Here is a 57,671-nt window from a genome sequence, read left to right as displayed (position 1 = left end):
GGTTTATTTCTCTTAGATCAATATCTGTTCTTTTGCATTCTTCTTTCAGGTAATTTGATAGATGTCTTTTACAAACTTCCGCTTTTTGGTATGTGGCTTTTGATTTATTTATGCCTATTTGTTTCTTTAGGAGGTCATTGCTGTCCTCAAATAGTTCCATTAGTAAATATTGTTCCAACCCGATACCGAGGAAAGTATTCTTAACTTTTTCAGCGGTTATCTGGATATCTTTTTTCGATAGGTCATTATAAGTATTACGAAGAGATGTTTTTATTTCATCTAAAACGGCATTTAGAGTTCGAGCTTCGGTACTTCTTCCTTTAGCCTTATTTAATTCAACACTCCAGTCGTTCGGTGTGATAAATTGTTTGGTGTTGAAATGTGTTTTCTTTCCATTGATTGTAATTCTTGCAACAATAGGTGCTGTTCCATCTTTTTTTTCTGCATTCTTTTTAATGAAAAAAAGAACATTAAAAGTACTTCTCATAAGCTTCATTTTTTGAATTGTAAAACTATGTTATTATTCTCTAAATGAAATACTTGTAAGCTGGACAATTTCGGACGTAACTATGCCAATTCTGGACAAATCGTAACCTATTTTCACCTTTTTAAAATAGGTTACGATTTAGTTACTATTTAATGTCATTTTTAGGCATATTAAGAAAGACATACAAAACAAAAAGGCATAAAAAAAGTCCTACAACTTATTGAAAGTGTAGGACTTGTCTTTTTTCTGTCTTTTATTGACATTTTAATCAGCGGAGAGAGAGGGATTCGAACCCCCGGTACGTTGCCGCACAATGGTTTTCAAGACCACCGCATTCGACCACTCTGCCATCTCTCCAAAATTTTTATATATAACCTGAAACCTTTGTTTTTAGTAGTGTTTCAGTATGTATCTCTTTTGATAACGGCTGCAAATGTAGAGTATTTTTTTAAACTACAAAAATAATTTAAAAGAAAATTTGTGTGTTTTTTTCTATTGCTGGTTTTTCTGTTGTTGCATAACTATTTCCTATTTCCGTAATGCAATTAAGCACAGTGCTTTCTTTATCATATAGATTATTATTCTTATAAAAGCAATAAAAAAATATAGCACAAAACTTACTGTAAAAACATACATTAATGAGGAGTAAAGTTCTTTCCAGGGGGTGTTGTAGGATATAATTGAATAGATGTTTCCTATATAGGTAATGGTAAAAATAATACTTAGGATGATCAGTTCCTTTTTTATATTTTTTGCTGTGATAATAATGTTTTGCATAAGTCTACTTTTAAATTAAATATTTTTCAGGACAAGTAATTTTTGTTCCGGATTCAATGGCCTGTTCACCTAATAGGGTCCAGATACTGGTATTATATCCTTCTTTGAGTATCCATTCAGGTGCACTTTTCTTTTGGATGCATTTAATGAAATGAACTAATTCTTCAGCCGTTCCATCACCCTTTTGCTTGTTTGTAATTATTGTTTCGCCTTCGTATTTAACAGCGGTTTCCGGAACCCAACTGGCACCCCCAATCTGGGCATCTCTAAATACATCTTTCTCTATATCATTGATTAATTGGAGTATTCCGGGTGCCTGGGGTGGATTTTCTGAGTAAAACTTATTGGTTTCCAGTTCCATTGCACCTTTGCTACCCAGTATATGTTCCTGGCAACCATACTTCTTATTGCAGTTTAATGAATCGTAAACAAACTGGGTTCCATCGGGATACGAATAAATTAATGCAATATTATCATCAACCTGCCTTCCATCTTTCCAATACCGGATACTGCCTGTTCCCATTACTGAAGTTGGGTTTTGTTTTAATGCCCAATTGGCTATCTGTAACTGGTGCGACATTAGCTCTGTCAATAATCCGGCAGAATATTCGTTATACAATCTCCAGTTAATTTTTTTCTCCAGGTATGGTTTGTTTTTTGGCACAGGCCTTCTCCAATCGTTATTCCTATGCCAGTAGGCCCTGATCTGACCAATTTCCCCAAGCTTACCATTGTGAATCTGATTTATCGCATTGGTATACACCTTACTAAATATACGCTGATGCCCTATGAGTAAAATAGACCCGGTTTTTATGTGGGTATCGTACATGGCTTTGGTATCGTCCAGTGTACGTGCCATGGCTTTTTCGCATAGTACATGGATTCCTGCATTCATGCAGTCAATTGAGATATGGGCATGGGCAAATAGGGGAGTGGCAACAACAACTCCGTCAAGAGCTATATTTTTAACCATCTTTTGATGACTTAAAAATATTTTTGGAACAGGCCTTCCATATTCCTTGAATATCTCTAATGCTGCATCAATACTGGGCTGGTAATTATCACATATGGTAACTACTTCATAATCTGATGAAATTTGTTGATCAAATAATAATCTTAAAAGGTGTTGTCCGCGACCACCTACACCAATATATCCTAATTTTACTTTTTTTCCATTGGTTAATAAGGCCAATGTATTGTTTATGGGAGATAAGGCCAAAGCTGCTCCAGCACTTGCCAATACCGATCTTTTTAAAAATTCTCTTCTGCCTTCTTTTTGAGCCATTTTGTTAACTTTTACTGTATAATACTTTTTCCTGGGTAAAGCTTTTAATGATTTGTTGATGGAGGTTCTGGGGTGCTGCAATCAGGGCTGTGGATAATACTTCTGCCGCAATTGGGTCATTATTTACAATGCACACCGCCCTTGAATCTGAAACCAGTTTGCCCGATTCAGGATTGATAATGTGTGGAGTGTTGTTGTGCAGTCCGCTTATTGAAACCATATGGTTATTAAGCTTTAATGATTCACCAAAATTGTGTTGGTCTTGAAATGAAAAGGGCCAATATGATCCATGGGGATGTTTACCCCGGGTTAAAACAGAGCTTTCTCCAAAACTTATTATGGCATTTTCTATGTTGTAGGCATTAAGGATTAGTTCAATATGTTTTAGTGCAATCCCTTTTCCTATTCCTCCAAAATCAAGTTTTACATTTGGGTATAGATATTTTATGGTATTTGAATGAGAGCGGACTTCAATTAGGTCATGAAGCTCCATTCCCTGATTGTTCAGGAATCCTATGTTGAAATATCCTGTTGTTTTTACTGAGTATTCCAGACATTGGTTGATGCTTTTTAGTAATGTGTTGCTAAGTTTTGTGTAATTGTTATATGCTGTATCGTTAAGCTTGTATAATTCCGACTTATTATCAAACCTGCTATAAATGAGCTCCAATGCCTTAATTGTTGTGTGTATTTTATTATCAACCTGAGCATAATAACTTTCTTCACATCCCCATAAAATAATGTCCAAACGTGTGTTCATTGCAAAATGCGAACTATGGTAAAAATTTTTCATGCTATTTGTTGATATTAAGTAATTCCAATCAAGGTTAATCCCCTAAAGTAATCCTTGTTTTTATACTCACCCGACCTGGTCAGAGGTGAAGCGTGTATGCGAAACTGTAAAACTTATACTTTTACCAGATTCTGATAATTACTGAATTTGGTGGTGCGTAACTATGACTAGTTGAGAGGGATAGAGATACCAGACCATAAGTACTAAGTAGTTCCTGCAAGAAAACTCATGATTCCTACGCTCACCCCTTTGATTCCCCTAAAGGGGAAAACTCCAACGCACTGTGCGGTAGCAACTTCCCCTTTAGGGGACTGAGGGGTGTGGGTGAGCTAACAAAAATTTCAGCAGTTTTCTTGCCAACCCTAAGTATGTTTATTGTAATGGTCTGATATCCCTTATCTAAAGTCTCAAATCTCAGTCTATAGTTTTATTTCCCACCCTTTTTCATATTCTCTTTTCCACATGCTGGTGGCTTTTTTGTTGTTAACTACTTTACCTGTTTTAGGGTCAATAATTAAACTTTCTTTTAAATCCTGCGCCATGTTACCCAAATGGCATAAGTGTGTTGAGATAGCCGCATTATCAATTGGAGCGTTAAGCTTTGCATTATCCCTGATAGCACTTACAAAATTTCTCATATGAGTAACCGTTAGTCCGTCAAAACCGCGCGTGTCAGAAGTGTTGTTAGAAGTTCCCTGATCTTCTTCTAAATCCTGTTTAATATTATTTCCGTCCAGGTCAAATAGTTCATATTTAGAGCGGTCGAGCAAAATAGTCCCTTTAGTACCAAAAATAGTAACCCCTCTTCCTCCGGATGGCTTATAAGCATTACAACTTCTGCCTTCCCAGGTAATGGTTTTGCCTCCGGCAAACTCGTAACTGGCTGTTTGAGTATCAAACCATTCCCAGTCATCGCCTTTATGGTGCAAGCGGCCTCCTGTGCTTACTACCCTGGTAGGATAGTCTACTCCTAAAGCCCAACGGCATATATCAATTTCGTGGGTTCCGTTGTTGTGTATTTCTCCGGTACCCCATGTCCTGAACCAATGCCAGTTATACGGATGGATATTATCCCTGTAATCCTCTCGTGGAGCAGGGCCTTGCCATAAATCCCAGTCAAGAAAATCAGGGACATTGATAATTTTTCCCTTGCCTATTGGTCTTCTGGCATTTGCATAAAAAGCTTTTGCTGCATATACATCGCCAATGATGCCTTCCTTTATTTCTTTAATTGCCAATGCCGATGATACAGAAGAGCGTTGTTGATTGCCCATCTGAACCACCCTCTTGTATTTCTTTTGGGCCAAAACAATCATTTCATTCTCATATAAATTGTGGCTGCAGGGTTTTTCCACATATACATGTTTACCAGCCTGCATGGCCATGATAGCCATTGGAGCATGCCAATGTTCGGGTGTGGCTATGATTACTGCATCAACATCTTTGTTTTCAAGAATTTTCCTAAAGTCTTTTTCCAATTCCGGAGTGTATCCAATATTGTCTTTACAATAAGTTTTAAATTTATTCAGGTTATTGCTGTCTACATCACATATGTATGAGATCCTGGCATTTTTAACTTTGGCAACAGCCTGAGCCAACGCGTAGGAGCGTCCACCGGTACCTAAAATTGCAATATTTACTGAACTATTAGCACCAAGGATGGCACCATATGATTTAGTGGAACTTAAAAGTGACACACCTGCTGTACCTACAGCTATATTTCGTATAAAATTTCTTCTTGTTACCATGTTTCAAGGATTGTAAGAGCTTTATTGTAATTCTTTAATTTTAATGTTCTTAAACTGTACTTCGTCGCCATGATCCTGTAGCAGGATTAAACCTTCTTCTGCTTCTCCGAAGTTTGGCCATTGGGCATATTTGCTATAAGCTACCAGGGCTTTCCATTGTTGGGTTCCTCTTTCGTACTCAACAACCGTACATCCGTTCAATATGTGTTTTACCTTAGAGTCTCTTACTTCTATTCTTGCCCGGTTCCACATGTCGGTATTCACATATTTTTGTGGATTTAAGCCCTTTACAAACAGTCTGGAATCCGCACGTATTAAATCATATAATGAACCAATGGTACGTTTGCCGTCAATACCTTTTTTAGCGTCCGGATGATTTTTATCGTCAAGAATCTGAAATTCGCAGCCAATGGCAGATCCCTTTCCTTTGTTTAAACCTGTGTCAACAAAGTACTTTATACCGCTATTAGCTCCCTTTGTAAATTTAAAGTCAACTTCCAGGATGAAGTTTTTAAAAGGACGGGTTGTTACAATATCACCACCATTTTCTGATTCGGCACCTCCGGAAGCATGTACCGTTAAAATGCCATCATTAATAGACCATCCCTTATTAGGGAAATCATCTCTTTTTGCACCTCTCCAGCCTCTGGTGGTTTTACCATCCCACAAAAGTTGCCAGCCTTCCTTTACTTCATCTTCTGTAAGTTGGTTCTTCAGGTAACTCACTAATGGAGCTGTAGCTGTAGAAAAATCCGGTTCCGATTCCAACTCTGTGATAGTGATATTGCGCCATTTATTTATTCTTCCGTCTTTTTCCTTTTCAGCACTATGTACCTGAAGAGCAATAAATCCGGTTTCTACCTGTTCTTCCAGCAGGTTGGCAACGTTAACACCATTAAGCCACGTGGCAATATGGTTTTTATAGGCAATAACTTTTACTTTATTCCATTGGTCGTGCTTGAGTAACATTTTTGCAGCAGGGTTGTATTCTAATGGATAACGCCATCCTTGACGGCTCTGGTCATATATTCCTCCGGTCCATGATCGTTCAGAATCATCAGCTTCAACCTGCAATCCATATAAATGCTGTTTGTCTTCATCAAAATGAGTTCTGATTTGAACACCAGAGTTTAGGTCTTTTCCAATCATTATTTCATATTCTAAAATAAAATTGGTGTATTCCTTTTTATAGGCAAGCCAGGTACTTGGTGTCTCAGATTTTGATATGCCTATTATGGTTCCACCTTCTGTTTTAAACTCTGCTGTACCTCCTATCTTTTTCCATCCCTTGAGGTTTTTGCCGTTGAAAAGGTCTTTGGCAAATGAATTTTGCATAGTTAGCATACACGCCAATAGTAAAATAATAGCTGATTTTAATTTCATATGCATTGTTGTTTTTTAAGTGTTATTTCAGTAATCGTTTAGCAAACTTAGTTTTAACCAGCTCATTACCACGTGTGGTTTTGTGTCATTAAAGGATGGTTTTGTTTCAAAGCATCTTTTTTGATGGTTTTTTATGAAAAGATTAAAGAGGCATTAAATATTTTAGTTTTACATCTATTATATTGGTCGCAGTTTTTTTAAAAGACTGGTTTTTCATATATATAAATGATGTATTTTTAGGTTTTATAATATTGTTCATGCGGCATTCTCAGATCATTGTCATACTACTTTTTCTTATTGGTTTACCAGGTTTTTCTGTGTCGCAGACCATTAGTTTTGAGCATTTGGATGTTGGTGATGGTTTATCCCAAAATGGTATTCACAGTATTGCTTTTGATGACTTTGGTAATTTATGGGTGGGAACTTTAAATGGCTTAAACCGATATAATGGCTTCGAGTTTGAAATATATAAGTCAAATACAAATGATACAACCAGCATTTCCGGAAACAACATTGTAAGTGTATGTAATGCCAAAGATGGAGATGTTTGGGTTGCAACAGAAAGTGGTGTTATTAACCTGTACCATGCCAATAGTAACCGGTTTACCAGATTAGACAAGAAATGGGTAGAGGGTGTAAATATTTCAAGATCCATAAAAATGTCTGAAGATGAAAACGGTGATTTATGGCTTGTTGATGGCAATAGAGTGCTGGTAATTAATCCTTTTAAAAATCGGTCGCGTTTAATTGAGCATCAAAGAAATGTAAGAGGTTTTGTGGAACATGATGCTAAAGGGATTTTGCTTTATGGTGATTTTGGTATTGAACATCTATATACTGAAAACGATGAAATTGCGAGAGAGTTGTTGTTGACAGGTGATGTGCATAAGATGTCGGGTACAAAGGATAGTATTGTTTGTTTGCAGGGCACCGATGTTATTTCATTGAGAAACGACTTAACGGTAAAAAATAAACTATTTTCCATAGAAAGGCAGGATATAGCACGTATAGGTAATATGCTATTGGCGAATAATGATATTTGGATGACTGTGGGAAATGCCATTCACATTTACGAAAATACACCCAAAGGCGTTCAAAAAAAGCAAATTTCATTGAATCTTTCCAGTTTAACTTCTTTTTATGGAAGGCAAATAACCAATATGGTTGCAGATAACAAGGGAAACGTTTGGATTGGTACCTATAAAAATGGATTGAACTATTATAGCAGGTATAAAAATCAGTTTAAACACATTAACTGGGACTATAGTAACGATATTAGCAAAACGGTTGAGCCGGTTAGAGCAATTTGTAAACTTTCGAATAATGATGTTTGGTTTGGGTTTGATAGTGAGGGGATAGGGGTGATTCATCCAGATGGGAAACAAGAGTATTTTGATAATTGTCATGATAAAAACAATAAGCAGAAGAAAATAGCAGGAGTCAGGAAGATATTGGAGGATAGTGATGGAAATATTTTTGTGGGAATACGCAGTGGTGTTTGTTTGTATAACAGGAAACAAAAAAGGTTTGATCGGCTGAATATTATATTTCCGGATATTAATTTTTCAAATTGTTATGCCATTCAGCAATATGACAGTACCTCTGTGCTGATAGCATCAAATTCAGGGATTTATAGAATATCCATTGGTACGAAAAAGGCGGAATTATTATATGACAATCTATCGGGTACTGCAATAAGGGACATAAAAGTTGACCATAATAAGAATATTTGGGCAGCTACAGACGGGAGCGGGCTTGTTTTTATTAATGGAGAAAGTGGTAAGTCTGTTTTTTATAACGAATCAAATGCTAATATAACAGAGGGGAAAATATATAGCCTGGAAATAGATGCTTCAAATATTTGGTTGGCTACCAATTCAGGATTGAACCAATTTAATTCCATAACCAGAACAGTTGAAAAGGTATTTCTTGAAGAGCATGGCCTGTCGAACAATATTGTGTATAGTGTGGATTTGGACCTGGATAATAATCTATGGATGAGTACCAATAAGGGGATTAGTAAGTTGGATATGAAAACCCAAAAGATTTCCACTTTCCTGAATAGCTATGTATTTATGGATGATGCCTATTTAAAAGGTAAGGATGGCACTCTTTATTTTGGAGGTTATACGGGGATTGTTGCATTTAAACCGGAGGATTTAAAAATAGCCAACAATTTGCCGGTTCCATTTGTACAACAGTTTGAATTGGATGGCCAAGTTGTAAATGCAGGAGATACCATTAGTAATAATGTGTTGCTTATGGAAAAAGTAAATCGGTTAAAGATGTTGGAACTGAGTTACAAGCAAAACAATTTTTCGTTTATTGTAAATGCTACTCCTTATGAGGTGCCTAATAATTATATTTTCAGGTATAAACTCTCACCATGGGATAAGGATTGGGTGTATAATAAACCGGGCGACTTAAAGTTGCGTTTTACAAATGTGCAACCTGGAAAATACTTATTACAAGTTCAGGTAACAGATGGCTCTAACAATAGGAGTGGAATTAAAAATCTTGAAATTGTTATTACCCCGCCGTTTTGGAAGACCTTATCTTTTCAATTGGCTCTGCTCTTTTTTTTGGCCATTATGGTATTTGGGGTTTTCAGGTTGAAACTGCAACAGGTAAAAAAACGGAATATTTGGCTGGCCAATAAAGTAGATGAACAAACAAAGGATTTATTAATTAAAAACAAAGAAATTCAGGAAATTGCAGATAAACTGCATGACGCAGATCAGGCCAAATTACGCTTCTTTACCAACGTTTCGCATGAGTTCCGTACTCCCCTGACCATTATTTTAGGGTATCTTGAAAATCTGGAGAAAGAGAATTCAAGGCATATAAGACATATTATTAAGGATAATGCCACACGATTGCTCCGTTTAGTTAATCAGCTGATAGAATTCCGAAAAATAGATTTGAAACAGGTACGGGTAAATTATTCGAATGTTGAATTGGCTGGTTTTATAAATAATATTGTTCTGTCATTTAAAATATTAGCACAGAAAAAAAATATTCAATTAGTTACTGATTTGGAGGAGAAATTATGGGTGTCGACTGATGCGGATAAACTCGAAAAAATTGTATACAACCTGATTTCAAATGCTATTAAGTACACAGATGAAGATGAGCAGGTCATTATACGGTTAATCAGTGATGAGAATGATTATTTGATAGAAGTTATTGACACAGGTAAAGGAATATCAGAGGAAGAGCAGAAGTTGATTTTTGAACGCTTTTACAGGGCTGATTTTCAATCAAAGGATGTTGGGCATGGTATAGGACTTTCCATGGTTAAAGAGTTAACAGACCTGCTTGAAGGTAGCCTGGGGCTATATTCAGAGGTAGATAAGGGCACCCGCTTTTCGCTCAGGTTTAAAAAAAGAAAGGTATCCGATAATTTAAGCACAATAAATTTACCCCAAACACCAATTCAGCAATCCTCAGTTGAAGATTATCAGAAAGATGTGCCGCTGGTTGATATTAAGGATATTCAGATTTTGTTGGTGGAAGACAATTACGACCTAAGAACTTTTATCAAAAATACATTATCGGCAAATTTTAAGGTATTAGAAGCTGATAACGGAAAACAGGCAATTGATATACTAAAGAGTCATGTTCCGGATTTAATAATATCAGATATAATGATGCCTGTTATGGATGGTTTTGAGTTTTGTAAGCAGGTAAAGAAAAACATAAATACCAGCCATATCCCTTTAATATTTTTAACTGCAAAATCAGAAGATGTGTCAAAGGTTGAAGGATTTTCGCTTGGGATAGATGATTATATTGAAAAACCATTTAGTAAATCAGTTTTTATTGCACGTATTAATGCGTTAATAAAAAACAGGATGGAGCTTAAAAAGCAGTTTAAATCACTTGATATAAAGGATTCCATTAAAAACGGCAAGGTATCAAAACGAGATGTTGAATTCTGGAACCAACTAAACAACTGTATAGTTAGTAACTTAAGTAATGCAGACTATAATACAGAAATGTTAAGCGAAGAAATGAATATGAGCCGCTCTACCTTTTATAGAAAATTTAAGTCTTTAACAGGTGAAAATATTTCTGATTACATCAGGAAAGTTAGGTTACATAAGGCTGCAGAGCTATTGGCAGAGAAAAAGCTGAAAATAAGTGAGATTAGTCAGGAAGTCGGATTCTCCAGTGTAGCCCAATTTCGTATTAAGTTTAAGGAACAGTTTGGTAAAAATCCTTCAGAGTATTAATTTTTACATATAATAGTCCTTACTAATAAGTTTTTCTTTAATCAATTCTCTTAATGTTATTTCAGTCATATCACTTTTAAAGATAAACTCATTCGCTATATCAGACACATAGGCTTTTAAGCGCATTTTGATTACGCTTCGTTTATCTTTCATTTCATTAAAAAATAATACCGCAACGGGTTTGTTTAAATATATGTATTTTGATACCATTGCAGCCTCTGTTGCAATCCTTCTTACTTTTTGAGTATCAATATCAAGGGGTAGATAAAACTCTGCCACAACCTGGCAATTGGTTTCCCCACTATTGGAATTGGCAATGGATTGGTTCATCATTTCGGCATTGGGTATTGTAACAACCGAATCATCAGCTGTTACAATGCGTGTTGAGCGCAATCCTATCTTTATCACTTCTCCATAGGAACTGCCGGCCTCTATTTTATCCCCAATCTGAAAAGGCCTGTCAAATAAAATCATTAAACCTCCAAAAATATTTTTTAGTAAGTCCTGGGCAGCAAAACCAACGGCAACACCAACTGATGTAAAAAAAGCTATAACGGTTGCCAGGGGAGGCCTTATAACCCCTTGGATAATAATATACGTAATAAATATCCACCCGAGAATTTTGACAATAGGGATAATCCTTTTGGTTACAATTCGGTAATGGGTGCTTCTTTGACCAATTTTGTTCAGCAATACATCTATAAATTTTAATACCAAAAAACCTATTAAAATAATAATGAGTGACCATACAATTTTTCCCGTAGTTAATATCCTATTCACAGGAGGTGCTCCCAACTCACTAATTTTTTCTTGAAGGGTTTTGGCTGTTGGTATAGAGTCGTTTACTTCCAGGTTTGTTTTATGGATAGCAATTGTATCATTTTGATGTATAAGAGGATCATCATGCAAACAATGGCCAAACAAAGAGATGCTGTTTATCAGTATTGCAGATAGTAATAGTATGATGTTTTTTTTAATCATTATCCTTTTTTTTAATGTAATATGTTTTTTGCTTTTAATGCATCAATGGTTGGGCGATATAGCAAAAGGTTAATGACATACCTTTTGTTTAATTCGAGTAACAGGCCATCATCTACCATTTGAAATAGTTTCATGCGACCCTGTTCGGGTGAAAGTCTCATTACCTTGCAAAAGCCTTCAAGATCAAGTCCGTCGTGCAAAAGAATAGCATATAAACAAAACAGTTTTTCCTGTTTTAATCCTCTGATAAACGAAATATTGAAATCATCCATGGAATTAATATACAAGGTATTGTTTTCTATCCTTTTAATAGAGCGCAACCAAAATATTAATGCTATGCTTATGTTTCCTTTAGCCAAGGTGTTCAAAATCTGGAAATATTGTTTTTCAAGCAAATGTTGGGTATCCTCAATACTCATCTTTGCTAGTTTTTTATTGTTTGTATCTGCTTTACTTTTTAGATATACAAGTTCATATCCACTAACCTGGTGCCTTTTTTTAACGATATCTATCATTTCTTCGTTTGAAAATTCTCCAAGTTTGATAATATGGCCAAAATACTCTTCTATTGAGATGGCTTTATTTAGATAATTCCAGGCATGCAAGGTGCAAGTGCATATCCAAAATATGTTTTTATTGGTTTTTGATATGATTTCAAATAGCAGCTTCAATGTTTCAAATCCATCAACTTTTTTCAAATAAGCATATTGCAGTCCTTCCAGAATCATAATGCCTTTTGTATTGTTTAATTCATCAATAAATAGCTCTAGTTCATTTAAAGGGGTGAGGTCAAGTATTTCTGACAAAGTAAATATAAATTCATCCTGACGGTATATATTATTGTATTCCTGAAAATTGATGCGTGTATACTCAAGTTCGCTATCATTAACAACGTAATTAATAATTGAAGTAACACCTGCACCTTTTTCGGCAGTAATGGCAATGTTGGCAAATCTGCCTTTTTTCCAGTTGTTATATGCCAGTTTTAAGTGGTTTATTTCAGCAGAACGTTTAAAGTACAGGTAGCCTTCGTCAACGGGTTCCAGCTTAAAAAGCCTCTGATATAAAAATGGAAGTTTATCTTTAGTGATGGCAATTTCACTTAAAAAAGTGGAAATTTCATTGTTTATACTTGCCTGTACTTCTTCCTGTGAGTATATTTTTGCCAGGTGCTTGCTAAACTTAAATCCTTTGTTTTGAATCAGTAACCTTAAAGCATCAGCTCTTTTTAAAATGCCTGATAAGTAACCTATGATCAAATTTTTAAAGCGAGTTGATTTTGTAATTGCTTTAGCTTTAAGCAATCTTAAATTTAACTCTCCAATTCTTTCCTTTTCTGTTAGGGCTGTTAGTTCATCTACTAAATTTTTAATTGTACCCGTCAGTTGTGATCTGGCGTATGTTTCTAATTCAGATAAATCAGCAGTGATTTCTTTAAGTTTATTGATTACTTTGCTTTTTCCTTCCTTGATGATGTTTAATAAGTCATCAATATTTGAATCCTTATTGGTAAGTATAGAGGATATTGTTTCAAAGTTATATTCTGAAATGTGTACCAGATTGGTTATTTCGCTTTCGTAAAAGGCAATTTTTTGAAGAATATTTTGCTTGAGTAATTCTATATCAGAAGAAAACCGTGGTTGGATTTCAAGTTTTAATAAATCTTTTAAATGTACAGGATTAAGCTTTGATAATTGCATTTTATCCGGTTCCAAATTGCCTTGATAAATCATCCTCTTATCATTGATGCTTTCAATTTCAGAGACTACTTTTTGTTCAATTTCATTTAATGCATACAAAATAGTTTGAGAATGATTGACTTTAGAAAGAAACAAACCATCAGATGACAGTATTTTACTGATGTTAGTTTTGTGACTGGAAATTGTATCCTGATCAAAAGAGCTTTTGTCTATATAGGCATAAACCTTATCATACTCAGCCGCAGTTGTGTCTAATCTCCTTGAAAGTGCACCGCAAGTGGCGCTTATTTTTGCAATACTCTTGTTAAACCTCTCCGAGTGAAGTGAAATAAGGGCTTTGTTCCTTAAAATGAATAGATCCGCATTAAAACACCAGGCTTCCGAAATACTAAAAAGAGAGATTTCCCATGAATTGATCTGCCTAATGGTTTGTAAGGATAGTTTTCGTATACTCCTTTTAGTGTGCCATTTACGGTTTTTAATACTCCGGTGTTCTGCAGTTCCCAATTTATAGCTTTGGGAAGCTATTTCATTTGTTTTATTTATTAGTTCATTTTTGATTAATTCCTTAAAAGAGGCCGTAGTTTGGTTTAATATGGTTTGTGCGTCAGAGCTCTTATCTAATACTTGGGTAATAGTTTGTTTTACTAATGGAATATTACATTGGTCTTGAATTTTAAATTCATCATCAATTTGATTGAATGCAGACTGATAGTACTCTAACAGTTCAATCTCCAATAAAAACAACTGTTTATATGAAGACCATAATGCCGGCATAATATCAAAAAAAAGCTTCTGTATTACATAAGTACGTAAGGGTGCCCTTCTCTTAATATTAATATTATTGTTGTTGATAAATAATGAATATGTCCAAAACCTTAACTGTTTGATCCTTTTTATGAATTTTATCAAATAGGTGTCATCATCATTTATGACTCTGTTTTCGTTAGTTTCAAAGAGTGTGATGTTTTTGGGCAAACCAGCAACTAAATTTCTGTGTTCATTTAGCAGCTGCTTCAGTTCTTTTTGAGAATTAAATTCAGGTGTTAAAGGATAGGAAAGTTTGTTGTATTCCCATATATCTTTTAAGTAGTTGTTGTGTTTCTCTAATAATATATGAATATCGTTTTCTTCATTTACTTTTTCAAGTCCTGCAAGATATTTGGTATGGATACCTGTAACATCGTTTATCAAATTGCCAATATCACTAACTTTTTGTTCTATAATGTTTAAAAAGTGTTTATAGTACAATTCCTCATATAAAGAGATGCCAGTTCTGAATTGTTGTTCCATAGGAAAATTAATAATATGGATGATAATGTAAATTGGAAAATTAAGTTTTAAATACCTTTAATAGTTACCCTAAGGTGTTCTCTGGTAATTATTTGTTTTTAATTTTCTGTTTTAAAATAATACAACATCTTTATCATAGGTTTATCGCCAGTTTTTTTTCAATATTAAATCAAAACCGGAATTGCTGTTTTGGTTTGTTGCTTTTATAATAATATTCCTGAGCAACTGGTATTCTAACATCATCTTTTCAGTATTTATGGCTTTTGTTTTTTTATCCAGTACAAAAGATTGTTCGTAACCTAAATATAATTTATTGGTAATGTATTTGCCCAGTGTTACGCTACTGCGTTTCCAATTATCTTCTCCGCTTAATTCAATTACGTCAAGCCCGGTTGACTGACGAAGTGATTCATTAACTATCGTTGATAACTGGTTTAGCACTAAATTCATAGCAAATTCTTCACTGCTAAATACTTTACTTTTTTGTCCTGCACTTAATTGGTCTGCTGCTTTGTTAAAAATAATATAGGATATGGCATCTTTTTCATCAATAAGGTCTTCATCCATAAAAAATACAAATTCGGGTTGCTGCATTGTACCTGAAATTTGAATTTTAATTTGACGGAGATCTTTAGCAATATCCCGAAACTTATACAATATAGCAAAATCCACAACAGGATTTAAATCCTTACCGCCGGTAAAAGTTAATTCACCTTCTTTTATATTAAAGGTTCTTCCATACATTTTATATGATCCTTTTCTTACTTTTAAATTCCCCACCAAATTTAAGCTTTCGGTTGTTTTAATAGCTTTTAACAGGCCAGTAAGTTCAAAGTTCATATCCTTCCCACGAACCCATGTATTTGAAGGAATCTTTATTTCAATTTCGCCTTGAATATGTTTTAACATATCCGGAGTGTCAAGACTAATTTTGGAGTTTACAGAATCTCGATTGACTGCCGGTAAGGTATCTTGCAAGGCAATTAATAATAGTGGGGGATTGGGATCTTCATTTTTTTTAGAGTGAATTTGACTGAAATAGTCGGCATTAATACGCGATCGGTTAATAATTATTTTCCCATCAGCCCTTGATGCCATGTGATTTCCGGATAGTTTTAAATTAGCGTTAAGATTTACATCGGCAATGGTTGATTTTATTATTTGAAAATCTGTGGAATTTACTTTTAAAAGGATTTGTTCTGTATTCGAGTGCACTGAGTCTTCTAAATGAATAAATCCTTCCAATTTTATCTTGCCTTTTGGAGGTGTTTGTGCACTTAGGTTATTTAGTGTAATTAATTTTTGTTTTACCAAAGCATTCAGTTCAATTTCTTTATAATCTATCCCGTAATCTGAATTTATAAATTGTCCTTTATTTATTAAAAAGGTTCCATCTATTTGAGGTTTATTAATTGAGTTTGTGGCTCTCATATTAGCAAAAGCATAACCTTTTATCATTGTGTTGTGCAAAGGCGATATCTGGTGTAAACTGTTTAGGTTTAAGCTATCAATATTAATAGATGCAAAAAAACTGTTTTGGTCTTTTAATAAATAAATACTATCTGTTAACGACAAGCTTAAAGGTAGTAGTAAGCTGGTTTTTATTGGCTGTAAATTGTTTCGTTCAATCAATCCGTAATAAGAGAGGAGATTGCTTTTATATTCAATTTTTGATGTAAAGTTGTCAATGTTATAATTATTTATTTTGAGTCCGGATATAGTTATTTCACTGTTGATATTGGGGTATTGGGCGGTTCCTTTAAGGCTGATGGCAGACGATAGATTTCCGGATAGGTATCTTTCCTTCAATAGGGGATAGGGTATGTCTCCTATATTAAAATTTTGAATATTAATCTCCAGATCTTCATTGCCATCAAAGGATAAATTGCCATTTACTTTGATGCTTTGTTGGTTGGACTTTAAATGTATTTGGTGAACATAGATTTCGTGTGGATTGAGCTGTAAATAGGTTGAATCAGATTGGTTACTCCAGCTGGTTTTGTTATAGTTTATATTGAATAAATCTACAAGAATCTTTGGATTTTTATAGTTCACCAGGCTTCCTGCGAAAGAAGTATTTAACGAATCGTTTATAATAAGGTTAATATTTGCATATAGAGTGTCATTTGCCAAGTTACTTTTAAAATTCAGGAGTTTTGTTTCAAGCTTATTGTAAGATAGCTCATTTACGTTTAGCAATATATTGCCATTATAATTATTTTTTGACAGGCTTAGGTTTATATGGCCATCCAAAGGGCCGCAATGAATTGAATCATACATAGCATGTTCCATGTTGAGTTGGATGTTTGCCTCCAGGTTATCTGGATTACCAGATATCACTCCTTCTATTATTCCCTTGCTATTAATATTTGATGTGGTAAAATCTTTAATAAGAGGATTAATATCCTGGGGTTCAAACTGAAAGTTTATATGATTTTCTTGATATAGGTTTCCATGTGCATTGGCCACAAGCGAAAAATATGGAGTTTCAAAACCGAGTCCCTTAATATTATAGTTTCCCTTATTGTATTCAAATTCGATTTGCAAGTCGCTAATTGGGTATTTTATTATGGATGAGTTTTTTGAGTTAATATTGAGTTTTGTTTGCATTTCTTTTAATGAGAATCCTTTCCCTCTTATTGAAATGTTTCCGTTTAGATTGGAGTATATAGAATCAATCCCTGGTATGACTTGCAGGTTAATGTTTTCATAGAGGGAATTTATGTTGTAGGAGGGTTGAGCAAACAAATCTTTAATTGTATAGCTTAGCTTTTGGTTTCCATAGGAGGATTTTGTTATTAACGAACCTATTATCAAATCCTTGTCTTTTGTGCTATTAATGGTTATGTGTTTTAACAGATATTTGTCAAATGTAGAATCCGCACATTGGCCGTTTAAAGACAATATAGCTTCTTTGGGATCAAGACTATTTGATTTGACATGTAGATTTGCATTAAGGTCAGATTTATATTTGGGGTTTTGTGTCCATGAAAATCCGTTAAAATTTTTCATAGATAGGTTAAATACATAATTAGGTGTTTTGTCAATTGCATATGACTGGGCATCAAATTGTATTTTTTGGTTCTCTTCCTGTATAGTCGTTTGAAGCATATAACATTCCGAATCACCTTCTAGAGAAATGGATATATCAGGATTTCCATATAGTTTTATCTGGGGTATCAGGGTGTTAAAATCGGAAATTCGCAAAGGAGAAATATTGATTTTTGAGTTTATGATTCTTTTTTTATCTAGCTCAATTTGCCCGGCAGATGTAATTGGCGTATTTTCAAGCAAAAGTGCCAGATTATACCATTTTAAAATGTTTTTGCTTTTAGATATGCTTGCTTTAAGATTTAGATTTATATCGGGATTTTGGAACATTACACTGCACGAATGTATATTTAAGTACAGGCTATCCGTAGTATTGGTAAAGTTACATCTAATATCTGATTTAAGATATTCAGGCATATAGGCAGTTTTATGCAATATGTTTAGCTTAGTTATAAAATTGCATAATTGCAGGTCGCGTATTTCTATTTTCCAATTAGTTGTTTCAGAATCCTTGTCAATATTATTTGCAGGGGGTACCAAATTAGCCCAATTCAGGTTTGAATCAGGCTGTTGTGTTATATAGGTTTTAAGGTTGGCGATTTTAATCTTGTCTGCTATTATGGTTCTATTTATCAATTCTGTCAGGGTATATTTAATACTAATTGTATCGCAAGTCATAATTGTATCATGACCTTGCAAGATTTGAAGGTTTAACAATGTAAAATCAGAAAAGACATTTCCGTTTATAGCTTCAACGGATAATTTGCCATTGATGCTTTTATTAATTTGATTGGATGCTGTTTGCGCAATTATATTATTTAAAACTCCAATTCTGATTAAAAAAAATAGCAACATTAAGGTGGTGATAGTACCTAATGTTATGAAACCTGCTATTTTAAGTATTTGCTTTAACATTATAAATTGCTTTAAAAGGTTTGGCCTATTGATATAAAGAATTGAAAATCAAAAGAATCTTTTATAATAGGCGAAGCCATATCCAGGCGTATAGGACCAATGGGCGATTTAATCCTGAAGCCTATGCCTGTGTTGTAATGAAGGGAGGATAAATTAGCCTGATAGGAAAGGGGCCAAACATTTCCGGCATCAAAAAAGATAACTCCACCAAAGATATCATATATTGGAAACCTTATTTCAGTACTGGTTTCCAAAAGGGTATTTCCACCAATAGCAAAGCCATCCTGGTTTACAGGTGATATTTTATGTCTTTCCCATCCACGCAATGAGATGGCTCCACCTGCATAAAACCTTTCTTCCAGTGGAGTTTCGGGTGAATTGAATACATTTTGAATAACCCCGGATTTCAATTTAAGAGCAAGTATTAAATGATTTGATAATGATATATATTGGCGCAATGAAGATTGGATTTGATAATAATGCATATCGTACCCAAATCCCAGACCTGAATAGGAAATAGAGCCATCAATTATAACGCCTTTTGATGGATAAAAACGGTTGTTGGTGGCATTATAAAGGCCTCCAAGGCTTACTATAGATTTATTGTGAATCAACTCCTCAGAATCAAGTTGTAAGTCGTTTATTTCATTCAGCCTATCGTGTTCAAATGCATATGTTAAGTTAAATTTGGTTCTTTTACTAAAGTGATAGAGAAAATTAAGTCCACCCCCAATTCTGTCTATTTGATAACTTTGTTCCCTTTCTCTTATAAAAAAAGGATTTAGTGAAAAATCAAGATGATTTAAAAGTAAGTTGGGCTGTATGAATTTTATATCAATGTTTAAGGGGACAAAATATGACGTTTTCGCATTGAGAACCAGTCTTCGCGCTCCACCCAAAAAGCTTAGCTTTGAAACCTGCCCGGAAAGTCTGACCCTGTCTTCTGTACCATAACCAATACCTCCTTCAAAAGACCATCTTGGATGTTCTTTTACTGATATTTCAATCGGCACATAATTTTCCTTAATACTGTCCTTTAAAGCATTAATTATCACATATTGAAAAAGGTCTGTATCATATATGTTCTGTTGGGTTTTATTGATTAATAGTTGGTTGTAAATATTAGATTTTGAAAATAAAATCTGTTTCCTGATAAATTTTTCAGGTATTAATCGGTTTCCGGATACCCTAATGTTTCCAAAATAGCATCTGTGACCGGGATTTACGTTAAAATTAATAAGAGCTTTTCCCCTGTTTTTATCTAGTTTGATTTCTTTTTGTATAGTAGCTAAAGGATAGCCTACGTTTAATAAATTCTGTAATATTGAATTTTCAGCTCCTAAAATATCTTTATCTATAAAGCGGCTATCCTTTTTCAACTCCAGATTGTTTTTTGTAGAATCAATGATTTTTTTTGTGGATTCATTAAGTAACCCACATATATTGATGGAGTCGATAATTACAAAATCCTTTTCTTCAATATTAATGTTGATAGTTATCAGAGATTTGCTTTTGCGTTGTGTAGTATCTAGTTTATAGGTTATCTCAGGTTGTAAAAAACCATTGCGTATGTAATAGTTTTTTAGTCTGCTAATATCATCAGTTAAGATATTTAATACAAATACTGGATTTTTTTTCCAAAACAGGAGCTTGTCTAATTTTTTTCTGGATGTTGTGTTTAGCTGGTCTTTAAGTTGTTCGGTGGTTAAATAGTCGTTCCCTTTAAAATTTAATGTTTTTATCCGGTAATTGGTTTGGGCTTTAGCATTATAATGTGCGAATACACAAAAAAAACATATTATTACTATGGAAGATATCCGCATATCACATTGGGTATTTGCAAACCGTTTTATGTTACAATAATATTCAAAATTATCTTGATTTGTATAACGTAATATACTAATTAAATTTAGTCCTGTACAGTGTATTAGTATTATGAAAAGAATATAATATAAATGAAAAAGTGTAGGTAAAATAAACAAAGCAATCAAATGTACTATATTTATATTATTCGTAAATTCAAAAAGTCAACTCAATAATATTATTGGGTCGGTAAATACACCTAACACAATTGAAGTTTATTTAATGGATAAAATTAAAAATATCTTGGATTTTTCCTTATTGGAATTAGGGAATACACAAGTGAAGGTATACACTCTGGTAATCATACTGGTTATATATTTGTTAACAAGGGTGGTTCTTAGGATAATAAACAAGGCACTTGGTCAAAAACGTTTGTTTAAAGGGCTGGATGATGGTACTGCATACGCTGTTTTTCAGATAATTAAATATATCGTATGGTTAATAGCTATAGGCTTAATTTTAGAGTCGATAGGAGTGAAGCTTACCCTCCTGATTGCCAGTTCTGCAGCATTACTGGTAGGAGTAGGGCTTGGTTTGCAGCAAACTTTTAATGATATTATTTCCGGTATAATATTGTTATCTGAACGCTCAATAAAGTTGGGAGATATTCTTGAAATTGACGGAGATATTGTAAAAGTTCAGGTTATTGGTATAAGAACTTCTAAGGGATTAAACCGTGATGAAATAACCGTAATTATCCCAAATTCATTGATAACAACAAATAAAGTAATCAATTGGAGTCACCAATCAAAAAAAACAAGGTTTAAGATCAATATTGGAGTAAGCTATGGCAGTAATATAGAAAAAGTGATCAAAGTTTTAGAGTCCAGTGTGCTTGAGCATTCTAAAATATACAATAAGAATTTAATAGAGGCCAGGCTGGTGGATTTTGGGGCGTCATCTATTGATTTTCAGGTATTGTTTTATAGCGAAGATATCTTTGAAATAGAGCGGGTTAAAAGCGATATACGCCGTATAATATATTTAAGACTACAGGAGAATGAAATTACCATCCCATTTCCACAAATGGATCTGCACCTAAAGTCGAAAGAATTTTGACAGTGTTGATACTTTGCTTGTTGCATCATTAATATAAATTAAATTGTATGAGAAGAATAATAGTATTTCTGATTGTTTTAAGTTCTATATCCTGTAAAACAAAAACAGATTGTTCCTATCAGGTTCCAATTGATAAAAAAGACGGCTTAAAAGTAGCGTCAATCAAGCAACATAACCTTAATGAAAAAGTCTTTCACAAGGTAAATAATGATATTTGTAAAGGAGTATACGGCAATATACATAGTGTTCTTGTTATTCATAAAAACGAACTAATAATTGAACAGTATTACAATGGGTGGAATCCCCAAGAACTGCATTTTTTAGCATCCACTACAAAAAGTTTTAGTGCAATATTAACAGGAATAGCGATAGAACAGGGTAAAATTGATGATGTTAACCAGCTTATGGTTGATTATTTTCCGGAATATCCCCAATTGAAAGAAGATGGTTTAAAAAAGCAAATAACAATTAAAAATCTACTTAATAATACATCTGGTTTTAAGTGGGATGAACAATCCTTGCCTGTCAATGATCCTAATAATATGGGAGCTATAGTAGATCGAATGGATGATTGGTTAAAAGCATCTTTGGAATTGGCTATGGATACAGTTCCCGGAACAAAATATGAATACAGTGGTCCTAACAATATTATTATTGGTGAAATTATTAAAAAAGCAACCGGTCAAAACATAGCAGAATTCGCCAACGATAATTTGTTAAAACCTCTGGGAATAGAGGAATATAGTTGGTATGCAAAAAATGACATATACGATGTAGGAGGCGGATTAAAACTAAAATCAAGGGATATAGCTAAGTATGGGCTTCTGCATTTAAATAAGGGCAACTGGAATGGGAACCAAATTGTTTCTTCAAAATGGATGGATGAGATATTTAATCCTTATATAGAGATACAACATCCCTTATATAGTTGTTGCCAATGGCAAATGGTAAAAACTGAATTTGGGTTTAACTCCTGGTTTATCCCTGGAAACGGAGGGCAAATCATTAATGTAGTTCCTGATTTAGATTTGGTAATTGTAATAAATGCCGATAATAGAAAAATACCGATAAAAAAACGAATGCCATTAGAATATCTCATTAAGGATCTGACCAGGATACATCCTGAGATGCAAAATAGTTAATTCTTCTAATAATTTGCCAACCTACGAGCGAAATGGTTTTAGTAAGCTCATTGTGCAGTTAGCATTCTTCATGTTTTAGTTACTAACAGATCGTTAGATTTTAGATAAGAGATAAGAGACTTATTTGCAAGATCCTTAAAATCATATTTTTACCCAATCTAAGTTGATTTTATTAAATATCTCATAATCTTACACTTATAAAAAAAAACTAACGAACTATTGAGTTATAATACCTGTGTTATTTGAAGGGGGTATATGTGAGATTATTGAGCTTATTTATAAGCAGTGCCCTGATAAAACGTTTCTGTAAGAATGAAAATTTTATATTGTTCTAATTTCATAGTTTCAATTATGCTTATTTTTCTTTTGGACTATAGGTGTAAGGTGCTGGTGGTTAATTGTTTATCCAATTGGTATTTGCGTGAATTTTGGTGTGCTTTTTGGGAATTCTGTGGTAAATAAATGCCTGTAGCGTGATGTGTTTTTTGGAGGAAGAATAAAAAACCACTACATTTGTTCGTGTAGAAATTAAATGGTAAGAGAAGAATTGTTGTCAAAACAACTGTTTGTAATTGTTACGTACAACATGGTGATGTGGAAATTATTAACAAACCTAATTCCGGGATAACTATTCTTTAATCCATATAGTCTTTTAAAAAAAAACAATCTAGCTAAAAAAGCAAAAATAAGTATGATTTACAATCAGGTACAAAAAGACATTGCAAGTAAAATTGAGAACAAAACAGAACTATCAAAATGGAAAGACTGGAGGTGGCAACTTAGGAATTCTATCAGGACATTAGATCAATTTGAACATATCTTGGGAATACGATTTGATGGGGATGAAAGAAAAGGTCTTGCTCAAACTTTTGAAAAGTTTCCATTATCTATAACCCCATACTATCTTTCGTTAATTGATAAAGAAAACTTTAGAAATGACCCTGTTTTCAAACAGGCTTTTGGTAGCATAGAGGAACTTACTACTCATTCTTTTGAATTAGAAGATCCATTGTCAGAAGATAAGGATAGTCCTGTAATTGGGATTACCCATAGATACCCTGATCGTGTATTGTTTCATATAAGTAATGTATGTTCTATGTATTGCAGGCATTGTACCCGTAAAAGAAAAGTGGGGGATGTTGATTTTATACCTTCAAAAGATCAATTGCAGGCAGGTATCGATTATATAAAAGCAACACCTCAGGTTCGTGATGTATTGCTTTCTGGAGGAGATCCATTAATGTTACCGGATGATAAACTTGAATGGCTGCTTCGGGAAATTAGCAGTATTTCTCATGTTGAAGTAGTTCGTATAGGAACGAGAATGCCAGTTGTGTTACCATACAGGATAACAGATAAATTGGTAGATATGATTAAAAAATATCATCCCGTATGGATTAATACACATTTTAATCATCCAAATGAGATAACGGCGTCATCAAAGGAAGCTCTTGCAAAACTTGCTAATGCAGGCATTCCATTGGGTAATCAATCTGTATTACTAGCTGACGTAAATGATTGTCCAAGGATTATGAAGCTGTTGTTACATAAGCTTGTTCAAAACAGGGTTCGTCCATATTATTTGTACCAATGCGACCTTTCGGAAGGATTATCCCATTTTAGAACTCCCATTGGCAAGGGTATTGAAATAATGGAGAGCCTGATAGGGCATACAAGTGGTTTTGCACGTCCAACGTATGTGATTGATGCCCCCGGAGGTGGAGGGAAAATTCCGGTGATGCCTAATTATATTATTTCATGGTCTACCAATAAAGTTGTATTAAGAAATTATGAGGGTGTGATAACAACATATAAAGAACCAGATAGCTATGAACCTAAAATGTGCGATAGAAACTGCGATAACTGTACGCTTGAATTATCAGTGCAGGAAAAAGATGAATCGGAGGCTATAGGCATTGAAAAATTATTGGCAGATACATGTAATACGATCTCATTGATACCTGAGGATAACGAACGAATTACGAGGAGGGAGAATAATGTGTGATATTTTAACGATTAATGATACGGTAGAAACCATAGGGTCGGGAACTTGTATTCAACACGGAAAACATAATGACAGAATTTACCTGATGAAACTGGATCAAAGGGATATGCCAGAAGTGTTTAATATGTTGACAGAGTTGGCTGTAAAAGAAAAATATTCCAAAATTATCTGTAAGGTTCCTAAGAATTATGCGCCTGCGTTTTATGCTAATGGATATATACTTGAAGCCTTTATTCCAGAGTTTTATGATGCGGAACAAGATGTTTTCTTTCTTTCAAAATATCTAAATTCTGATAGGTTTTTGGATATTGAAAGATCTCAACTAAGTAAGTTTTCTAGTATTCTTAATAAGGAATCTGGGAAGAAAGTAGCAGATCATCCGGATTTTACGGTTAGAGAACTAACTGAAAATGATATTTCAGATATTATAGATATTTATAAAGAAGTATTTGAAACATACCCGTTTCCTATTCATGACGACGACTATATTCTTCAAACAATGGATGAAAATGTCAGGTATTTTGGTGCTGAGAAAAACGGTAAACTGGCAGCTATTGCTTCAGCTGAAATGGACATTAAATCAGGTAATGCGGAAATGACAGATTTTGCAACATACCCAGGGTTTTCCGGAAATAGGTTAGCAACAGCTTTGCTTAAAAAGTTAGAGGAAGAAATGAAAGAAGATGGTATTCAAACACTGTATACCATTGCTCGCTTAAATTCTATTCCAATGAACCTTACATTTATTCATATGGATTATACTTATTCCGGAACATTAATAAAAAATACAAATATTTCAGGTGATATCGAAAGCATGAATGTTTATTACAAACATATATAAACGATGACTATGGCTAATAAAAATATATGCATACATAAAGAATTCTGTAAGATATATCAGGGAGAAACCGCTGAAGATAAAAATAAGTTAATGGTTTATAAAAATGTGTTTTGCCATAGAGGTTATAGAGGATGGAAAAACTGTAATGAATATCTGAATTTTGATAATACAAGTAACAAATCAGTAAACAATGAGAATTTGAAATAATTATAAATATATGATTCAAAAAAGAAACAGACAGTACACCGAAGAAAAAGTAATAGAATTATTAGCATCAAAAGGAGAATGTCTTTATGGAGACATTATTAAAGAACTTAACCTTTCGTATTCAGTCGGACAGGAAGTAATATTTTCATTAATAACAAAGGGATTAATACAGCACTGTGATAAATCGTCAAAATTAGAATTGAAGTTAGAAAACATACGGTAACATGGATATAGAAGGTATCATAGAATCAATTGGACTTTTGCTGGTATTACTCAACCCATTTTTGATTATTGTTTACCTTATTGATATTGTTAAAAAAAAATCAAGAGAGCTTTTTTTAAAAATATTAATAAGAGCTGGAGTCATTAGCTTTTTTGCCTTTTCAATGTTTGCTCTTTTAGGGGATTCAATATTTAAGGATGTTTTTAATGCCAGTTTTGCATCTTTTCAGATTTTTGGAGGAATTGTGTTTCTAATAACCGGGTTGCAATTTATCTTTAAAGGAGGAGCTTCTATTGAAACACTTCGTGGAGAGTCTAAGCATGTGGCTGGAGCAATAGCCATGCCTATCTTTATAGGTCCAGGCACCATAAGTTATAGTGTTATTATAGGCGAGCAACTTGATAAAATATCAGCTGTGGTGGCTATAGCTATTACTCTTATATTATGTATCTTCATTATATATGTATTAAAATGGATTCACGACAAAATACAATCAACAAAGGAGGAGCTTATTGAGCAGTATATTGATATTGCAGGTAGGGTAATTGCCTTTTTGTTGGGAACTATTTCTATAGAACTTATTATGAATGGAACCGGATTTTGGTTAGCTCGCATTCTTTAAATTATGCATATTATTGACTTATTAATTTTTTGCATCTACCTCATAGCTATGCTTGGGGTAGGTGTCTTTTTTTTGAAAAAGAACAAATCCACCGATGATTATTATGTGGGAGGACGGAGTTTAAGCAGTTTGCATATAGGACTCTCTGTAGTAGCAACAGATGTTGGCGGAGGATTTTCTATTGGCTTAGGAGGTTTGGGATTTACCATGGGGCTATCAGGTAGTTGGCTGTTGTTTACTGGATTACTGGGGGCTTGGCTAAGTTGTATATTCTTAATTCCTAAAGTTTCCAATTTAGCACGTAAGCAGGGCTTTTTGTCTTTTCCACAGTTTTTACAATATAAGTATAATAAAAAAGTAGCCTTGGTGGCTGGAGCAATTTCAGCTATTGGATACCTGGGATTTACAAGCTCTCAGATATTAGCTGGTGCAAAGTTAGCTTCCTCTACTTTTACAGGTCTGTCTATGGATTTAGCTCTGCTGGTTATGGGAGCCATAGCAGTTGGTTATACTGTACTGGGTGGATTAAAGGCGGTTATATACACTGATACCGTACAATGGATTGTATTAATGTGTGGGCTAATTTTTGTTGCCTTGCCATTTGCATATATTGAGGTAGGTGGTATTGAAATTATAAAAAGCTCACTTCCTCCTGAGTTTTTAAGTCTGAACAATATAAAGTGGCAACAATTAGTAAATTGGATGTTTACAATCATTCCAATATGGTTTATTGGAATGACTCTGTATCAAAGGATATATGCCTCCCGAGATACAAAAACTGCACAAAAGGCATGGTTTTTTGCCGGATTATTCGAATATCCAATAATGGCATTTATGGGTGTGGTATTGGGCATGTTGGCTCGCGTAGCATTGGAAAATAATATGTTGACTGGATACAATATTTCAAATTTGGATGCAGAGATGGGATTGCCTGTGTTATTGCGTACAATATTGCCTGTGGGTTTTTTAGGTGTAGTATTATCGGCATATTTTTCAGCCATCATGTCAACGGCTGATAGTTGTTTAATGGCATCATCCGGCAATTTGATTACAGACGTGCTCAAATTACATAATAGCCACCAAAGCTTAAGAACATCGCAACTATTAACCTTTTTGATTGGAGGAATAGCATTAGTGCTGGCATACAAAATGACTAGTGTATTGGATTTAATGTTGCATTCATACTCTTTCATGGTTTCAGGTATGATTGTACCAGTATTGATGGCTCTTTTTCTAAAAAAACCAGATAGTACTGCCGGCATGACTTCAATGATTACCGGAGGTTTTTTTACACTATTCCTGATAGCAACCGGAGTTGAACTTCCTTGGCAATTAGATGCTAATGTTTATGGGATAATTCTCTCGTTAATAAGTTATATATTGATAGCCTGGATGCGGGGGAAGAGAGCTGTTATTCAATAAAACAGAGATAATATTTAGTGCTATATACCATTGTTGTGGCAGATAATTATACAAATATGGGTATAAACTATTTTTTAATAATGAAATAGAAATTATTTTTGTTTTATTAGAATATTAAAAAATGGATACGAAAGAAATTCTTATTAAGATTCGGAAAATTGTACGTTCCGTCGATATCGAATCAAAAAAAATACAAAAGGAATATGGAGTTAGTATTCCCCAGGTATTATGTTTGGGATTTTTGCGGGATGCTGCTAATTATCAGTTAACTCAAGGTGAAATAAAGAAACTTCTGAATTTAAATTCAAGTACTGTTAGTGGCATTATTAATAGGTTGGAAACCAAAGGTTTGTTGGCTAGGTTACCAAAAACAGGGGATAAGCGTGTGGTTAATATCACACTTACCTCTGCTGGAGATAATCTTTTAAATTCCATTCCATCCCTTTTACATGAACAATTATCTAACAAACTCGAAAAGCTAGATGCTCGTAAACTTAAGGAAGTTGAAACAAGCTTAAATACCTTAATAGAACTTCTTGATATTGAACAAGTCGAAGCATCCCCATTGATTACCTTAGATGTGAATCTGGAAGACATTGATGAAGAAACTAATTTGAGAGAATAAGGTTGTTTCAAGTTTAATATTTGATACATTTATTCAAAATAAATGAAAGTTTTTGCATGCAAAAAAGGTCCTGTTACTAGAGCTTTAAGGCGAGATTATATTTCTGTTCTCATAAAAAAAATGCATATAGCAGTTAAGATCTGATTATACAGGGAGATTGTCTGGCAGCAAAGTATATATGGATAATACTTTTCTCTTTTTCTGAATACATAACTGGATATAAGAATAACAATTGAATCAATGAATGAAACCAATATAAAGAAACAGCTTTTAAATGAAGTTATTAAACTATTGGATGGGAAAATATCAGTGCTGCAGGAAGCCATTAAATCAGCTAAAGAATCAAGAGATGCTGATTCAAAGAGTAGTGTAGGTGACAAGTATGAAACCTCCAGAGCTATGATGCATATTGAAATTGATAAGAATGAAACTCAACTACGAAATATACTAAAACAACGTAATGAGGTTCAGAAAATAAAGACGAATCATTTGTCTGATAATGTAGAATTTGGAAGCGTTGTATATACCAGTAATGGAAATTATTTTATTTCTGTTGCTTTAGGGAAAATAGCAATAGACAATAATGCCTTTTATTCAATATCATTGGTTTCTCCAATAGGTATATTGTTGAATACAAGAAGAGTAGGTGATGATATAATGTTTCAGGGGAAAAATATTACAATTAAAAATATTATATAGCATCCGGTATCCATAAGGGCAAGTCATTTTCAAACATATATTATAACTAACCATAGATACCGGAAAAATTGCAATACTCCATTAAACAGATGGTTATATATACACCTCCAATAGTTTTACAGAACTCTTGGGAGTAATAGAAACTTTATTAATAGATGCCGGGATTAAAACAGCTTCCATATCGTTTAATGAGGTAGTATAATCGGATGTAGATATTTCACATGCCCCACCTGTGTTCATCAAAATCACAAAGGAATCACAATTGGTATAATCTTTATCACAGGGTTGAGTGGCCTCAATAATATTGGTAGTAAAATACTTACATGAAGCCAGTTTTATACTGGTGTTATTTGTTAAATCATAATTGACTTTCCCTGAGTCATCATCAGAAAAATTCATGGAATCCATAGCCAATTCGTGGTGTAACTCCCTGCTGTTGCCAAACTTGTCTTTACGGTCGAAGTCATAGATTCTATAGGTGATGTCTGATGTTTGTTGTATTTCGGCTATTAAGTTGCCACTGCCAATTGAATGCACCTTTCCGGCTGGAATAAAAAAAGTATCTCCTTCGTGGGTTGGGTGCTTTTTCATTAATTCCATAATTTTCCCATTCTTATGCATTTCATCAAACTCTTCAGCAGTAGTTTTTTTTGAGAATCCGGATATTAAACTTGCGTTTTCTTCGGCTTCAACAACATACCACATTTCTGTTTTACCAAATGCATTGTGCTTTATTTTAGCTTGTTCATCATTTGGGTGCACCTGGATCGAAAGGTCATCATTTGCATCGATGTACTTAATTAATAAAGGGAATTTACTTCCAAATGCATCGTATACTTTTTTGCCAATCAGGTCGCCTTTATAATCCTCAATCAGTTCCTTAAGGTTTTTGCCTTTTAGCGGGCCTTCACTCACCACAGAAACATCACTTTCCAATCCGGAAACAGCAAAGTTTTCACCTACAGTAGCATCTTTGGCTACATCTATTTTTAAGCGTGCAGGAATTTTTTTTCCACCCCAAAGCATTTCTTTTAGTATGGGGTTGAATTTTAACGGATGTAACATTTAATAAATTGTTTTTTGGTTATATAATAAAAGAGGTCTTTATTTATCCAATTGATTTATGGCATAGGCATAGGCACCCATTGAAATAGCAAAACTGGCATCAATATTACTGGTTGCAACAGCAACTTTTTGTACCGGGTCATACTCAATTGTTTTTTCAGAGAATGGAACCTTTATGGTTTTGCTTGAAGATGCTAGAAATTCATTTTTATCCTTTTCATCATCCAGGCAATATACTTTATGAACCAATCTGTTTTGTCCGCAACCGAATTTGCCTTTTAAAACTTCCATTGCCGCGGGCATGTATAAACTACTTGCACCAGTAATTCCTCCACCAATAACCACAATGCCATCAAATAGGTTGATCAGGTTGGCAATAGCATCCCCTAAATGTTTTCCAAACTCATAAAAAGCGGTTTTAGCTGCTTCTGTATTTCCATCTGCCTGGCCAGTAGCAATCTTATATATATCAAAAGGCATGATGGTATTTGACGTGTCGCCCGAGAGTTCTTTGTATTTATTAATGATTGCCCTGGTGCTCACGCCCTCTTCGGCATTTACTTCCGGCGAAATAGAATTGGATATTAACCATACTTCTCCCGCTATACTGTTGTCTCCGGCAATAAGTGTATTGTTGTGAACAAGTCCTGCTCCAAAACCAGTGCCCAGGGTTAAACCAATCAGGTTTTTGTATTTTTTTGCAGAAAGTTTGTTTATTTCAGGAAGTAATCCTCCCAAAGCCTCTCCATATGCATAAAGATCTCCATCATTTTGGATGAAAACCGGGATGTTAAAATGTTCTTGTAACATACTTCCTAACGCTATTCCACCTCTAAAACCCGGCAGGTTGCCTAAATCTCCAATAATACCATTGGGATAATCTGCTGGTCCGGGGAAGGCAAAGCTAATTGCCACAGGTTCTTCCTCAAGTTGCGACTTCACTTTTTTAAAGCCCGAGAGCATTGTATCCAAACATTTATCCAGGTTATCACCATACGATGGTGTTCCATAGGGTTCAAGTATCGTTTTTCCTCCCTTCATTGCATTAAATACAAAGTTTGTTCCACCTGCATCCAGGGTCATTACAATACGTTTATCTGTAAAAATTGACATGTTTAATGATTTTTATTATTATAGATTTAACAAGTTAACCGGTTTAGTAAATTGGTAAAAAATATTATCGTTCAATAATTGTTGTTTTTAGTACTTTGCCTTTATGTATTATACTGTTGTCAATTTGATCGCACAGCATTTCCAGACAGTTTTTGGCAATATCTTCAATTGGCTGAACAACAGAAGTTACTTTAGGTAATGAATAATCAAACAAATCAAGATTGTCAAAACAAGCGAACTCAACTTTTTCAATTAATTCAGAAAAATAGGTATTTAGTGCCCAAACTCCTTCTGCGGCAAGTACATTATTAACAAACACAATACCCGTACAATTATTGGTGCAAAGCAAGGTTTTTAATGCTTTTACAACGCTCTCCTTTTTATTGTTATAATCAATATCAATTATATTATTTTCATCTGTCACAAAGCCGGAATCAATTAAGGCATTTTTATATCCGGTAATCCTATCTTGTATATTAGGGAGATAAGAGGTTAAGGATATAAATCCTATTTTTGAATGCCCTCTTTTAATTAATAGTTTTGTTATCTGTTCTGTGGAATATTGGTTATTAATATCAATAAACGAGTCCTTTTGATTTGGAGAAATCCGGTCAAAATACACAAGAGGAACACCTTTATATTTATTAGATTCAAACACCTGGGTTGAAGCCAGAATAATACCATCTATTTGTCTTGATATTAGGTTATTTATCAATTCAGACTCTTTGTTTTTATCTTCGTGCGAATTGGCTATCATAACTTTGAAAAACCTCTCTTCGGCACAAGAATCAATATGCTTGGCAATCTTCCCGTAAAAGGGATCTGAAATATCAGGTACCACAAAACCAATTGTATTTGTTTTGCCCAAACTTAAACTGCGTGCCAATTGGTTTGGTTTGTAATTATGGTCTTTTACGATAGCAAGAATTTTTTCCTGGGTTGCACTACTAATATTCTTCTCGTCACCACGATTGTTAAGTACGAAAGAAACCGTAGTTTTTGATACCCCTGCAAGCTCTGCTATTTTTCTGATTGAAACCTTCATTACGCCTATACTAAACCGATTTAGCAAAAATAGGAATTAATATGAATCCGGCAAAATTATTAAAATGTATTCAGACTCAATAATGGTATGCTATTTGAGAAGAAGCGCTACCGGATTCAATACAATAAAAAAAAGTAGTGCCTTTAATAATATAAATTAACTTTGGCATAAAAGTAAAATATCGATATAACCATGAAGAAGTTTTTTAAAATTTTTGCGATAGTTATTGGACTGTTACTGGCAGTTATAATTATTACTCCAATAGCCTTGAAAGGAAAAATAGAAACAATAGCTAAAAAGGAAATTAATAAACAACTGAATGCCCAGGTTAATTGGGAAAAACTTTCATTATCTCTCCTTAAAAATTTTCCGAGTCTTTCAGTTAGTATGATAGATTTGAGTGTAGCTGGTACTCAGCAATTTGAAGGGGATACACTTGTGTTATTTAAAGAATTGTTACTATCGGTAGATTTATTGAGCGCCATTGGAGGAAATAATATAGAGGTAGAAACAATACTATTGGATCAACCTGTAATTCATGCCAGGGTTTTAGCTGATTCAACTGCAAACTGGGATATTATGAAAACCACTGAAGAAGCTCCTGTTGAAGAAACAGAGACGTCTTCAGGTGATTTTACTATTAGTCTTAATAATTTTGAAATAAGGAATGCCCAGGTAGCTTATGATGATGCCACAATGGATTTTAATACCAGTATTAATGGTTTTAACATGTTAATGAATGGTGATTTTTCAGCAGAATCCACTGATTTAAATCTTAATGCATCTATTGAAAAGGTAGATGTAGCAATGGAGGGAATCAAATATTTAAATGGACTCAAAGTTCAATTAGATGCTGAAATGTTGGCCGATTTGAATAATATGGTGTTTACTTTTAAAGAAAACAACCTGCTGCTTAATAGGTTAAACCTGGCATTTGATGGTTCGGTAACCTTGCTCGAAGAGGGATATGGCCTGGATGTTAAACTAGCTACTAAAAATACAGATTTCGATGCTGTTCTTGGGTTAATACCTGATGCTTATATAAACTATATAGAAGGAGTAAAGACCAAAGGGTTATTGGCTTTGGAGGCAGTTACCAAAGGAGTGTACATCGATGCTGATAATCTGCCCGCATTTAATTTGATTTTTAAAGTGGAACAGGGACATTTACAATATCCCGACCTACCCAAAGCAATAGAGGATATCAATATTGATTTACTTGTAGATAACAAGGGAGGATCTCCGGATAACACCATAACCGAAATAAAGAAATTTCATTTTGCATTAGGGAAAAATCCTTTTGATGCATCATTTTTGGTTAAAACACCAGTAAGCAATGCTACCTATAAAGGGGGGATGTATGGGAAAATAGATTTAGCCTCATTGAAAGAAGCGATACCTTTGGACAGTTTTGATATTAAAGGGATTATTGATGCTAATATTTCTGTAGATGGTGATATGAAAACAATAGAGGAGGAAGCTTATGAAAATATACAGGCAAATGGGATTTTAACATTGGAAAATTTTTATTACGCGAGCAAGGATCTTCCTCAGGCGGTAGATATTCCTTCAGCATCGATGAAGTTTTCACCCAAAGCTATTATTCTGGAAAAGTTTGATTGTAACATTGGGAAATCGGATTTTAAATTGAAAGGAAAGGTAGAAAATTATCTACCTTATGTATTTAAAGATGAAACTATAAAGGGAGTTTTAACTCATCATTCCAATTTTGTGGATGTGAACGAATTTTTGACTGCTGAGGAGCCAGTTGTGGAATCAGAAGAAGATACCACTGAATTGCAAACAGTAGAGGTTCCGCAAAATATAGATTTTGAATTTATTTCTTCATTTGATAGGATTTTGTATGATAAATTGACTATTCGCGATGCAAAAGGAAAAATAATTGTTAAAGACGGAGCCATAAAGCTCGATGGAATGGGAATGAACCTGTTGGAAGGTAGAATTATTATGGCCGGGCAATATAATACCCGCGATATACAAAAGCCTTTTGCCGATTTTACTTTTAAAGCTACCGACATTGATTTAACTAAAACAGCCTATTCGTTTTCTGTAATTGATTCATTAATGCCGATTGCAAAAAGCTCTAAAGGAAAAATATCTGCAAAGTTTAATTATAATAGTTTACTTGATGAACATATGTCGCCTGTAATTTCATCAATTACCGGTGGTGGAAACCTGTTTTCAAAAGCCATTGAGGTATCCAACTCTAAAGTTTTGAATGGCATGGCCAGCTTATTAAATAATGATAAGTATAAAAAAATGAAAGCAGAGGATATTGATGTGAACTTTATTATGGCGGATGGAAAAATCATAGTGAAACCATTTCAGCCCAAAGTGTTTGGGAAAAAATTAACAGTGAGTGGGGAACAAGGATTTGATCAATCGTTAAATTACACCATTAAAACTCCGGTTTCACGACAAGATATTGCTGGTGCACTTGGATTTTTAGGTAGTGGATTTTCGGATTCAGGTTCTGATTACATGGTTGATGTAATAATAAAAGGAACTGCTAAAGACCCAAAAATGTCATTAGATTTATCGGAAGCCACTAAACAGGCTGAAAAAGAAATAGGTAAAGAAGCTGAAAAAGTAATTAAAGATGTGCTGGAAGACGAAAATGTGAAGAATGCTGTGGATGACTTTTTTAAGTCTTTGGGTAAGAAAAAGAAAAAATAATATTTAATCAAATTATTAAAAATACATTTTAATCAGGTATTTAGCATGTTTTATAGAGGCATCTCTTATAGTTTTGAGATGCCTTTTTTATGAAAAGAATTATATTTGTCGCCAATTGTTTGGAAAAGAAAAATAAGGAAATGAAAAAAAGGATATTAAATATACTCTTGTTATTTGTAGTAGTGGTTGTCAATATTCAAGCACAAAAAAGGAAAGCAGGCGATGAGTCTTTATACCATGTAAACAAGGCAATAGTAATTCCTCTAACCGCTGCTTCTTATGCGTTTAATGTGGGATATGGATTCTCTTATTTAAGCGATCAGGATGGTTTGTCGACCGATCAGGTAAACAAACTCAATGGGGATGATGTTTGGTGGTTTGATAGAATTGCAACAAAGCAAGATGCTTCATACAAAGACCGGGCTCATGAAATATCAGATATGTTTTTAAACGTTTCGTTGTTTTTGCCAGGTATTATAGGTTTGGACAAAAAGGTTCGAGACGAATGGATGGACATATTGCTGATGTATCTTGAGTTGCAGGCCTATAACAGTACCTTGTATATATCAACAGCTATGTCGGTAAACCGTACACGTCCAGTTGCTTATAGTCCTGAGGCAGCATTGGCATCAAGGACTGAAAAAGGAACCCGTAACTCTTTTTTTAGTGGCCATGTTTCAACTGCTGCGTGCGGAACTTTTTTTGCAGCAAAAGTATATAGTGATCTGCATCCCGAAATTGGCAATAAAAAGTACTTTTTGTATGGGGCTGCAGCCATACCGCCTGCTCTTGTTGGATACTATCGTTTACGGGCCATGAAACATTTTCCGAGTGATATTTTATTGGGATTTGGTGTGGGGGCAGCGGCAGGTATTCTATTGCCAGAACTTCATAAGTCCAGAAAAAAAGAAACAGGATTGGCTTTTATGCCTATTGCTGGACAGTTTATGGGGGTCCATCTGAAATATACTTTTAAACAGTAATGTGGACATTCTCTTGTCTTAGAAAACAAAAAACATCACAACACCTACAAATGCAATAACAGCTCCGGTAATTTCTTTAGGGGTGATCCTTTCTTTAAAGACAACTACGGAAGGTATGATTATTAAAACAGGAACAATGGCCATAATAGTAGAGGCTATTCCTGTTGTTGTATGTTGAATGGATAATAAAGAAAGAGAAACCCCAAGGAAAGGGCCAAAAACGGAACCAATAGAAATACTCGTCATTGCTTTTTTATCTCTAAAGGCTGCAAATACATTTTTCCACTTGTTCAAAGCAAAGAATAGTACTGAGAACCCTGCTATTCCTGCCAGTATCCTTATTTGGGTTGCCAGAAAAGGGTCATAATCTTTCATTCCAAGTTTTGAAAAAACAAGCCCCAATCCTTGTCCAACAGCCCCACCAAAAGCCAACAGCACACCTTTAACAGGGTATTTCATTTTAATAGGCCCTTTACTGTGCTCCTTTGCCAAAATAACCATAGCAATACCGGAGATTGTAACTGCCATTCCAATAAAATTAATGGCCGACATGTGCTCATTGAGAATTAACCATCCAAAAAAAGCAGCAATAGGAGGTGTGAGTGCCATTATCAACATGGAAACCCGAGCTCCAATAACAACAAAGGCTTGAAATAGAAGTAGATCTCCAATGACAAAACCAATTATTCCACTAATGGGCAGCCAAATCCAGGCTTCGAGTGATGCATCGCTGGCAAAAAATAATCCTTTTCTAAAATATGAAAAGATACCAATGATGAAGAATGCAAAAATAAGACGGATAAGATTTACGGGGAGTGATCCCACTTTTTTACCAGCAAATTCAAAAGCTATTGCTGTAATTGTCCAACAAACAGCAGTAGCTAAGGCAGCGCTTTCCCCAAGTATTGATTTTTCCAGTATCAATTAAAAGAGTGGTTTATTTTTTAGCATTCTCTTCTTTTTTCTATAAATAAAAATAGCTGGTATATAAGAAAAAGCTAAACCAAGTACCAGGTTAAATATAGTCAACTTTACAACACCCAGGTTTCTTAGATAATAAGATAAAACAACAAAGAATATATTGACTAACCCTATGATTGATGAAATTTGGAGGTGGGTAAAACCTAAGGTTAGCATCCTATGGTGAATATGGTTTTTGTCAGCTGTAAATGGAGAGTTTCCTCTGGAAATTCTGTACACAAAAATGCGAAGCGTGTCTATTACCGGTACAATCAAAATTCCAATGGCAACTGCTGGTGCCGAATTCATTGCAAACTTTAAATTATCTGCATTTTCCGGTTTGTTAAATTCACAAAACTTTACAGCAGCCACTGCCAGCAAAAAACCCAATAACAATGAACCTGTATCCCCCATAAATATTTTTTGGGTTTTTGAGAAAACATTAAAGTAGGTAAATCCTAATAATGCCCCAACCAAGGCAGCTCCAAATATTGGAATATGATAATTCCCATTAATATAAAACCAAAATGAGAAGGCTGTAATTGATATAATGCCTGATATGGAAGCTAACCCATCAATACCATCAATTAAATTAAAACCATTAACAATATAGATAAACACAACTAGTGTAAGCATAAACCCAACCATATAGTTTAGGTCAAGTCCCAGGAAGCCATGTAATGATGTAAATCTCAAATCTCCCCAACCAATTATTACAAAAGCAGCTAAAATTTGTCCAAAAAGCTTTACCATTGGCGCAGTTACCATAATGTCATCCTTAATGCCAATAGAAAAAATAATGAGCAAAGCCGGTATTAAAAATGGAATTTGAGTAAAGCTAAACCATTCAGCAAAAATAGAATAGGTAAACAAAAAACTTAAAAATATGGCTAACCCGCCAAGTGTAGGGATTTTTGTTTTATGAACTGTCCTTTTGTTTGGTTCATCGTATAAGTTCTTTGATTCAGCAACCCTTAAAATAGTAGGGATCGATAAAAATACCAGAAAAAATGAAAATACCCCTGCAAAAGGAGTTAGTAACTTTAGTGTAAAACTATCCATGTTATTATGTTGTGTATACAAAAGTATAAAAAGAACTTTGTGCAGCAATACGCTTACAAAGTATTTTATATCGTTTGACGAAAAAAATAGGAAAAGGTTTTAATAATTATTAGTGCATTTAAATTAATCTGATTATTTTTGAAGTGAGAATAATCTCATTTAATTAGAAAGGAGTTCATTATGCCAAGATTTGATGGAACAGGTCCAAAAGGTAAAGGCTCTCGTACAGGAAGGGCGATGGGGAAATGTAAAACCCAGGATTTTCAAAAGAATATAGATAAACCAATTGATGATAAAACATCTGAAAAAGGGCTAGGAAGAGGGCGCAATAGAGGAAGAGGTTTGGGGCGTCTTTTGGGAGGAATGTCTTAACTAGCTTAACTTATTAATAAGGGAGTTAAAGCCAATAAGGCAATAGACCATTAAGAATAACAAAAATGCAAATTACCATATTATCTGAAAACACAGCAGGAGGCTCCTATTTAGCAGAGCATGGATTATCATATTTAATTGAATTCTTGGGTATAAATATACTACTTGACACAGGGCATAGCGATGTGTTTTTGAAGAATGCAACCAAAATGAACCTGGATCTAAAAAACAAAGTGGATTTTGTAGTCCTTAGTCATGGCCATTGGGACCACGGTGGTGGACTAGAGTATATTACAGGTAAAAAACTGATAACACATCCTGATGCTTTTATAAAAAGATACAGGGTAGGAGGAACGCAGGATATTGGTTTGCCAATGACGAAAAAAGAACTGGAACAAAAGTTTGATTTAATTCTATCATCAAAACCTTATCAAATTGCTAAAAATGTACTTTTTATGGGTAGTATTCCCCGGCTAAACGATTTTGAAGCTAAAGCCACTCCCTTTGAAAATGAAAGGCATGAGCCAGATTTTGTTCCTGATGATTCAGCCTTGGTTTTTATTCAGGACAATGAATTGGTTATTGTTACAGGGTGTTCTCATTCTGGTATCTGCAATATTGTAGAGTATGCAAAAAAAACAACAGGAATTTCAAAAGTATCAGGGGTTATTGGTGGCTTTCATTTAAAGCACAATAACAAGCAAACGCAACAAACCATAAGCCATTTAAAGCGTGAGGGTATTAAAAATATATATCCCACACACTGTACAGCTTTACCGGCTTTGGCGGCATTTTATGAACATTTTAAAATAGAACAGGTCAAAACTGGGATGGTAATTAGTATATAATTGAAAAAAAATGTAAAAGTGATTGTTTTGTAAACTTGGCTATTTAAAAAAAGCATTACTTCTTGGTATCTTTAACCGTTTTTATTTTTTTACAAGGAATGACATGTCTTCTGGTAAATAACGAATTATCTTAGAATATTCTATATGCCTATAGCTGAATGTTTTGGTTGAATACTTAATATGAGCTATATTTATTCTGTTTGAGTCTAGAATAAATAAAAATGAATTATAATCAAACAAATAAGGCTTTAATTATAATTGATCACAGAGAGCAAAGGTCTGGGATTAATAAGGTGTTGGAAGATATGGGATGCAAAGTGGAAATAGACACACTAAAATCTGGAGATTTTATAATTAATAACAACATAATTATAGAACGCAAAACAAAGGATGATTTTGTTAGTACCCTAATTCAAAACCGTCTTTTTGTTCAGTGTGCTAATCTTAAAAAAAGTTGTTATAACCCAATGATATTAATAGAAGGAAACCCATATAATACCACACATCAAATTTCAAGAGAAGCTATACGTGGCGCTTTAGTTTCGGTATCCATGTCATGGGGTATTCCAATAAATTATTCTTCAAGTGTTGAGGATTCTGCCAAATTATTATTGCTGTTGGCTGAGCAGAACATAAAAAGCAAAGACGAATACAGCAGAAAGGGATATAGACCTAAATCATTAATTAGAAAGCAATTGTATTTTTTACAGGGTTTACCAACAATAGGCCCAAAATCAGCAAAGGAATTGTTAAACCATTTTGGTTGTTTGGAAAAAGTAATTACAGCATCAACATCTGAATTAGAAACAATTGAAGGAATAGGAAAGGAAAAGGCCAAAAGAATTAAAGATTTTGTCACAGCATCAAAATAAATTTATATTTTTGCATTCCTTATCACAAGGGGCTGACTTGGATTCGACAGCAGGTGAAAGTGGTATGTAAGCATGCAGAGCTCAGGAATTCCGGCTCTTTAATCTCGGGTTTCAACTTTTTAATTGGCGAAAATAACTACGCTCTTGCAGCTTAATCGAAGTATAGTAGATAGGCTTTATTCTGGTATTAGATACTGGAACAAGACATCTCCCAGATGCTAACGTCCTGAAGCGGTCTGATAGTGAGGTGCAAGTAAATCGGGAATCGACTTTAATTTTCTTCGGGTTAAAGTTTAAATTTTAGAAGATAAGGTAAAGGTCGGTGGCTTTGATCCAGCTTTTGCACGAAAATTAAGTCAAAGCTAAGCATGTAGAAAGCATATGGCTTCCTTGACTGGACGAGGGTTCGAAACCCTCCAGCTCCACACAAAAAAAAGCGCTGATTTTCAGCGCTTTTTTTGAATAATTGGGGCTTTTTTAAGCTTTTATACGATGTTAATATTAGTATTCTTACTCTTAATTGCCAATAATACAAATATTTAACTCTGTGAAAAGTCACGATAATATTATCATGATTTTTATATTGGGTAATTTTGCATTGACTATGTTGAGATGTATTTTATATCTTCACCCATCCCCATCTTTTCCAAAGTTTTAAACTTTGGAAAAGATTCTGGATTCTTCAGCCCCAAGTGTACTCAAAGTGCAACTACAAAAAAAGGCCGACTAATGTCGACCTCATAAATCTAGCGGAGAGAGGGGCTCTTGAACCTATAATTTACTGCAATATAATAAGTATCTCTGTACGGCTTTGTATAAGGGGCTTGAGTGAATGGTGTATCTTTTAAAGTTTATCGAAATTTACTTTGATATAACAAAAAATGCGTGTAAAATTGCGTGTAACATTTTTTACACTCAGATATGAAGTATAAATTATCACTGGAAAAGCGCAAAAAGAACGGTGTGTTGATTGAGGATAATGTTCCGATAAGGATAACGGTTAATCACAATGGTCAACGAATAACACTATCTACAGGATACAGAACTGACGTTAAAGCTTGGGATGAATCAGGTCAAATGGTGAAGCAAGGTTTTTACAATAAGCAAAAAGAGCCATTTAATATTATCAACTCAACTTTGTCAAAGCAAAAAAGCTTCCTTGATAATCAAGCAATAAGACATCAGCTTGATAATACTGATATTGATTTAGATAATCTTAAAAACGAATTTGCAAAAGAGTTTTCTCGTAAAAAACATGTAATTCATAAGGAGGAAGATAAAAAGCTTTCGTTCTATGAATTGTATGATTTATTTGTACAGGAAAGGGGTAAGCAGAATGACTGGTTACCGCCTACGTACACAAAGTTTAAGTCCTTAAAAAAGCATTTATCAGAATTTGATAAGAAACTTCATCTTGACAAACTTGATGAAGAAAAGCTGAGTGACTTAGTGGATTATTTGCGTACTAAAGCAAACATGAAAAACACAACCATAAAAAAACAACTTGGTTTTTTGAAGTGGTTTTTAAAATGGGCAGTAGAAAAAAAGCATACAACCAATACCGATTACCAAAGTTTTAAGCCAAAACTAAAAACGGCTGAAAACCAAGTTATATATTTGAGTTCGGCAGAATTGGATAAAGTGCGCAATTGTAACATAGCTGATTCAAAACAATATCTTGATAGGGTAAGAGATGTGTTTTTGTTTTGCTGCTACACCTCTTTGCGCTATTCAGATGTTTATAAGCTTAAAAGACATGATGTTAAAAGAGGTAAGCTAGAGATTGTTACACAAAAAACCACCGACAAACTTAGTATAAAGCTAAATAATAAGGCATTGGCATTGGTTGATAAATATAAAGGCGTTCATTTTAAAGAAAACAAAGCTCTGCCAGTTATTACCAATCAACGCATGAATGATTATTTAAAAGAGCTTTGTGAGTTGGCTAAAATTGATGAACCAATTACGGTAATTGATTTTGTAGGTAATAAACGAATGGAACATACCTACCCTAAATACAGTTTAATTGGCACACATACAGGAAGGCGCACTTTTATTTGTAATGCTTTAATAAATGGCATGCCACCTCATGCGGTAATGAAAATTACAGGGCATTCGGACTACAAGGCAATGCAACCTTATGTAGATGTAGTTAGTAAAGAGGTGGATAATATGATGGATAAGTTTATAGATTTTTAAAACTTTTCCCTTAGTATCAATAAAATAGAATTTGAGATAAATGAGCTTAATAAACAAGCATAATGAGGACAATTCGATATTAAATGATGGAATAGAAGATATTCAGATAGATGTTGATGAAATGCAATCTATTATGGATGCAGAAGCCGAGGCTTTAAACATTGACCTAGATTTTCTAGATGATATTTCACTTGATTAGAGTTCCATTATTGCGCATAATTACAAACAACGCTTCATCGATATTAGTAAATGAAAGAATTATTAAAGGAATTAAAGGCAAATACGGATTTAATAACTGATACGGTTTATAAATTATCAAATCAATTGCAATTTGGAGATAAAACAATTGAGTGGACTGAGGCTACTACTGAAAGTATTGAAGCATTACAGAATACAAATATTTACATTTTGCTCCAAGCAATCAAACTAGATTCAGGTAACTTCGATAAGCAAGTTATTGTTGAATTAGAACCAACTTATGATGGTATTCTAATAAAATGGGCACATGCTTTATTAACCGAAGGTGCAGAAAATGTAATTGATTTTTACGAATATGATTTAATAATAAACCTGACTAAGATAATTGAAAAACAGATTAATGATATTAATAAGTTCTGCGAAGTGTTTCTGAAAAAAGAACCCAATGAGCAACTATCAGGTTTTGAACTTTTAACCTTGTATAAGGGGAGTGTAAGGTATGAACAAGCTGTAAATCATATCAAGGAATTAAAAATATATGGTTCGAGTTCGCTTAAAGAGAAAGAATCATTAGAGCAAATATTGGTAGAGGTTCACCCTAATATCTATGTAAAAAGCATTATTGAAGAGGGAGCGCAACTTGTTGAAGAAGATTTTGCAGAAGATGAATGGGAAATAATACAGCAGAACCTTCATTTAATTGAAACGAACGAGCATAAAATCAAGTTTATCGGAAAATATAAAGAAATGGATGCATTAAGCGATGCAACTATTGACAAAATATTTGAATTTCTAGTCAAAGAGAAGGTGTTAGTTGGGGTGGATAGAAGTATTATTGTAAATGTATTAAAGCACAAAAAGTTACCAGTAAGCCAAAAGGAACGTATTTTGTGGGATGCATCACACGAAAAAGCTCGAATTTTCGCTAAATTAACGAAGTGGGACAATGCCATTTTTAATAAATGCTTTTATATATACAATAAGCAAGGTCAGATAGAAAACCTTCAAGCAAAGCATAAAGTAAAAACAAATACGTACCCAAAGTTTCAGGAAAAATTGGAGAAGGTTCTTACTTCGGAAGATGAAGATATTCTGTAAACTAAACACCTAAATAACGATAAATGGAAAAATCTATAAAAAATACGATTCTCAACTATTTTAAAACACTCGAAAAAACCAAAGGTTCCGTTTTTGATTGCGGTGCAGAGTTCGGATATATTTTTAGTGCTTGCTCAAAACCTTTGAGTTATCGAAGTGTAAAAAAAGGATTGCATAGAGGTGCAGGTAGTGAAGATTTTCAAGAGTATGAGCGGGATAATAAAGCCATTCGGTCACGTTCTACCTTTGTTTTTTCTCGTTTTAGCAAAATCTTGTTTGAAATTGCAAAGAATGTAACTAGTGGTGAACTTGGTGATGAAGAACAAGTATCGGAAAATATAGGGTTTAACCTTGCAACAAAAGGAGGCTTTCACCTACACTCAGATATGGAAGATATCCTCAATGGAATACAACATGGGAATGCTCATAATCGCCTGTTTAAAAGATATGAGAATCTTCACTTTTCAGATATGGTGCTTGCACGAAAGAAAGATGTAAAAGCATTGCTTGAAACGACCCAAGAAGCCCCTGTTGAAATAAGAATGATGGCTGATTTTGGTGATGCTGTTTTTTGGCATGGCGGAGCGTGTGCAGGTGGATGTTATCAATACAATGATTACTATTTTAGTGAGGACTTAATCAGGCAACTTAATAGGTGGTATCGTTTGTTTTATATAGCCGATGATACTAAAGGCATGATTAACTGGGATAAATTCCATGAGTTTGGTATTGAAATAGCGCATGTTTTTAAGTCAGAGTTTGAAACATGGGCAGGAAAACCTATTGTCTTGCACTACGAAAAGTGTTGTGAAGACCCTAATCATGAAACAAACGAAAACTTCGAAATTAAGTCAATTATCACAAATTAATGAGCCGTTCATTTCAAAAAAGCAAAATATTTGGCATTACCATTGCTAAATCGGAAAAAGAGGATAAGCGTATTGCTAATAAGAAACTGCGCAGATTGGTCAGGCAAAAAATAAAGGGAAAAGACTTTGATTTAGTCACAATTAGGGATGTTTCTAATAGGTGGTCTTTTGATAAAGAAGGCAAACAATATTGGGCACTTGCAAGCAAAAAAGATATGAGAAAGTAGATTGTAGATAAGCTCTCGTATAGTTAACTTGCCATTCTACCACTTACAGCTAATTCAAAGAAGTGCTGAAATATAATATCCGTTTTTTTAGTGAAAATATCCCTGTCGTATGATTCAGGTAATGTTTCATTTAAAATCTTCTGTATTTCATGCTTAACCTTCTCTTGCGATGCTTTTTCCTTGTGCCACTCAGGTAAAAATATTCGATTCTTAGAATCCATTACTTTTTCCAGTAAAGTATGCGCTGCTAGCTTCACTTCTTTTTCTTCTTTTTGGCTTAGTTTATCTTTTTTCAACAAATCGAACAGTTCCTGCTCTTCTTCCGACATTCCGCTTTTTGTAGCTCTGTTTTCTTCTTCGCTTAAACCTTCGGCTTGCTTAATCAATTCTTCGTAAGCTTTTTCAATAGAAATACTGCCTGAATTATAATTATCAATTACATCCTGGAATCGAGCCAAAAATGAACCGCGAGTTTTATTTTGCGCAACCATCTGTTTTAGTTTTATATCCATAAACTCTCTCAGGTCGGCAAACTCAATATTTTTGTGTTCTTTCTCTGGAAATTCTTCCCGTAGTTTCTCAAAATTCAGTTTACTCAAATCTACCTGTTTGGCTTCTTCTATTATAAAATCGCCTTGTGGGTCGTTTAGTAAATCACCTTGACCAAGAATACTTGAATCCAATAAGTCATCAACTTGCTGTTTTGCTCTTTCAATGGCTTCGTCTTGGTCAATATGCCTGTCAACAACCTTTTTAAGATATTTCAGTACATCACGTTCTTTCTTTATGTGCGGATAATCGTATATCTCAGGTTTTGCAGAATCGTATAACGAAACAATGGTATTTACATATAAGCCCAATTGCTTTTTGTAAGCATCATTTGCTAAAATAAGGTTAGCAAACTCGTCAAACAATTCTATTTCCTTAAATCCTTTTTCGCCAAGGTTTAAGATTTTTTCAAGGTCTGCGCCTAAATCCGAACAATAAGCTTTTGCTTCTGCTATGGCTTGCTGAATCAGTTCCAATAATTCCTCAAATTCCTTTACTGGGAATTCTTCATCATCTTCGCCTTTGTTCTTTTTGCCTTTGGTTCCTTCAGCATAAGCTGCCAATGCTTTCTTTAAGTTTCGGAAAACACCGAAGTAATCAATGACTAAACCGTTCTTTTTTCCTTCAATTACACGATTCGCACGTGCAATGGTCTGCATGAGTGTGTGGTTTCGTAATGGCTTATCTAAATAAAGTGTTGAAACGGAAGGCGCATCAAAACCGGTTAACCACATGGCAGTTACAAATACCATTCGGTACGGATTGTTTGGGTCTTTAAAGTAATCCTCAATATCACGTCCATCTTCATCAGGATAATCCATGAGTTTACGATGTGGCGTAATGTCCAGTCCTTCTTTGGTAAATTTTTCTCGTTCTTCTTTTTCTGTGCCTTCCTGACTGATTACAGCAGCCATTTTGGTTTCTTCAATAAAATCAATGGCACGTTTATGTTTTGATTTTAGCGTGGCATCTTTTTCACGCAGATGCTTTCTTCTTAAATCCTTTAATTCTTCTTTTAAATGATACTGTACTTTTTCGTACATGCGAACAGCCGTAAACTTGTCGATGCAAATAACCATTGCTTTCATCGGCTTTCTGTTGCCTTCATCGTCCAACACATCTAAACGATATGGGAAATGCTTTACAATGTGTTTGGCAATTTCTTCTAAGCGGTCGTCACGCCTTACAACCTGCAATAAGGTTGAGTATTCTTTATCGAGTTTCTTGATTTGTTCTTCGCTCAAATTCTCGTTTTCAAGAATTTCGGCAGCATCTTTTACTAAATCGGGATTGACTTGCTCAACTTTAGGTACGCTCTTTTTGTAATAAAGTGGTACGGTTGCTCCATCCTCAATACTTTGTGCAAAGTTGTATTCCGAAACATAAGAGCCAAACCATTCTTTGGTAAGTTCGCTGCGCAACAAAGGTGTACCTGTAAATGCAATGTACTGTGCATTTGGCATGGCAATACGCATATTTTCGGCCAATCCTTTGTACTGTGTACGGTGTGCTTCGTCAACAATTATTATCCAGTCGTTTCTATCGGTAAGTTTCGGGTACGTTTTCCCTTTTTCAATACCAAACTTGTGGATTAACGAAAAAACATAGGTTCTGTTTGATTGCAAATAGTCCTTTAGCTTTTCACGCTTGCTGGGTCTGTAATAATTCTCTTTTTGGTCTTTGGTTTCAACAATTGTTTCGGTGTCCTTGAAATTTTTATAAATCTGGTCGTCAAGGTCGGTGCGGTCGGTAATGATTAGGAATGACCAGTTTCCTGTAATTTTATGCTGAATTTTGCGTGAATAGAAAATCATGGAGTACGATTTTCCAGAACCTTGTGTGTGCCAGAATACGCCCAATTTACCTTGTTTACCTTCACGATTCTTAAACGATTCAATGGCATTATTAACGCCCAAATACTGGTGATTCTTTGCAATAATCTTCACCTTATTTTTATGGTAAAGCACAAAGTTTTCGAAATAATCGAGCATTTTGCTTTTCTCGCACAAGCCTTCGCAGAATATTTGTAGACTAAGGCGTTTTCTTGTGGTTTCGCTTAGCTTTTCAATTTCGTCTTTATCCATTTGGTCGTGCGAAACAGCTGTATCTTCTTGCTTTAACCACGTAAAGAAGTGTTCCCAAGGTGCATTAAAACTTCCAACTCGGGTTTGTATGCCGTTTGAAATACCCACAAACAAGTTGTACCAAAACAATTGCGGAATATCTCTTTTGTAATCAGTCAGGTTTTTATCGTAACCAACTTTTACTTTTTCGGTGGCATTTTTAAGCTCAACCATTACCAAAGGCAAACCATTTACGTAAAGTAGTAAATCGGGGCGACGGGTAATGTTTTGTGTTTGCAGATATTCAATACTCAATTGCGATACAACCAAAAATTCGTTGTTCTTGGCATTTTCAAAGTCAATGACTTTTACGTAATCCTTTTCTTCTCGGCCATCATCGTTATTGTAATCAACAGGAACACCCTTTTTTATCAACTCGTAAACTTGCTTGTTGGCCATTACAGGTGTTAAGCTTGCTCGGCTTTTGCATAATTCCGAAACGGCATAATCAATACTTTCTTGGGGAAGATGAGTATTTAAATCTTGAAGCTTTGTTCGCAGCCTGTCTTTTAGTACAACATCTTTTAGGCTATCTCTGCCAATTAACTGTTTTTCCCATGCGTTGATATGCTCATAACCCAGTTTTAATTCAAAAAACTGAATATCTGCTTCTTCTATATGCGATTCGTTGATAAAGGCCATAGGCTTTAATTGTAAGGGGCTGTAGGTTCCGCAGCCATGTTTAATTCATCTTGGTTTTCTGGGTATTCAATATTAATATCCTCCACACTTAGCTTTCCACTTATTAGTCTTGGTAATAATAAATCACGGGTTTGTTGGAGAATTGTGTTTTTATTTAACAGGTTTTGTTTTAATTCAAAGCTATTGTCAACTATGCTGAAATATTTATTAATCAAATCATCTTTAGGTATTAGAATTTTAAACTTCTTCACATCAGATAAATTTAACATAGTCATATTTGTACCTCCAACCTTCATTAAATCCAGTAACCCTTGCCCTAATTTACTTTGAAGAAACATATAAACAAAAAACGCTTTTGATTTTTGTTTGCATCTTAAAATTGTCATATGTTGGTCTATTGGATATGTGGCATCCAAATCAGTATAAAAATGTACACGACCTAGTGTGCCTTCTCCTAAAGAATTCAACAATATATCACCTTGTTTAGCATACTTTTCATTTGGAATTTTTGATGAAGGGTCTAATGATTTTAAATATTGTTTTTCCAACAACTTGCCTTTGTTTACCTTTTGGTTTATCGCAAATAAGGAGGAATCTTCTTGGTAAACAGGAGTTACGCCCCTTGAAACATATTCAAATATTTCATCAACCGTTTTTATTTCCCACCCCTCAGGCACACCATCCACAACTTTTACATTTTCGTAATCGGGAAAACGCAAACGCACAAACCACTCTTTGTAAATTTCTTCGGCCATTTCTTCCAATAGCTTTATGCGCTGGTTGTTGTTTTCTATCAGGTCGTCGTAGGCTGAAAGAATGGAGGCTATTTTCTGTTGGGTTGGTAGAGGGGGATTTGGAACCTCAATGTTATTTAAGATGCTTTGATTTAAATTGTTGATATTGGCGCCGTTACCAAATTGAGAAAGTAAACTGCGGAAAAGTGGACTCTTGAAAACATATAAATAGAAGAAAGGACTTAGTTTTTTCTCTGGTAAAAACCGTAATCTTATACAAAAGGCAGAATAAGTCACTAACTCATTATCAGGTATATTCTTAATGTAAATTGAACGACCAATTAAATTCTTATTACCGTTTGAACGTACAAAAACAACATCACCTTCTTTTAAAAAACATTCTTCTGGCCACCGAGCATTTGCATCTAATTCCCCCAGAGAATCATATTCAGGATACATTCTATCTTTAAAATCAGATACACTGATTAATTTAATTCCCTTCCCAAATGAGGAGTCATCATAATTTACACCATTTCGGAATTCAGCAATTTGACCTAACCTTATATTCTTCCAACTATTCATTGAGAATTCCTTTTAGGTTAATTTGAATTGATGTCGATAGTTCAATTTCTTTATTATTTAAAGCCTCCAGTAAGTTGAACTTATCTTTTAATGAAGCTTTAAATTCTTCCTCTGTAATATTATCATCCTCAATCTCAACTCCAACATATCTACCTGCATTCAAAGAATAATCCTGTTCATCAACATATTCGTTTTTTGGTGCAGCTTTACACAAACCAACTACATCGGTATATTCTGCATCTGGGAAACGTGTTTGTAGCCATTCTATATTTCCGTGCCAATAAGCAGCTAAGTTTACAGCTTTGGTATAGGCTTCCAGTGCTTCTTCAATGCGTTTGTTGCCACGCGTTAATTCATGCTCTGTCCAAACTTTTGCTGTTTTAAGCTTGGCGTTTTTATCGGCAATATTCCAAAGTTCAATAAGTGTATCGGCATCGTGCTTTAGGGTTTCTAAATTGTATTTGTTTTGGTCAACACTCCATTTTAAATGAAAGGCTGCTTCATGCTGTGCATCGTTTTGTAAAGGTGTGGTATCAATTGGGTGCAATAAATTGCTTAATACAATATCGTTTTGCTTGGCTTTAGTTCTTTTGTACTTTTCAAGCTTGGTAAAGAAATCGGCATCCTTTAAAGCTTTTTCTTTTGCAGGGGTGCGTTTTTCTTTTTCGGTAGCTTTTATGTATTGTTTTAAACTGTTGTGCAACCTTGCTATTAATTGCTCTAAATCTTTCTGAGCCCCTTCTATTTGCACTGACGTATTATTGGTATTAATTATCAGGTTGTTTATATGCTGCAAATAACGGTCTGTTTCACCACGATACAAACGTACAATTACTGCCAGTTTTTGTATTTGTTCTTCGTTCCATTCGCGGTGCGCACGGTCAATTTGCGTAAATACATTACGGGCATCAAGAAAAAGGATTTTGTCTTTTCTGTCGGTATTTGGTTTGTTTTTATCTAAAAACCAAAGTGTAGCAGGCAGCGTAACGGTAAAAAACATATTACTTGGCATACTCACCATGCAGTCCACGATATTGCTATCAACCAGTTTCTTTCGAATTTCATATTCGCTGTTTCGGGCATCACTTGCCGAATTGGGCATTACAAAACCAGCTCGCCCTGTTTTATTTAGCGAAGTTGCAAAAAGCGAAATCCACAGATAATTAGCATCGGTAATTTTATCGTCTTTTTTGCCTTTGTTCTTAGGTAATCCGTAGTAATAAAAACGTTCATCGTCTTTTACGGTGGCTTCTTTCACGCTTTTTACATTAAACGGAGGATTAGCCATTACAAAATCGAATTTCCCTAAACTTTTATGCGGGTCGCTTTCGTAAGAGTTTACTTCTTTTATCTCGCCACGTATGTTGTTTACCAAAAGGTTCATTTTGGCAAGTCGTACCGTTTCGCCCATGTACTCTTGTCCGCAAACATAAATATCTTCGAGCTTGTGGTTCTCGTGCTTTACAAAATCGGCCGATTGTACAAACATCCCGCCCGAACCACAGGCAGGGTCATAAATCTTACCGCTAAAAGGTTCAATTACTTCAACTATAAAGCGTACCACCGAAGTCGGGGTAAAGAACTCTCCACCTTTTTGTCCTTCGCTTAAGGCAAATTTACCAAGAAAGTATTCGTATATTTTTCCGAACACATCGCTATCGGCATCTTTCGGAATATCGGAAAAGGTTTTAAGAAGGTTGGATAATATGTCGTCTTTCTTTTTCTCTATTTCGAAGTAAACATCTTTTGGTAGAATGCCCTTAAACTGTTCGTCTTGGTATTCTTCAATGCCTTCCATTGCTTCTTTTAAAGCTTTGGCATGACTTTTATCTCCTGATAAATCTAATAAGTAATCATATCGGGCATTGTTAGGTAAATAGAATCCGCATGTAGACAAAGCCACTTCCTGAATGGTGCGTTCCATTCTTGTACCTTTGTCTTTTTCATAGCTTGCAATTATCTCTTTCTCAAAATGGCTGTATTTGTTTTCAGCAAATCGAAGAAAAATCAATCCCAACACCGGCACCGCATAATCGGCAGCTTTAATACCACCATAGGCTCTCATGGCATTTGCCGAATCCCATAAATCGTTCTCTAATTTCTTTAATTGTTCGTTTGTCATTATCTATTTAAAACCATTTTGTAAATCAAAACCCCAAAATTACATTTTTGCATATAATATCAGCATTCAGTGAAGAATAATTTGCAATTTATACAATGTTCTTTAACTACTATTAAGCGGAATATACAATGTGTATTATTTGCAAGTAGTAAGAACTTGTTCGTGAATTCTGAATTTATTAAAGAAAAATAGCCCCATACTTTAAATTTTACAAAGCTCACGTATTCAGAGATATATCAATTTTATAATTTAACGTTACCCCCCACTTTTGCCGTTTTGCCCCTCATTTTGCCTTTTGGGTATGGGGCTAAACAATTGCCGTTTTACTTAAACTTCGTTGTACTTCTCAGCATATTCGCAATATCAAATTTGATTTAACACAGACTAGCTAGTCGCTTATTTATTCATTTAAAACGAAAAAAATGATGTCAATAAACGACAACACACCAGTAGGAGCTTTAACAGTAGGGCAATTAAAAGAAATATTGGCAGTAGAAAAGGTAGAGCCAATTACACAAGTGCAAAACTTTACGGATAACAAATACATCTACGGATTAAAAGGTATTCGTGATGAGTTTGCCGTAAGTCATGCCACAGCACAAAAATATAAGGATGGCATATTAAAAGAAGCTGTGCAGCAAGTAGGTAGGAAAATAATTGTGGATAGAGAAAAGGCACATCAGCTTTTTGCTAATTCAGGGAGGGCGTTGTAATGAAAAATAAAGATTACAAAGGGCTTTGGATTCCACTTTATGTAATGGAAGATGCAAGTTTAAGCCCCAGTGAAAAGATGCTGTTATCTATACTCATTAATCTTTCAGAAAACCATACAAAGAGCTGTAATGCTTCAAATTCATATTTGGCTTCAAAGATGTGTTTTTCTTCACGAAGGATTCAGCAAATTTTATCAACGCTCAAAAGTAAGGGGTATATAAGTGCACGAAATGTATTTCATGAGGGTACGAAAGATATTTCGCACAGGGTAGTGAAGGTTACTTCGTACCCCTCACGAAAGGGGCTTCATATAGATAATAAAGAAGATAGAAAAGTATATATAAAAAAGAATGAGGAGCTAAATAGAGTGTTTTATAATTTTATAAAATATCGTCAAGAATTAAAAAAGCCTTTAGCGGAAAAATCACTAGAGGCGATGGCTCAAAAGCTAGTTGATATGTCAAATAATACCGTAGAAAGGGCAAAAAAGATAGTTAATCAGTCAATAGAAAAGGGATGGTTAAGTCTTTATGATTTAAAGGATGAAAACATCGCTAAAGGAGGGCTTGCAGATGGCGTAATTTTAAAGCAAGGAGAATTTAATGATTACAGAAATATAGGATTTTAACAATGAACAAAAAAGATATAGAAAAAAGCATAGCAGCATTATGCAATCAAAATAAGATACAAATAAGTGAATTGCCACGGTTTACCTTTGGAACAAAAGAAGAGTGTACTCATTTAATTACTGAAATTATGCAGAAAGTTGATAAGACAATTACAAATTTTAGTTTTTTGCCTGAATATAATGAAGTTGCCGAATACCTATCTGATACTAAGGGGAAAGGCTTGTTTTTAGTAGGTTCTGTAGGAAGAGGGAAGAGTATAATAGCTAAAAAAGTAATACCTGTATTATTTCATCTAAAGCAAAATAAAATAGTATCGGTATACGATGCTTTGAAACTGGGAAAGCAAATGGATGAAGCGGAACGAAAGAAGTTTATTGTTATTGATGATGTTGGAACAGAGAGTATCTATAATAATTACGGAAGCAAATCAGAATCCTTTGCAGATTTAATTACAATGGCAGAGCATAACTCTTCAATAGTTTTTATTACAACCAACCTGACATCACAGCAATTTTTAGATAGGTATGGTGAACGAATATTGAATAGAATAGATAAGTTATGCCGTATAGTTAAGTTTGAAGGAAAAAGTTTTAGACGTTAGTATAAAGGGTTATGAGTACATTAAAGATATGCCACAACTGTGGAAAGGAGTTTACTCCTAAAAGGTCAGATGCCATTTGTTGCAGTAGCAAATGCAGGTCTGCACTTAATTATCAAAAAAAACAACGGTTAAAGCAGAGTACCGCACCAATCAACACTGTAAATGAAAATGATTCTAGTTTAGATAATTTAAAAGTAAATGGCTCGCTTGATGTTGGTTATTTAATTGATAAGATTACTCGACTGGAGAGTAAGATAAATACTATTCATCAGCGCATTAATGATAATATCGAAAGAAAGAATGGCTTAATGGCAAATTCTAACTTGCTATTAAAAAAGATAAGTAGTGTCAAGGTTACAGAGTTGTATAAGGTAGAAAACCTATTAAGTATGTCAGATGTAGATTTGTACAATACATTTTTAAACAAATCCTACTTGGAGGAGTTAAGAAAGGGTAACGAATTTGCGCATAATCGGTTAAAAACTGCTGCGGATATTGATTCAAAATATAATCCAACCCATAAAATGCTTGTTTCTAAATTTAGGCTTAGACAAAAACAAAAACTTACCGAAATTTCAAACAAAGTTGAGCAGTTGGAACATGGAATTGCGCAGAATACGCAATCTATTGATGATATTCATGCAAGTAACGATGAACTAAAGCTACAATTGCGCTTCTATGAAAATAGAATAATAAAGATTGAGAGTTTGTTATCCGTTTAGCAATAAACGGATAATTTCCGCGCTTAATCTACACTTATTTTGCGCCGAAAATGCGTTTTTGCAGGGAATAAATACCTCTTTTGATACTTTCAGTGTATGGTTTTGCTTGTTTGGCAACGGAAAAATACCTACAAAATGTTCCAAAACATAGGGTTTATGCGCAAACAATACCCTTTTTGATGCTTTCTGCATAGTTTTTGAGCGAAACACTTACTTTTTGAAGCTTAATACCCCTCCAATCTTTTATACGGTTATTTTCCGAAGACATAAACTCAGCAATATCATCGCTTACATGAATGTTGTGAAAGGAAATCTGAAAACCGAAAGTTTCAAAATAAGCGCAATTATTTTCATCCTGATTTATATAAAAAGAATCTACAAAGGGTGTATCGCTATTTTGGATTAGAAAATCAATAAATTTCGACAAGCCAAACTTAATGCGTGCATAACCGATTACCTTTTTATAATCCTTAATTTTTATTGCACTAATGAGATGGTTGTGTGATGCAATGACGACAAATGCATCCTCCTTGGATGTAATTTTTGTTTTTATTCCTTTTTAGCCTGTTCAATATCTTGCGCAGAAATAGGTTCTTTATCTAATGAAGTTTCTGCTCTGTGGATTAAGAATTCATGAGATATTATAATAGCTGATTTATTTCTATTTAATTAGCAGTAGTTGATATTCTAAATATTATTGTATTTTTGCATCATATCCTGCACATTGTTAACGTGGGAGGCAATGGAAGCCTCTGCTAGATGTTGCAGGATTTTTTTATTGTAGTATATTAAAATCCTGCCTTCAAGTTTATAGAATTAGAATTTGTCTTAAAGTTAGTCCGAGATTATTCCAGATACATCTTGCAATATGGCTAAAAACAGAAATGCATCACTTTTTTAAGTGATGCGTGTAAGATTACGTGTAAATTTCATAATTGCTTGACCATCAAGCTAAACTGCGGAGAGAGGGGGATTCGAACCCCCGGATGCTTGCACATCACACGCTTTCCAGGCGTGCACAATCGGCCACTCTGTCACCTCTCCTTATTTTTGATGCAAGATACAAAAAATCCTAACCAAACCTAGTCAGGATTTTTGCACGGGTTGAGAGGCTCGAACTCCCGACTCCTGGTTTTGGAGACCAGTGCTCTACCAACTGAGCTAAACCCGTATTTGCATCTTTTTTAATGCGCATGCAAAAATAGAATTTAATTTTACATTAACACAAACAAAGAGTAAAAAAAAATGTTGTAAATACTAAAAGTACTGGCTTTCAATGCGCTTTTTTTTATCTTTGCGGCAAAAGGATTGGTGTCGTTATAGGTAATCATCCGAATATAATAATTATAACAAATTAGCACACAACACAAACATAGTTTAATATGGCAATGTATAATAAAATAGCTCTCGTAATTATAATCTGTTTTTCAATTTTTAGCTGTAATCCTTTAAAAAAAATTGAATCAACAAAATCGGTAGCTGATGAAGCTTTTGGCAAAAAAGAGTATTCACAGGCCTACACTTTGTATAACAATTTAATTAATAGTTATCAAAAGAATAATATTACTATACCTGCCAAAACATATTTAAATGCTGCAGAAAGTGCCGTTCAGATGAACAACACTTCCCATTCTGTTGAGTTATTTGAATCTGCCTTAAAGCAAGAAATATCGATAAGGGGAATAAAAGGACTGGTAAATTCCTATATAAAAGAATCTAAATATGAAAAGATAGAGGAAGTTCTTAAGCAATACGAAAGCTTCCTGGTAGAGAACAATGAATCAGGGTATGTTAAAAACCTGAGATTTGAGAATGAAGTATCAAAAGGAAATCAGGAAGGAATCCTTTCTACCTATACTAATTTGGAGGCTCCTGCTGAGGAACAATCCATGATATATATAAGTACTTTAGAGGGATTGGGGAGAAAGAAAGAGGCTGTTGAATTTTGTTCTGAGATGATTAAGAAGAATCCGGATTATTTAAAGGCCAGAGAATACAAAGCTATTTATTATTACAATTTTGCAGAAGAATGGTATAAAAATGAAATGGCCAAATACAATAAGGATAAGAATTATACGGCCTATGTGTATTTAAAAAGGGAGCTTAAGAAAATTTCGGCTAATTACCGCGTAGCAAAAGTAGAGTTTGAAGCACTTCATAAAGCAAAACCCACAGATAAAAAATATATTAAATATTTAAAAAACACCTATATAAGACTGGAGATGAAGAATGAAGCCGCAGATATGGATAAACTATTAAAATAGTAACAGGTTTCAAAAATCACTAATGGGTTTTATAAAAAAAACAAGTTTAATATCATAAATACCGAAAAATGAGTAAAGCAATTGTTCAAAACGATTTTCAGTTCCCTAAGCAAAAAGGGCATTATGTTGGTAAGGTAAGGGATGTTTATAACATCGACGACCAGTATCTGGTTATGGTTGTGTCCGATAGAATATCTGCATTTGATGTGGTTTTACCTGAAGGAGTTCCATATAAAGGTCAGGTTTTGAATCAGATTGCCGAGAAGTTTTTGGATGCAACATCAGATATTGTCCCCAACTGGAAAATAGCTACTCCGGATCCTATGGTAACAGTTGGTCATATGTGTGAACCCTTTAAAGTAGAGATGGTAATACGTGGATACTTAACAGGACATGCGTGGAGAGAATACAAATCAGGAAAAAGAACCTTGTGTGGCATTCCGCTTCCAGAGGGTATGGTTGAAAACCAAAAGTTTGAAAAACCAATAATTACTCCTACAACCAAGGCCGATGTTGGCCATGATGAAGATATTTCCAGAGAAGAAATCCTTGCCCAGGGCTTGGTTTCAAAGGAAGATTATGAAATGTTGGAAAAATACACTCACGAATTATTCCAGCGGGGAACGGAAATGGCTGCTGAAAAAGGATTGATTTTAGTTGACACCAAGTATGAGTTTGGGAAAAAAGATGGTAAAATCTATTTGATAGACGAGATCCATACCCCTGATTCTTCACGTTATTTTTATACAGAAGGGTATCAGGAACGTTTGGAGAAAGGAGAGGCGCAAAAGCAGCTTTCTAAAGAATTTGTGCGTCAGTGGTTAATTGAAAATGGATTCCAGGGTAAGGAAGGACAGCAAGTGCCTGAAATGACAGAAGAATATGTTAATTCTGTTTCAGATAGGTATATAGAACTTTTTGAGCAAATTACAGGTGATAAATTCCAAAAAGCAGAAGGAGATAATATTGCTGCAAGAATTGAGGAAAATGTAAATGATTATTTAACTAGTCTGTAAAAAAAAAAA

The 57,671-nt window shown here is 34.3% G+C and carries 44 protein-coding genes, 3 tRNA genes and 1 other RNA gene (1 of these 48 running past the window's edge); 27 read left to right on the top strand and 21 right to left on the bottom strand.

Annotated features, from left to right (window positions below):
- The 6 genes from OM074_RS11045 to OM074_RS11020 form a co-directional block, all read right to left on the bottom strand.
- Positions 1–487, bottom strand: the start of a protein-coding gene (locus OM074_RS11045) for a site-specific integrase (protein ID WP_301199533.1). Its footprint begins 734 nt before the window's first position; the window shows 487 of its 1,221 coding nt (coding positions 1–487); its start codon is at positions 485–487; the stop codon falls past the left edge of the window.
- Between the two features lie 272 nt (positions 488–759).
- A tRNA-Ser gene (locus tag OM074_RS11040) sits at positions 760–844 on the bottom strand.
- 430 nt (positions 845–1,274) lie between these two features.
- Positions 1,275–2,549 carry a Gfo/Idh/MocA family protein gene (locus OM074_RS11035; RefSeq protein WP_301199532.1) on the bottom strand — a complete coding sequence of 425 codons (1,275 nt, stop codon included), beginning with the start codon at positions 2,547–2,549 and terminating at the stop codon, positions 1,275–1,277.
- Between the two features lie 4 nt (positions 2,550–2,553).
- Positions 2,554–3,342 carry an FAD:protein FMN transferase gene (locus OM074_RS11030; protein WP_301199531.1) on the bottom strand — a complete coding sequence of 263 codons (789 nt, stop codon included), beginning with the start codon at positions 3,340–3,342 and terminating at the stop codon, positions 2,554–2,556.
- Between the two features lie 419 nt (positions 3,343–3,761).
- Positions 3,762–5,090, bottom strand: coding sequence for a Gfo/Idh/MocA family protein (locus OM074_RS11025; RefSeq protein ID WP_301199530.1), 1,329 nt, complete (start codon positions 5,088–5,090; stop codon positions 3,762–3,764).
- A gap of 21 nt (positions 5,091–5,111) precedes the next feature.
- Positions 5,112–6,473 carry a 3-keto-disaccharide hydrolase gene (locus OM074_RS11020; protein ID WP_301199529.1) on the bottom strand — a complete coding sequence of 454 codons (1,362 nt, stop codon included), beginning with the start codon at positions 6,471–6,473 and terminating at the stop codon, positions 5,112–5,114.
- 257 nt (positions 6,474–6,730) lie between these two features.
- Between OM074_RS11020 and OM074_RS11015 the strand changes: the two genes are divergently transcribed.
- The gene (locus OM074_RS11015; protein ID WP_301199528.1) at positions 6,731–10,708 is read left to right on the top strand and encodes a hybrid sensor histidine kinase/response regulator transcription factor; all 3,978 of its coding nucleotides are present in this window, start codon (positions 6,731–6,733) and stop codon (positions 10,706–10,708) included.
- Between the two features lie 3 nt (positions 10,709–10,711).
- Here OM074_RS11015 and OM074_RS11010 read toward each other — a convergent pair whose 3' ends face one another.
- The 4 genes from OM074_RS11010 to bamA all read right to left on the bottom strand — a co-directional run bounded on the left by OM074_RS11010 (position 10,712) and on the right by bamA (position 20,471).
- Entirely contained in the window at positions 10,712–11,689 is a 978-nt protein-coding gene (locus OM074_RS11010) for a mechanosensitive ion channel family protein (protein WP_301199527.1), read from the bottom strand.
- Between the two features lie 11 nt (positions 11,690–11,700).
- Positions 11,701–14,682, bottom strand: a complete 2,982-nt coding sequence (locus tag OM074_RS11005) for a hypothetical protein (protein ID WP_301199526.1) — start codon at positions 14,680–14,682, stop codon at positions 11,701–11,703.
- 141 nt (positions 14,683–14,823) lie between these two features.
- Positions 14,824–18,648, bottom strand: coding sequence for a translocation/assembly module TamB domain-containing protein (locus tag OM074_RS11000; RefSeq protein ID WP_301199525.1), 3,825 nt, complete (start codon positions 18,646–18,648; stop codon positions 14,824–14,826).
- 11 nt (positions 18,649–18,659) lie between these two features.
- On the bottom strand, positions 18,660–20,471 hold the full coding sequence (gene bamA / locus OM074_RS10995) for an outer membrane protein assembly factor BamA (protein WP_301199524.1): 1,812 nt from the start codon (positions 20,469–20,471) through the stop codon (positions 18,660–18,662).
- 262 nt (positions 20,472–20,733) lie between these two features.
- Here bamA and OM074_RS10990 point away from each other — a divergent pair, with 262 nt between their 5' ends.
- The 9 genes from OM074_RS10990 (at position 20,734) to OM074_RS10950 (ending at position 29,356) form a co-directional block, all read left to right on the top strand.
- Positions 20,734–21,570, top strand: coding sequence for a mechanosensitive ion channel family protein (locus OM074_RS10990; protein ID WP_301199523.1), 837 nt, complete (start codon positions 20,734–20,736; stop codon positions 21,568–21,570).
- Between the two features lie 47 nt (positions 21,571–21,617).
- Positions 21,618–22,712 (top strand): serine hydrolase domain-containing protein, encoded by a 1,095-nt coding sequence (locus tag OM074_RS10985; protein WP_301199522.1) that lies wholly within the window; start codon positions 21,618–21,620, stop codon positions 22,710–22,712.
- A gap of 691 nt (positions 22,713–23,403) precedes the next feature.
- Positions 23,404–24,717 (top strand): lysine 2,3-aminomutase, encoded by a 1,314-nt coding sequence (kamA, locus tag OM074_RS10980; RefSeq protein ID WP_301199521.1) that lies wholly within the window; start codon positions 23,404–23,406, stop codon positions 24,715–24,717.
- On the top strand, positions 24,710–25,558 hold the full coding sequence (gene ablB / locus OM074_RS10975) for a putative beta-lysine N-acetyltransferase (protein WP_301199520.1): 849 nt from the start codon (positions 24,710–24,712) through the stop codon (positions 25,556–25,558). The genes kamA and ablB overlap by 8 nt, the downstream gene beginning before the upstream one ends.
- A 217-nt stretch (positions 25,559–25,775) precedes the next feature.
- A complete protein-coding gene (locus OM074_RS10970) occupies positions 25,776–25,988 on the top strand; it encodes a hypothetical protein (RefSeq protein WP_301199519.1) in 213 nt (70 codons plus the stop codon).
- A gap of 1 nt (position 25,989) precedes the next feature.
- Positions 25,990–26,610 (top strand): MarC family protein, encoded by a 621-nt coding sequence (locus OM074_RS10965; protein ID WP_301199518.1) that lies wholly within the window; start codon positions 25,990–25,992, stop codon positions 26,608–26,610.
- A gap of 72 nt (positions 26,611–26,682) precedes the next feature.
- Entirely contained in the window at positions 26,683–28,032 is a 1,350-nt protein-coding gene (locus OM074_RS10960; protein WP_301199517.1) for a sodium:solute symporter family protein, read from the top strand.
- Positions 28,033–28,153: 121 nt separating this feature from the next.
- Positions 28,154–28,657, top strand: coding sequence for a MarR family winged helix-turn-helix transcriptional regulator (locus OM074_RS10955; protein WP_301199516.1), 504 nt, complete (start codon positions 28,154–28,156; stop codon positions 28,655–28,657).
- 240 nt (positions 28,658–28,897) lie between these two features.
- Entirely contained in the window at positions 28,898–29,356 is a 459-nt protein-coding gene (locus OM074_RS10950) for a hypothetical protein (RefSeq protein WP_301199515.1), read from the top strand.
- A 93-nt stretch (positions 29,357–29,449) separates the two neighbouring features.
- Here the strand turns inward: OM074_RS10950 and OM074_RS10945 are convergent, their stop codons facing one another.
- The 3 genes from OM074_RS10945 to OM074_RS10935 form a co-directional block, all read right to left on the bottom strand.
- Entirely contained in the window at positions 29,450–30,421 is a 972-nt protein-coding gene (locus tag OM074_RS10945; RefSeq protein WP_301199514.1) for a type I phosphomannose isomerase catalytic subunit, read from the bottom strand.
- A gap of 39 nt (positions 30,422–30,460) precedes the next feature.
- Positions 30,461–31,534 (bottom strand): ROK family protein, encoded by a 1,074-nt coding sequence (locus OM074_RS10940; protein WP_301199513.1) that lies wholly within the window; start codon positions 31,532–31,534, stop codon positions 30,461–30,463.
- Positions 31,535–31,598: 64 nt separating this feature from the next.
- The gene (locus OM074_RS10935; protein WP_301199512.1) at positions 31,599–32,579 is read right to left on the bottom strand and encodes a LacI family DNA-binding transcriptional regulator; all 981 of its coding nucleotides are present in this window, start codon (positions 32,577–32,579) and stop codon (positions 31,599–31,601) included.
- Positions 32,580–32,771: 192 nt separating this feature from the next.
- On the opposite strand from OM074_RS10935, the gene OM074_RS10930 reads away from it, so the two are divergent.
- Together OM074_RS10930 and OM074_RS10925 are read left to right on the top strand one after the other, a co-directional pair.
- Positions 32,772–35,276 (top strand): AsmA family protein, encoded by a 2,505-nt coding sequence (locus OM074_RS10930; RefSeq protein WP_301199511.1) that lies wholly within the window; start codon positions 32,772–32,774, stop codon positions 35,274–35,276.
- 89 nt (positions 35,277–35,365) lie between these two features.
- Complete coding sequence (locus tag OM074_RS10925; RefSeq protein WP_301199510.1) at positions 35,366–36,259, top strand: phosphatase PAP2 family protein; 894 nt, start codon at positions 35,366–35,368, stop codon at positions 36,257–36,259.
- Between the two features lie 18 nt (positions 36,260–36,277).
- On the opposite strand, the gene OM074_RS10920 is transcribed toward OM074_RS10925, so the two are convergent.
- Together OM074_RS10920 and OM074_RS10915 are read right to left on the bottom strand one after the other, a co-directional pair.
- Complete coding sequence (locus OM074_RS10920; protein WP_301199509.1) at positions 36,278–37,183, bottom strand: DMT family transporter; 906 nt, start codon at positions 37,181–37,183, stop codon at positions 36,278–36,280.
- A complete protein-coding gene (locus OM074_RS10915; protein WP_301199508.1) occupies positions 37,184–38,281 on the bottom strand; it encodes a glycosyltransferase family 4 protein in 1,098 nt (365 codons plus the stop codon).
- A gap of 180 nt (positions 38,282–38,461) precedes the next feature.
- Here OM074_RS10915 and OM074_RS10910 point away from each other — a divergent pair, with 180 nt between their 5' ends.
- The 9 genes from OM074_RS10910 to OM074_RS10870 all read left to right on the top strand — a co-directional run bounded on the left by OM074_RS10910 (position 38,462) and on the right by OM074_RS10870 (position 44,964).
- Positions 38,462–38,653: a DUF5320 domain-containing protein gene (locus OM074_RS10910; RefSeq protein ID WP_301199507.1), complete on the top strand. Its 192-nt coding sequence runs from the start codon at positions 38,462–38,464 to the stop codon at positions 38,651–38,653.
- Between the two features lie 65 nt (positions 38,654–38,718).
- Positions 38,719–39,501 (top strand): MBL fold metallo-hydrolase, encoded by a 783-nt coding sequence (locus OM074_RS10905; protein WP_301199506.1) that lies wholly within the window; start codon positions 38,719–38,721, stop codon positions 39,499–39,501.
- A gap of 221 nt (positions 39,502–39,722) precedes the next feature.
- Positions 39,723–40,373, top strand: coding sequence for an ERCC4 domain-containing protein (locus tag OM074_RS10900; protein WP_301199505.1), 651 nt, complete (start codon positions 39,723–39,725; stop codon positions 40,371–40,373).
- Between the two features lie 28 nt (positions 40,374–40,401).
- Positions 40,402–40,801, top strand: a transfer-messenger RNA (tmRNA) gene (gene ssrA, locus OM074_RS10895).
- A 493-nt stretch (positions 40,802–41,294) separates the two neighbouring features.
- On the top strand, positions 41,295–42,572 hold the full coding sequence (locus OM074_RS10890; RefSeq protein WP_301199504.1) for a site-specific integrase: 1,278 nt from the start codon (positions 41,295–41,297) through the stop codon (positions 42,570–42,572).
- Between the two features lie 40 nt (positions 42,573–42,612).
- Positions 42,613–42,771 carry a hypothetical protein gene (locus tag OM074_RS10885; RefSeq protein WP_301199503.1) on the top strand — a complete coding sequence of 53 codons (159 nt, stop codon included), beginning with the start codon at positions 42,613–42,615 and terminating at the stop codon, positions 42,769–42,771.
- Between the two features lie 50 nt (positions 42,772–42,821).
- A complete protein-coding gene (locus OM074_RS10880) occupies positions 42,822–43,868 on the top strand; it encodes a hypothetical protein (protein ID WP_301199502.1) in 1,047 nt (348 codons plus the stop codon).
- Between the two features lie 23 nt (positions 43,869–43,891).
- Complete coding sequence (locus tag OM074_RS10875) at positions 43,892–44,737, top strand: hypothetical protein (RefSeq protein WP_301199501.1); 846 nt, start codon at positions 43,892–43,894, stop codon at positions 44,735–44,737.
- On the top strand, positions 44,737–44,964 hold the full coding sequence (locus tag OM074_RS10870; RefSeq protein ID WP_301199500.1) for a hypothetical protein: 228 nt from the start codon (positions 44,737–44,739) through the stop codon (positions 44,962–44,964). Before OM074_RS10875 ends, OM074_RS10870 begins: the two co-directional genes overlap by 1 nt.
- A 23-nt stretch (positions 44,965–44,987) precedes the next feature.
- Here the strand turns inward: OM074_RS10870 and OM074_RS10865 are convergent, their stop codons facing one another.
- Genes OM074_RS10865 through OM074_RS10855 form a run of 3 tightly spaced genes read right to left on the bottom strand, consistent with a single transcriptional unit; the run spans position 44,988 to position 51,716 of the window.
- On the bottom strand, positions 44,988–48,278 hold the full coding sequence (locus tag OM074_RS10865; RefSeq protein WP_301199499.1) for a type I restriction endonuclease subunit R: 3,291 nt from the start codon (positions 48,276–48,278) through the stop codon (positions 44,988–44,990).
- 5 nt (positions 48,279–48,283) lie between these two features.
- Positions 48,284–49,594: a restriction endonuclease subunit S gene (locus OM074_RS10860; protein WP_301199498.1), complete on the bottom strand. Its 1,311-nt coding sequence runs from the start codon at positions 49,592–49,594 to the stop codon at positions 48,284–48,286.
- Positions 49,587–51,716 (bottom strand): type I restriction-modification system subunit M, encoded by a 2,130-nt coding sequence (locus OM074_RS10855; protein WP_301199497.1) that lies wholly within the window; start codon positions 51,714–51,716, stop codon positions 49,587–49,589. Before OM074_RS10855 ends, OM074_RS10860 begins: the two co-directional genes overlap by 8 nt.
- 422 nt (positions 51,717–52,138) lie before the next feature.
- Between OM074_RS10855 and OM074_RS10850 the strand changes: the two genes are divergently transcribed.
- From OM074_RS10850 to OM074_RS10835, 4 genes are read left to right on the top strand one after another with little or no spacing between them, the layout of a single operon-like run.
- Positions 52,139–52,429 carry a DUF3853 family protein gene (locus tag OM074_RS10850; protein WP_301199496.1) on the top strand — a complete coding sequence of 97 codons (291 nt, stop codon included), beginning with the start codon at positions 52,139–52,141 and terminating at the stop codon, positions 52,427–52,429.
- Positions 52,429–53,058: a helix-turn-helix domain-containing protein gene (locus OM074_RS10845; RefSeq protein WP_301199495.1), complete on the top strand. Its 630-nt coding sequence runs from the start codon at positions 52,429–52,431 to the stop codon at positions 53,056–53,058. The genes OM074_RS10850 and OM074_RS10845 overlap by 1 nt, the downstream gene beginning before the upstream one ends.
- Positions 53,059–53,060: 2 nt before the next feature.
- Positions 53,061–53,660: an nSTAND3 domain-containing NTPase gene (locus OM074_RS10840; RefSeq protein WP_301199494.1), complete on the top strand. Its 600-nt coding sequence runs from the start codon at positions 53,061–53,063 to the stop codon at positions 53,658–53,660.
- Positions 53,661–53,671: 11 nt separating this feature from the next.
- On the top strand, positions 53,672–54,382 hold the full coding sequence (locus tag OM074_RS10835) for a hypothetical protein (protein ID WP_301199493.1): 711 nt from the start codon (positions 53,672–53,674) through the stop codon (positions 54,380–54,382).
- A 154-nt stretch (positions 54,383–54,536) separates the two neighbouring features.
- On the opposite strand, the gene OM074_RS10830 is transcribed toward OM074_RS10835, so the two are convergent.
- From OM074_RS10830 to OM074_RS10820, 3 genes are all read right to left on the bottom strand, one after another.
- Entirely contained in the window at positions 54,537–54,809 is a 273-nt protein-coding gene (locus OM074_RS10830; protein ID WP_301199492.1) for a hypothetical protein, read from the bottom strand.
- Between the two features lie 532 nt (positions 54,810–55,341).
- Positions 55,342–55,426, bottom strand: a tRNA-Ser gene (locus OM074_RS10825).
- Between the two features lie 54 nt (positions 55,427–55,480).
- A tRNA-Trp gene (locus tag OM074_RS10820) sits at positions 55,481–55,553 on the bottom strand.
- Positions 55,554–55,764: 211 nt separating this feature from the next.
- Here OM074_RS10820 and OM074_RS10815 point away from each other — a divergent pair.
- Complete coding sequence (locus tag OM074_RS10815; RefSeq protein WP_301199491.1) at positions 55,765–56,646, top strand: tetratricopeptide repeat protein; 882 nt, start codon at positions 55,765–55,767, stop codon at positions 56,644–56,646.
- A gap of 68 nt (positions 56,647–56,714) precedes the next feature.
- The gene (locus tag OM074_RS10810) at positions 56,715–57,662 is read left to right on the top strand and encodes a phosphoribosylaminoimidazolesuccinocarboxamide synthase (RefSeq protein WP_301199490.1); all 948 of its coding nucleotides are present in this window, start codon (positions 56,715–56,717) and stop codon (positions 57,660–57,662) included.
- Positions 57,663–57,671 lie beyond the last annotated feature (9 nt).

Source organism: Plebeiibacterium marinum (genome assembly GCF_026013615.1).
Classification (GTDB): domain Bacteria; phylum Bacteroidota; class Bacteroidia; order Bacteroidales; family Marinilabiliaceae; genus Saccharicrinis; species Saccharicrinis marinus_A.
Note: the sequence above shows the minus strand (reverse complement) of the source record. Positions and strands in the feature narration are given on the sequence as shown.

Bases quoted from the DNA above. Each gene is read 5' to 3' on its own strand.
- OM074_RS11035 (WP_301199532.1), bottom strand. From the start codon at position 2,549: ATGGCTCAAAAAGAAGGCAGAAGAGAATTTTTAAAAAGATCGGTATTG.
- OM074_RS11030 (WP_301199531.1), bottom strand. From the start codon at position 3,342: ATGAAAAATTTTTACCATAGTTCGCATTTTGCAATGAACACACGTTTG.
- OM074_RS11025 (WP_301199530.1), bottom strand. From the start codon at position 5,090: ATGGTAACAAGAAGAAATTTTATACGAAATATAGCTGTAGGTACAGCA.
- OM074_RS11020 (WP_301199529.1), bottom strand. From the start codon at position 6,473: ATGAAATTAAAATCAGCTATTATTTTACTATTGGCGTGTATGCTAACT.
- OM074_RS11015 (WP_301199528.1), top strand. From the start codon at position 6,731: ATGCGGCATTCTCAGATCATTGTCATACTACTTTTTCTTATTGGTTTA.
- OM074_RS11010 (WP_301199527.1), bottom strand. From the start codon at position 11,689: ATGATTAAAAAAAACATCATACTATTACTATCTGCAATACTGATAAAC.
- OM074_RS11005 (WP_301199526.1), bottom strand. From the start codon at position 14,682: ATGGAACAACAATTCAGAACTGGCATCTCTTTATATGAGGAATTGTAC.
- OM074_RS11000 (WP_301199525.1), bottom strand. From the start codon at position 18,648: ATGTTAAAGCAAATACTTAAAATAGCAGGTTTCATAACATTAGGTACT.
- bamA (WP_301199524.1), bottom strand. From the start codon at position 20,471: ATGCGGATATCTTCCATAGTAATAATATGTTTTTTTTGTGTATTCGCA.
- OM074_RS10990 (WP_301199523.1), top strand. From the start codon at position 20,734: ATGGATAAAATTAAAAATATCTTGGATTTTTCCTTATTGGAATTAGGG.
- OM074_RS10985 (WP_301199522.1), top strand. From the start codon at position 21,618: ATGAGAAGAATAATAGTATTTCTGATTGTTTTAAGTTCTATATCCTGT.
- kamA (WP_301199521.1), top strand. From the start codon at position 23,404: ATGATTTACAATCAGGTACAAAAAGACATTGCAAGTAAAATTGAGAAC.
- ablB (WP_301199520.1), top strand. From the start codon at position 24,710: ATGTGTGATATTTTAACGATTAATGATACGGTAGAAACCATAGGGTCG.
- OM074_RS10970 (WP_301199519.1), top strand. From the start codon at position 25,776: ATGATTCAAAAAAGAAACAGACAGTACACCGAAGAAAAAGTAATAGAA.
- OM074_RS10965 (WP_301199518.1), top strand. From the start codon at position 25,990: ATGGATATAGAAGGTATCATAGAATCAATTGGACTTTTGCTGGTATTA.
- OM074_RS10955 (WP_301199516.1), top strand. From the start codon at position 28,154: ATGGATACGAAAGAAATTCTTATTAAGATTCGGAAAATTGTACGTTCC.
- OM074_RS10950 (WP_301199515.1), top strand. From the start codon at position 28,898: ATGAATGAAACCAATATAAAGAAACAGCTTTTAAATGAAGTTATTAAA.
- OM074_RS10945 (WP_301199514.1), bottom strand. From the start codon at position 30,421: ATGTTACATCCGTTAAAATTCAACCCCATACTAAAAGAAATGCTTTGG.
- OM074_RS10940 (WP_301199513.1), bottom strand. From the start codon at position 31,534: ATGTCAATTTTTACAGATAAACGTATTGTAATGACCCTGGATGCAGGT.
- OM074_RS10935 (WP_301199512.1), bottom strand. From the start codon at position 32,579: ATGAAGGTTTCAATCAGAAAAATAGCAGAGCTTGCAGGGGTATCAAAA.
- OM074_RS10930 (WP_301199511.1), top strand. From the start codon at position 32,772: ATGAAGAAGTTTTTTAAAATTTTTGCGATAGTTATTGGACTGTTACTG.
- OM074_RS10925 (WP_301199510.1), top strand. From the start codon at position 35,366: ATGAAAAGAATTATATTTGTCGCCAATTGTTTGGAAAAGAAAAATAAG.
- OM074_RS10915 (WP_301199508.1), bottom strand. From the start codon at position 38,281: ATGGATAGTTTTACACTAAAGTTACTAACTCCTTTTGCAGGGGTATTT.
- OM074_RS10910 (WP_301199507.1), top strand. From the start codon at position 38,462: ATGCCAAGATTTGATGGAACAGGTCCAAAAGGTAAAGGCTCTCGTACA.
- OM074_RS10905 (WP_301199506.1), top strand. From the start codon at position 38,719: ATGCAAATTACCATATTATCTGAAAACACAGCAGGAGGCTCCTATTTA.
- OM074_RS10900 (WP_301199505.1), top strand. From the start codon at position 39,723: ATGAATTATAATCAAACAAATAAGGCTTTAATTATAATTGATCACAGA.
- OM074_RS10890 (WP_301199504.1), top strand. From the start codon at position 41,295: ATGAAGTATAAATTATCACTGGAAAAGCGCAAAAAGAACGGTGTGTTG.
- OM074_RS10885 (WP_301199503.1), top strand. From the start codon at position 42,613: ATGAGCTTAATAAACAAGCATAATGAGGACAATTCGATATTAAATGAT.
- OM074_RS10880 (WP_301199502.1), top strand. From the start codon at position 42,822: ATGAAAGAATTATTAAAGGAATTAAAGGCAAATACGGATTTAATAACT.
- OM074_RS10875 (WP_301199501.1), top strand. From the start codon at position 43,892: ATGGAAAAATCTATAAAAAATACGATTCTCAACTATTTTAAAACACTC.
- OM074_RS10870 (WP_301199500.1), top strand. From the start codon at position 44,737: ATGAGCCGTTCATTTCAAAAAAGCAAAATATTTGGCATTACCATTGCT.
- OM074_RS10865 (WP_301199499.1), bottom strand. From the start codon at position 48,278: ATGGCCTTTATCAACGAATCGCATATAGAAGAAGCAGATATTCAGTTT.
- OM074_RS10860 (WP_301199498.1), bottom strand. From the start codon at position 49,594: ATGAATAGTTGGAAGAATATAAGGTTAGGTCAAATTGCTGAATTCCGA.
- OM074_RS10855 (WP_301199497.1), bottom strand. From the start codon at position 51,716: ATGACAAACGAACAATTAAAGAAATTAGAGAACGATTTATGGGATTCG.
- OM074_RS10850 (WP_301199496.1), top strand. From the start codon at position 52,139: ATGATGTCAATAAACGACAACACACCAGTAGGAGCTTTAACAGTAGGG.
- OM074_RS10845 (WP_301199495.1), top strand. From the start codon at position 52,429: ATGAAAAATAAAGATTACAAAGGGCTTTGGATTCCACTTTATGTAATG.
- OM074_RS10840 (WP_301199494.1), top strand. From the start codon at position 53,061: ATGAACAAAAAAGATATAGAAAAAAGCATAGCAGCATTATGCAATCAA.
- OM074_RS10835 (WP_301199493.1), top strand. From the start codon at position 53,672: ATGAGTACATTAAAGATATGCCACAACTGTGGAAAGGAGTTTACTCCT.
- OM074_RS10815 (WP_301199491.1), top strand. From the start codon at position 55,765: ATGGCAATGTATAATAAAATAGCTCTCGTAATTATAATCTGTTTTTCA.
- OM074_RS10810 (WP_301199490.1), top strand. From the start codon at position 56,715: ATGAGTAAAGCAATTGTTCAAAACGATTTTCAGTTCCCTAAGCAAAAA.